Origin of the sequence: Sporosarcina luteola, assembly GCF_007991495.1 — a bacterium.
Taxonomy (GTDB): Bacteria; Bacillota; Bacilli; order Bacillales_A; family Planococcaceae; genus Sporosarcina; species Sporosarcina luteola.
The window spans coordinates 1-48,669 of sequence record NZ_BJYL01000042.1 but is presented as its reverse complement, the minus strand read 5'-3'; the positions used below and the strand labels follow the sequence as shown (position 1 = coordinate 48,669).

The following is a 48,669-nucleotide window of genomic DNA, read 5'->3' as shown; positions in this document are numbered from 1 at the left end:
TCACTCCCTCCTACTCGATTAATTCCACGTTAATTTGCATCAAAATATTCGAGCAAACCTTGATAAATTCCGTGTGTTGCTTGTTCACGAAACATTTCAGTTGTGAGAATTCGCTCTTCGGAAGGATTTGATAAAAATCCAAGTTCAACCAAGATGGAATTCTTTCTATTTTCTCGCAGGACTAAAAAATTGGCTGGTTGTGCGCCGCGATTACGCAGGCTAATCGTGGAGGCCAGTCCGTCATTAATAGACGTGGCCAATGACTTCTGATTTCCATGAGTATAATACGTTGTAAATCCAGTAATGGAACTGTCAGGATTGGCATCATAATGTAAACTGACAAAAGCATCTGCATCTGACTGTTGGCTGATCGCTACTCGTTTGCGCAATGAGATATATGTGTCGGAATCACGTGTCATCACAACATCGGCCCCCGCAGCTTTCAGCTTAGCCGCCAATAATTCAGCAGTCATCAAAGTAAGGATTTTTTCATCGGTTCCTTTAGTCCCCGTCGTTCCCCGGTCATTTCCGCCATGACCCGCGTCTACTATAATTGTAAGGCCTTTTAATGTCCCGGCAGCTCTAGGTGTTTTCTTACGTTCGCTTGATGAGGCTTGTGCAACTTCGCCGGTTGAAACAACCCATTTTGCGATGAATGCTGATTCTCCTGAAGGCAAAGATACATTGAACCATTCGCCTTCTTCCCCGATAACTGATAGTTTTTCACCTGCATTTACCCGTGAAACGATATCAGAAGAAGTTGTCGCGGAAGAGCGGATATTCGTGCCGTTTGTCAGTACCGTGACTTTCTTATTGCTTGTAGACGTTTTTGATTCTTTTGCAGCTGCCGTTCCGAGTGTGCCATGGAAGCTGTATACCCACCCGTTTTTCTTCTTTCCTAATGAAATGCGGATCCAGTTTCCATCAACTTCCTCGACATGAAAGGATTCTCCTTTACGTACCATGTCGACTTTCTTTGAAGTAAGATCAGGTCCTTTTCGGACATTGAGTGCATCCACTGAAACGGTGAACTGGTCGACTTTCACATCTTCCGTTTGTACTTCCATCTCCGGTTGTCCTTCATCAGTCTGTGATACTTCTGAAATATAATCGGTATGTACCCAACCATCTTTCCCATTTTTATTGATGGAAGCCCATTCACCATTTCTGCCGATTATTTCAAACGCTTCCCCGGCATTTAACTGCCCGATCACAGCTGAACTTAATGAAGGTTCCGTCCGGATATTCAAGGCATTCACTTTCGAAACTGCTGTCGTATTGACAATCTCCTTTGCCCCTTCGTTCACTACTAGCCATGAAGCGATCCATCCGGTGCTTGTCCCAACTTTAACTTCGTGCCAGTCTCCCGACGAAGACAAGACCTCCGCCTGCTCACCCATTTTCATTGAACCTGTCACAGGATAAGTAAGCCCTGGACCTGAACGGACATTGAGTGACTTCGTATTGATGATAACTGTTTCGCCCTTTGCGGAAATTATCGTCATATCGCAGAAGATGGATGCAGTTAGGATGAATGCTAGAATCCACTTGCTTACTTTCGACAAACTATCACTCTCCCTTATTTTCCATTGTAGAAGTTTTCCATGGAAAAAACCATATGGAAATGAAAAAGGTTGACACTTTGTTGGGGAATGATTAAGATTATGTTTAACTTAACTTCAAATCAAGTGTTACTTAACTTCATTTCAAGTTTAACTTAATTCAAAAGTAGTAATTGCTGATGACATGGAAAGTAGCTGTATGTCGGGCTGACAAGAGAGGGGTGGACGTGGCTGAAATCCTCCCTACAGGCGAATATAGTGAAAAACACCATCGAGGCTCCGTGCTGAACAATTCTTTTCAGTAGGCGCGGACGGAACCGGCCGTTATCCGGATACGAGTGGGCATTTTTCTTATGCCAATTTGGGTGGAACCGCGGAAGCTGACAATAGCTCTCGTCCCTTGTGCAAACAAGGGATGGGGGCTTTTTTTAGCTTCTTCGGTCTGATAATAGGACGGAAGGGGTTTGTCAAATGAGTTTTAAAGTACCAAGAGGGACGCAAGATATTCTACCGTCCGAATCATGGAAGTGGCAGCAAGTTGAATCGATTCTTCGGGAAGTGTGCGAAATTTACCGCTATAAAGAGATCCGTACACCAATTTTCGAACAGACCGAATTGTTTCAGCGAACAGTTGGGGATACTACCGATATCGTAACGAAAGAAATGTACACATTTATGGATCGTGGAAATCGATCCATGACGCTAAGACCGGAAGGGACGGCTCCCGTTGTTCGTTCATTCGTCGAAAATAAAATGTTCGGGTATCCCGATCAGCCCGTCAAGCTATACTACCAAGGCCCGATGTTCCGATATGAGCGCCAACAGGCCGGACGCTATCGTCAATTCGTTCAATTCGGAGTGGAAGCGATTGGCAGTGCGGATCCTGCAATTGACGCAGAAGTGATATCTCTCGCAATGGAAGTGTATAAGCGTGCGGGATTGAAGGATATTAAGCTAGTTCTGAATTCACTTGGCGATGCCGAATCCCGAAATGCGCACAGAGAAGCCCTCGTTGCACATTTCACTCCGAGCATCGGAGAACTTTGTAAGGATTGCCAGTCGAGATTAGAGAAAAATCCGCTTCGTATCCTTGATTGCAAAGTTGACCGCGAACATCCTTTAATGGCAACTGCTCCGTCATTGACGGACTATTTGAATGAGGAGTCCAAAGTGTATTTCGACCAAGTGAAAAATTATTTGGCAGCAATCGACATCGTATACGAACTCGATCCGAATTTAGTGCGCGGCCTTGATTATTATAATCACACTGCTTTTGAAATCATGAGCACTTCCGATGGATTTGGTGCCATTACGACGCTTTGCGGTGGTGGCAGGTATAATGGTTTGGCAGAAGAAATCGGTGGTCCTTCGGCTCCTGGCATTGGTTATGCGATGAGCATTGAGCGTCTTTTACTGGCATTGGAAGCGGAAGGGAAATCGTTTAAACAAGGTCCGGAACTGGATGTCTATATCGTTACGCTGGATGAGGCGGCACACCGGAAAGGGTTCAACGTATTGAATGAACTTAGAAGCGCAGGCGTCCGTGCAGACATGGACTATATGGATCGTAAAATGAAGGCGCAAATGAAATCAGCCGACCGCTTCAACGCAAAGATAGTAATCATTATTGGCGAGGATGAAGTAAACGAACAAGTCGTTCAGTTGAAAAACATGACTGAAGGAACACAGGAAAAAGTAGAAGATGCAAACCTAATTGCAAAAATAAAAGAGCAGATGGAATAAGGAAGGTAGATGAACAATATGCAACGGACACATTATTGCGGGCAATTGACAGAGGATATTATAGGACAGACTGTTACTTTACAAGGCTGGGTACAAAAAAGAAGGGACCTTGGAGGACTTATTTTCATTGACCTTCGGGACCGTGCTGGAATCGTTCAAATCGTATTCAATCCAGACTTCTCAAAAGAAGCTCTTGAAATTGCTGAGTCGATTAGAAGTGAATTTGTCATTGAAGTTCAAGGGAAAGTTGTTGAACGAGAAGAGAAGCAAAAAAACGACAAACTCCAAACAGGCTCAATTGAAATACATGTAGAAAACATTAAAATTATCAACGAAGCAAAAACGCCGCCTTTCATCATTGAAGACGAGACAGACGTCAATGAGGAAATCAGATTGAAATACCGTTATTTGGATTTACGCCGCCCGCAACTTGCCCGCGTTTTCAAAATGCGTTCGGATATTACGAAGACAGTACGTAATTTCCTTGACGATGAGGGGTTCCTAGAAGTGGAAACACCGATTTTGACAAAATCGACACCAGAAGGAGCAAGGGATTATCTCGTTCCAAGCCGCGTGAATGATGGAGAATTTTACGCATTGCCGCAATCGCCGCAGTTGTTCAAGCAAATGCTGATGGTGTCCGGTTTCGATAGATATTATCAAATTGCACGTTGCTTCCGCGACGAGGACTTACGTGCAGACCGTCAACCGGAATTTACTCAAATCGATATGGAAATGAGTTTCATGTCAATTGAAGATATTATCGAATTAAACGAGCGACTCATGAAAAAGGTAATGAAGGATGTTAAAGGAATCGATATTGAAATTCCATTCGACCGTTTGCCATATGACGAGGCAATGGCAAGATTCGGTTCTGATAAACCGGATACTCGTTTCGGCATGGAATTACAGGATCTCTCAGAAATCGTCAAAGACTCTTCATTCAAAGTGTTTGCGGGCGCAGTTGAGTCAGGAGGACAAGTAAAGGCGATTAACGTAATAGGTGCAGCAGATAACTACTCCCGAAAAGATATTGATGCACTCGGGGAGTTTGCCGGCCGTTATGGCGCTAAGGGGCTTGCGTGGTTGAAGGTGGATGCTGAAGGGCTGAAAGGACCAATCGCCAAGTTTTTCGAAGGGGAGACTGCAGATGCGTTAATAAATGCACTTCAAGCTGAAGCGGGAGACTTGCTGTTATTCGTAGCCGATAAAAAATCGGTAGTGGCAGATGCACTTGGAGCACTTCGTTTGAAACTAGCTAAAGATTTGAACCTCATTGACGAAACGCAGTTCAACTTCTTATGGGTAACAGATTGGCCGCTATTCGAATTCTCTGAAGAGGATGGGCGCTACTATGCTGCACATCACCCGTTCACAATGCCTGCTAACGTCGACGAATTGGAATCCAATCCTAGTTCCGTCAAAGCTCAAGCATATGACCTCGTTTTAAACGGTTATGAACTTGGCGGTGGATCATTACGGATTTACAAGCGAGATATTCAGGAGAAGATGTTCAAAGCGCTTGGTTTCACCGAAGAGCAGGCGAGAGAGCAGTTCGGATTCCTATTGGATGCTTTCGATTACGGAACACCTCCTCATGGCGGAATCGCATTTGGTCTCGACCGAATCGTCATGTTATTATCCGGTTCGACAAATTTACGCGATACAATCGCTTTTCCGAAGACTGCAAGTGCAAGCGACCTGTTGACGGAAGCTCCAAGCACTGTAGATGCTGCCCAACTAACCGAATTAGGCATATCCATCCAGTCGAAATAAGAAGGAAGGACAAGCATTTCTTTGAAGCTTGTAATAAATTGGCGATGTAAAATCGTTGTACTCATTTCCGATGTGTGGTAGGATACTAGTAATACGAATCCTGAAGTGTTCGTTGTTTGTTAATCAGTTTTGACCGAACATAATTATCGTAGGGAGTTTTTATTCTATGTTGGATGGAATGCCCTTATCAGGGACTTCAGAAAAGATGGATAAGGCACCCACCTGCTGAGTGCGGGTTCAAAACGATACTTCAAAAACGGCACAGTCGGGATTCGTTCCTGTTTTTTTAACACAATTATCTCGTTAACTATAATCCCCTCTTGCGAACTTGCGGAGGGGTTTTTGATTGACTTATATAAGAAGGGCGGAATCATATTGTTGCACCAATTTTCACGAAACGAATTAGCTATCGGCAAAGAAGGCGTTGAACGGATGCGCCAGACTACCGTAGTTATACTAGGTGTTGGCGGTGTCGGTTCATTTGCTGCAGAAGCATGTGCTCGAAGCGGCGTTGGCAGAATAATTCTTATCGATAAAGACACAGTCGATATAACAAACATCAATCGGCAGCTCGTAGCAAGTCTTTCAACAATCGGACGTTCAAAAGTGGAAGTAATGGAAGAGCGGATTGCTGATGTCAACAAAGACTGTGAAGTGATCAGTCTTCATATGTTCTATACGGAAGAGACGTACGAAGAAATTTTCAGTTATAATCCTGACTATATTATTGATGCATCCGATACAATCAGTTACAAAATTCACCTGATTAAAGAATGTGTTTCCAGAGGCATTAAAATCATTTCCAGCATGGGTGCTGCAAATAAACTCGATCCGACCCGTTTCCAAATAGCGGATATTTCAAAAACACATACAGATCCGATTGCAAAAGTAATTAGGTTGCGATTGAAAAAAGAAGGAATTAAAAAAGGCGTTCCAGTCGTGTTTTCAGATGAAAGCCCGATTGTCATCCGTGAAGACGTCGTCGATACAGTAGGGAATCCAGACGCACAAATCCGAAAAGCAAAAATGCCACCCGCCTCAAATTCATACGTCCCATCCGTCGCGGGCCTTGTATGCGCAAGCTGGGTACTTAACGATATCGTAAGAGACATTCCAATTGAACGAGTAAAAGACAAAAAATAATAGAAAGCTGTTTCCCTAACAAAACAGGGAAACAGCTTTTTTATAGATTTATAAATAAATATTGTTCAAGTAAATAGAAACTGATACAATCAGCTTATGGGTCATTGCTCATAGAACAAACGAATTATAAATATAAATAAACTCCGTAAAAACGATATATATAGCGAGAGAGGATTGGAATTAAATGCAAACAAAGAGTGGTATATTGCTGGAAAGTGGAACAAACGAATTGGAAATTGTCGAATTTGAAATGGGGAACAACCGTTACGGCATCAATGTCATCAAAGTGAAAGAAATCATCATGCCGACACCGCTCACAATCATCCCACATGCACATCCTTCCATCGAAGGGATTATCCAACTGCGTGGTGAAGTCCTGCCAGTCATCAACATGGAAAAAGTGATGGGCTTGCCACAAACGATCGGCAAGAATGAAGGAAAGTACATCGTTGCAGCTTTTAATAAGCAAGAAGTCGTATTCCATGTCCATGAAGTTCTACAAATACATCGAGTATCATGGGATAAGATTGAAAAGCCTTCCGACCTTTACTCTGGCGACACTTCACAAATTATCGGAGTCATTAAACGAGAAAAAGATATGCTTCTTCTACTTGATTTTGAAAAGATTGTCCTTGAAATCAATCCTGATAGCGGGATTCGGGTGGAAGCAGTGAAAAAGCTTGGAATTCGTGAAAGATCCGACAAAAAGATACTCATTGCGGAAGATTCACCATTACTTCGAAAATTATTGAATGATACATTATCCGAAGCTGGTTACGGGAACATCGAGTTTTTTGAAAACGGCAAGGATGCTTTAGGGTATTTGGAAAGCATCGCTGCAACTGGTGGAAAAGTAACAGATGAAGTCCAACTTATCATTACAGACATTGAAATGCCGCAAATGGACGGTCATCATTTAACAAAACGTATCCGTGCGAATAATGACCTGGCTATGCTGCCAATCATCATCTTCTCTTCCCTTATTACTGATGAACTAATGCATAAAGGAATAAGCGTAGGTGCGAATGATCAAGTAAGCAAACCAGAAATCGCGGAACTTGTCTTGAAAATGGATCAGCATATACTATAAAAAACAAAAGCGAAGGACGCCCGGAGCTGGATGAACCAAAAGCGAAGGGCGCCTGCCTAGAGGCGACAGGCATAAGACAAAGATACGAAGTGGTGTTCTTTACCACGCAGTAGCTTTGACTTATGACCCCGAGCCTCTGGCGCCCGGAGCTGGATGAAACAAAAGCACTTCCTTCAAAAAATGAGGGAAGTGCTTTTAGTAGCTATCATTTATTTTTCTTGAATTCCTTCAACCGCTCATAAATGCCTGCCAATTTCTTCTCATCACCTGCTAGTACCGGTTCGTAAAACTCAATGTCCTTTATTTTATCGGGTAAATATTGTTGATTGACCCAGCCCCCGAAAGAACCGATAGGGGTATCATGGGGGTATTGGTATCCTCCATGTCCAAGCTCCGCAGCCCCAGCATAATGCGTGTCCCGAAGATGAAGAGGGATGTCCCCAGTTTTTCCATCATTAATTGCCCTTATAGCAGCATCAAGTGCTTTATATGCAGAATTCGACTTCGAAGCAAGGCACATTTCAATGACGGCATTCGCCAATGGTATACGGGCTTCCGGCATCCCTAACCGGACGGCGGCTTCTGTAGCTGCAAGCACATGAGGACCGACTTCAGGGGAAGCTAACCCGATGTCTTCGTATGCCATGACGAGCAAACGCCGTGATACCGCAACGAGGTCACCTGTTTCCAACAGATTTGCTAAATAGAAAATGGCGGCGTTGACATCACTGCCGCGCACTGACTTTTGTAGGGCGGACAACAGATTATAATGATGGGACCCTTTTTTATCACCAACAAGCCCGATTCGACCAATCAGATTATCGATGAGCCAATCTTCAACAGTTATCGTTCCATCCTCTTCATCACTCGCAGAAATGATCGACTCCAAAAGCGTAAGAGCCTTTCTCGCGTCTCCGTTCACGCCTTCAGCGATTTTACGTATTTGCGCATCATTCATTTTAATAGATGTTTTTCCAAGACCACGCTCTTCATCATTCAAAGCCCTGTTCAGCAATGTAATAAGGTCCTCGGTTTCAAGACGTTTCAATTGCAGGATTTCTCCGCAACGGGATCTAATTGCAGGATTAACGTCATGGAATGGGTTTTCAGTCGTTGCCCCAATCAGTACGATAGATCCTTTTTCGACATGTGGAAGGAGCGTATCTTGCTGAAGTTTATTGAATCGGTGAATCTCATCAAGAAATAGGATAACCTTCCCGGTGATTCTTGCTTCAGCTACTACTTCCTCTACGTCTTTTTTACCTGAAACCGTTGCATTCAATGCAATGAAGGGCATTTGGCTCGTTCCCGCTATGGCGTAGGCCAAGGAGGTTTTGCCGATTCCTGGCTCGCCGTACAGTAACATGGAAGGGACATGCCCTTTTGTAATCATTCGATAGAGTGCTGTGTCTTTCCCGATAATATGTTGTTGTCCCGCGATTTCATCGATATTTTTCGGCCGCATGCGAAAGGCCAATGGTTCGTTATGCATAAAATCACTCCCCCGTACATCCGTTCCACTATTATACACAATGCAAGTCAGGAAGTCATTTGGAGGAACGACAATAGCAGTTATGCTATAATATTTTGAAGCGTAATTATAGAAAAGGACGTTGGTACCTATGAGAATTTCAACTAAAGGCCGCTATGGACTGACGGTTGTCGTGGAGCTTGGTAAAAAGTATGGCGAAAGGCCATTGCCTTTGCGGAAAATAGCTGAGGAGCAAAATTTATCGGAAGCCTATTTGGAGCAACTCATCCCTGCCTTGCGCAATAGCGGGATCGTCAACAGTGTCCGGGGCGCATATGGCGGGTATAAGCTTGCAAAACCACCCGGCGAAATTACTGCTGGTGACGTGATCAGATTACTTGAAGGTCCTATTCAGGTCGTTGAAGGGATCGAGGATGACAATGTCCCTCAACAGGAATTATGGAATCGAATCGGGGACGCAATACGAGGAGTACTTGATTCAACGACGATAAAAGACTTAGTAGAATCAGACGAATCCACCAATTTGGATGGATATATGTTTTATATTTAGATTCATTAAAGGAGCTTTAGGATGCAAACGATATATTTAGATCATGCTGCTACAACTCCGATTCATCCGGAAGTGAGTGCGGCTTATATAAAGGCGATGGATTCGGTGTTTGGAAACCCGTCCAGTATTCATAGCTACGGAAGAACTTCCCGAAAACTTTTGGATGAAGCGCGAAAAACAATAGCAGAAGCATTACAAGCAGAACCGACTGAAATCATTTTCACGTCGGGAGGCACCGAGGCGGATAATATCGCGATTTTTGGTACTGTCTCTGCCATGAAGGAAAAAGGAAACCATATTATTACGACGGCGATTGAACATCATGCCGTTTTGAATTCTTGCAAGGAATTAGAGAAATCCGGCTGTAAAGTAACCTATTTACCTGTCGACGAAAACGGCAGGATCAATGCCAAGCAAGTTGCTGAGGCGCTGACAGAGGAAACGGTCCTCGTGACAATTATGTACGGTAATAATGAAGTCGGTGTGATTCAACCGATCAAAGAAATCGGGGAATTATTAAATGGGCATCAGGCGGTTTTCCATACCGATGCTGTCCAGGCGTTCGGCATCATGGATCTCGATGTGAATGAATTGCAAGTCGATCTGCTGAGCGCTTCCGCCCATAAGTTGAATGGCCCTAAAGGGGTTGGATTTTTATATCAACGGAAAGGATTGCAAACAAATCCGTTGCAGCATGGCGGTGAACAAGAGCGCAAAAGACGAGCAGGAACAGAAAATGTACCCGCTATTGTAGGCTTCGCGGAAGCGGTGAAAATCGCTCGCCAAGTGATGGCTGATAATCGAATGAAGTATAATAACTATACAAAAAAAATGACAACCGTTTTTGATCAAGAAGGTATTGAATATGAAGTGAATGCTGAAGAGGCAGAGCGTCTCGCGCATGTAGTGAACATCAGCTTCCCCGGTACAGATATTGAATCGTTGCTCGTCAATATGGATATGGCTGGCATCGCGGTTTCGAGTGGTTCTGCTTGTACCGCGGGTTCCCTTGAACCGTCTCATGTACTATCCGCAATGTATGGAAGCGAATCCCCAAAACTGCGGAATTCTGTCCGTTTCAGCTTTGGATTAGGTCTTGATGATCAAGCGATCCAAGCCGCAGCAACGTCAACGGCAAAAATTGTAAAACGACTTGTGAAAGAAAATTAAAAAGGATGAAACTTATGAGAACAACAACTAAACCGATAGCAGAAACGAGAGTCGTCGTCGGAATGTCCGGAGGAGTCGACTCTTCAGTCGCCGCTCTGTTATTAAAAGAACAAGGCTACGATGTTATCGGCATCTTCATGAAAAACTGGGACGATACCGATGAATTCGGCGTCTGTACTGCAACGGAAGATTACGAAGACGTCATCAGCGTATGCAATGAAATCGGTATACCGTATTATGCAGTTAATTTTGAACAACAGTATTGGGACAAGGTATTCACCTATTTCCTTGAGGAATATAAAGCGGGAAGAACACCGAATCCCGATGTAATGTGCAATAAAGAAATTAAGTTCAAAGCTTTCCTTGATCATGCGATGAGTCTAGGAGCAGATTTTTTAGCGACAGGGCATTATGCACAAGTCGTGGAAAATGATCATGGTGTTGCAATGCTTAGAGGAAAAGATGAGAACAAAGATCAGACATATTTCCTCAATCAATTGTCACAAGAACAATTGCAAAAAGTAATGTTTCCGATCGGAGCACTTGAAAAATCCGAAGTGCGCCAAATTGCGGAACGAGCTGGGTTGACTACTGCTAAGAAAAAAGATTCAACCGGTATTTGTTTTATCGGAGAACGGAATTTCAAAGAATTCCTTGGACAGTACTTGCCTGCGCAACAAGGTGATATGAAAACGATGGACGGGAAAACGGTCGGAAAACATGATGGCTTAATGTATTATACGATCGGCCAACGTCATGGTCTTGGTATTGGAGGCGCCGGTGATCCGTGGTTTGTCATCGGGAAAGATTTAAAAAATAACGCTTTACTCGTAGGCCAAGGATTCCATCATGACGCGCTTTATTCAGACAGTTTGACCGCTATTAAACTAAGCTTTGCCACTGCGAAGGAAATGCCGCAGACATTTGAATGCACTGCTAAATTCCGCTACCGTCAACCGGATACAAAAGTTACTGTTGAACTAACCGGCGAAGGAAATGCGGTTGTGACATTTGCACAGCCTGTCAGAGCAATCACTCCAGGTCAAGCGGTAGTCTTCTATGACGGCGACGAGTGTTTAGGTGGCGGAACAATCGATACAGTTATTAAAAATGGATTACAACTAGATTACGTAGGATGAGAGGTTATACAAATGGAGTACAATGAACTCGGCATTAAGGCTCTCCAAGAGGGAGAGTATGAAAAAGCGATTGAAGCTTTCATGAAAGCAGCGGAACAGGAACCTGAAAATCCGGTTGGCTATATCAATCTTGGGAATGTCTTCGCTTCAGCAGGGGACGTAGAAAGGGCTGAACGGTTTTTTCAGAAAGCTATCACTTTGGATGAAAATGCAGGATCCGCCCTATACGGCTTAGGGAACCTTTATTTTTCCAATGAGCGTTTTGAGGAAGCAGCTAAGCTGTACGAAAAAGCCATCCAAACAGGCTTAAACGAAGCAGATGCATTCTTCATGCTCGGAAAAAGCTTAAAACAATCGGAAAACGGCAAATTGGCGTTGCCTTATTTGCAAAGGGCTGCTGAACTGGCTCCTAATGATCTCGAAATTAGATTGTCATACGGGATCCTTTTAGCGGAAATGGAGCTGTTTGAAGAGGCTCGAAAGGAATTCGGCTTTATTCTTGAACATGATCCGGACAATGCGGATGCGCATTATAATATGGGGGTCTTATATGCCGTTTCGACAGATCGGAAAGATGATGCGCTTCTTCATCTTGAGAAAGCATTCACGATCGAACCGGAGCATACACAGGCACGCTATATTTTCGATATGATCAAAATGGGACAATAATCTTAACGCGTGTATAGGTAAGGCGGTGATCGGATTGGCTGAAGGGAATGGACAAGCGAATAGTGAAGCGATTTTTATCGTAGGAAGACCTGTCGTCACAATTTTCCACAACCCTGATAATCTTTTTTCAATCGTGAAAATGAAAATCAGTAAAACGAATAGCGGTTATGAGGATAAGGAAATTGTCATAAAAGGAAATTTCCCGCCATTGGCGAATGAAGATGATTATCGCCTTACTGGAAGGCTTGTTAATCATGCGACGTATGGACAACAATTTGATGTCCATACTTTTTCAAAGGAAATGCCTGAAACGGAAAGCGGCATCGTTCACTATCTATCAGGCGACCTATTCCCGGGTATAGGAAGGAAAACCGCGGATTCGATTGTCAAAACATTAGGCAAAGATGCGATCAAGCAAATCCTTGAAAACCCTGCGGTATTGGATAAGATTCCGAAACTTTCCGAAGACAAAAAAGAAATACTGACGACAGTGCTTCAAGAAAATCTTGGCCTTGAACGCAGCATGGTCAAATTGAATGAGTGGGGCTTCGGACCGCAGCTTTCCATGAGGATCTATCAGACGTACCGGGAAGAAGCTATTGAACTATTAGAAGAGAATCCATTTAGGTTGATTGAAGACGTAGAAGGAATCGGTTTTCAACGAGCTGATGAATTGGGGAAGCAATTGGGAATTACCGGCAAACATCCTTCCCGGGTGAAGGCTGCGATACTTCATGTGATGAATCAAGGCGTCCAGTCAGCGGGTCATGTCTACATGGAGGCGGAAATGATTTTGCCGGAAGTGAAGCGACTGCTGGAGACGAGCCAAAGGGAAGAAGTGCCTTTCGAGAATATTTCCAACTCGGTGATCGAATTGGTTGAGGAAGGCAAACTTTGCGGGGAAGGAAAAAGGCTTTATATTCCTTCTCTTTATTTCTCTGAAATTGGCATTGCTGCCAAGTTGGAAAGGATTATGGAGAATGACCATTCCGATAAGTTTCCGGTGTCTGAAATCCGCAAAGCTATTGGAGAAGCGGAGGAAAGGCTGGGCGTCAGTTATGCTGAGACACAAGTTGCGGCAATTGAAAAGGCTCTTCATTCCCCAGCGATGATTTTGACGGGAGGTCCTGGGACGGGAAAAACGACCGTTATCCGCGGATTTGTGGAAGTGTATGCTGAATTGCATGGTCTATCCCTAGATCCGAAAGAATACGTGAAAAAAGAAGAGACGTTTCCAATTGTTTTGGCCGCACCGACAGGCCGTGCAGCGAAGAGGATGTCTGAATCGACAGGGCTGCCCGCGATGACAATTCATAGGCTCCTCGGATTCAACGGACAGGAAAAGGACGATGCAGTTGGAAAAGAAGTAGAAGGACGGCTCATTATTATCGATGAAATGTCTATGGTCGACACGTGGCTTGCGCATCAATTATTCAAAGCGTTGGATAACGAAATACAAATCCTTTTCGTAGGTGACCAAGATCAGCTGCCCCCAGTGGGCCCCGGCCAAGTACTGAAGGATATGCTGGATTCCGGAAAAATTCCTGTCGTGGAATTAACAGAAATTTATCGCCAAAGTGCCGGCTCGACAATTATTGAAATGGCTCATATGATTAAAAACGCCAACTGGACAGATGATGTCACCCGAAAAACATCGGATCGTTCATTCATCAAAGCGCATGGAGACCAAATTCTTGAAGTAGTCGAACAAGTCGTGAAAAACGCCATATCCAAAGGGCATCATATTAAAAACATTCAAGTGCTTGCGCCAATGTACAGGGGGCCTGCAGGCATCGATGGATTGAACAAGATGATTCAGCAAATGGTCAATCCACCGGGTCCTGATCGAAAGGAAGTCGTCTTTGGAGAAGCTGTCTATCGTATTGGAGATAAAGTACTTCAACTCGTCAACCAGCCTGAAAGCAACGTATTCAATGGGGACATGGGCGAAGTCATTTCGATTATTAAAGCAAAAGAAACTGTTGATAAAAAAGAAATGCTCATCGTTTCCTATGATGGAATCGAAGTGGAATATGAACGCAATGATTTAAACCAGATCACACTCGCATATTGCTGTTCCATCCATAAATCCCAAGGAAGCGAATTTCCCATCGTCGTCATGCCGATTGTCCGTGGATATCGGAAAATGCTCCGAAGAAACCTACTCTACACAGGCATTACGAGAGCAAAGAATTTTCTTATTCTTTGCGGCGAACCAGAAGAATTCAAAATCGGCATTAACCGGACGGATGAACTCGAACGCCAAACAACGCTGAAAGAAAGATTGCGGAAGGAATACATCCATGATCTTTCCGATACGGGTAAAGACGAGACAACTTCCGAAATACAACAGCGGGAAAGTCCCAAAATGAAAGAATCGGAAGCGATTGAAATCCCGATGGAATACCGATTAACAAAGGAGACGATCCTCGGAATTGATCCGATGATCGGCATGCAAGGAATCACACCGTACGATTTTTCTGAAGCGATGGATTGACAGGCCACTCGCTTTTCCCTATAATCCAAAGTAACATATGAAATTCGTTGACGGAGACAGTACGCCTATCGCCAAGCTCAGAAAGGAATCCCTCAGGCTGTAAGGATTCCCTTGGCCATTTGCCGGAAAGCTACTCCCGAGTGCAACTAATCATTGCCGTCAGCCGCGTTAAGGCTTCTTGAGATACCGGTTTTACCGGTAAATTAGGGTGGTACCACGAAAAATCTTCGTCCCTTGTACAGGGGCGGGGATTTTTTGTTTATATTGAAGATGATGTGCTTACCCCCATGTTGTAGCGGAAGGCGGCGACTCCTGGGGGATTAGCGGGACAGGTGAGACCCCGCAGTGGAGCGAAGCGACCGAGGAGGCTCACCGCCCGCCCCCCCGGAAAGCGTCCGCCTGGAGCGGAAACATGTCTATTCATGTCGACATTACAAGGAGGAATACAGATGAAACAACTAACAGCAGCAGAAATAAGAAAAATGTTTATCGACTACTTTAAAGAACACGGACATAGCGAAGAACCATCCGCACCACTCGTCCCAATCGATGACCCATCACTTCTCTGGATCAACAGTGGAGTAGCTACACTTAAAAAATACTTCGACGGACGTGTCGTTCCGGAAAACCCACGCATCGTCAACGCACAAAAATCAATCCGTACAAACGATATTGAAAACGTCGGAAAAACAGCAAGACACCATACATTCTTCGAAATGCTAGGAAACTTCTCAATCGGTGACTACTTCAAAGAAGAAGCAATCATCCGCGCATGGGACTTCCTGACAAACGAAAGATGGATCGGTTTCAATCCGGAATTGCTCTCCGTCACTGTCCATCCTGAAGATGACGAAGCATACGGAATCTGGAAAGACAAAATTGGCATCTCTGAAGAACGGATCATACGTCTGGAAGGAAACTTCTGGGACATCGGCGAAGGCCCAAGCGGACCAAACTCCGAAATCTTCTATGACCGGGGACCTTCTTACGGCGATGATTTCTCAGATCCTGAACTATATCCAGGAGGAGAAAATGACCGATATCTTGAAATCTGGAACTTAGTCTTTTCCGAATTCAACCATAATCCGGACCATACGTACACACCGCTTCCAAAGAAAAACATTGATACGGGAATGGGACTTGAAAGGATGGCATCCGTCATCCAAAACGTACCTACCAACTTTGATACTGATCTATTCATGCCGATCATTCATGCTGTAGAAAAAGTGTCTGGTGAGAAATATGGCGAAACCTCGGAAAAAGATACTGCATTCAAAGTGATCGTAGACCATATCCGCACAGTCGCTTTTGCTATCGGCGACGGAGCATTGCCTTCCAATGAAGGCAGAGGGTATGTATTGCGTCGACTATTACGCCGGGCAGTACGTTTTGCAAAACAATTGGGCATCAATAAACCATTCATGTATGAACTAGTGCCAGTCGTTGGTGAAATCATGAAAGATTTCTACCCGCAAGTGACGGAAAAAGAAGCATTCATCATGAAGGTCATTAAAAATGAAGAAGAACGTTTCCATGAAACTTTGAATGAAGGCTTAACAATATTAAATGGTGTAATGGAGAAAGCGAAAGCTGCGGGACATTCAGTCGTGTCTGGCGAAGATGCATTCAAGTTGTACGACACATATGGTTTCCCATTTGAATTGACAGAAGAATTCGCTGAAGAAGCTGGCGTCACAGTCGACCGTCCAGGATTTGAAAAAGAAATGGATAATCAACGGAAACGTGCCCGTGCAGCCCGACAAGATGTGGATTCAATGCATGTCCAATCTGAAGTTTTAGGGAATATCCATACGAAAAGTGAATTCATTGGGTACAATCAGTTAACTTGCGAATCCCAAATCATTGCTCTTTTGCATAATGGTGAATTGGTCACGCATGCTTCTGAAGGAGATGAAATTCAATTCATGCTTGATCGTACGCCGTTCTATGCTGAAAGCGGTGGGCAAATCGCCGATAAAGGGACAATTTCAAGCGATGGATTTATTGTTGACGTTAAAGATGTACAAAAAGCACCGAATGGTCAACATCTGCATACCGCAGTCGTACGTTCAGGCGAGGTGTTGGATGAAGCAGCTGTCCGAGCTGAAGTGGACGCAGAAACTCGCAAATTGACAATTAAAAACCATACAGCAACACATCTTCTTCATAAAGCTTTAAAGACCGTATTGGGCGAGCATGTTAACCAGGCAGGTTCTTATGTAGGACCGGATCGTCTCCGTTTCGATTTCTCTCATTTCGGTCAAGTAACAAAAGAGGAACTGGAACAAATCGAACAAATCGTAAACGAAAAGATTTGGGAAGATATCACCGTCCAAATTGATCAAAAAGCGATCGATGAAGCTAAAGAGATGGGTGCTATGGCGCTATTCGGCGAAAAGTATGGGGATGTCGTACGCGTCGTCTCTGTTGGCGACTACTCATTAGAATTATGCGGTGGATGCCATGTGCAGACAACATCAGCAATCGGTCTTTTCAAAATCGAATCGGAAGGCGGAATTGGTGCAGGAACTCGCCGGATCGAGGCATTGACTGGAAAACACGCATATCATTCATTCAAAGAAGAGGAACTTCTCCTCACTGAAGCATCAGCACTATTGAAAGCCAATCCTAAGGATATCGTTACGAAAGTTGGCGCAACACTTTCGGAAATGAAAGAGCTGCACCGTGAGAATGAGTCGCTATCTGCGAAATTAGGCAACAGTCAACTTACAGATATAATGGCTACAGCACAACAAATCGATGATGTGACCGTCATATCTGCAAGAGTCGATGTAAAAGACAACAATGCATTGAGACAAATGATTGATGAATTGAAACAAAAGGTTGTAAAAGGAGTCATCGTCCTTGGTGCGTCTTCTGACGACAAAGTTTTATTGGCATCCGGAGTAACTGAAGATTTGAAAAAGGGGAACTTCCATGCTGGTAAAATCGTCAATCATGTAGCATCTCTTTGTGGCGGTAAGGGCGGAGGTCGTCCGGATATGGCAATGGCTGGAGCAAAAGATATCTCTAAACTTGATGAAGCACTGCAATCCGTGTATGATTATGTCAAATCCGTTTAAGTGGAAAGGGATATCGGGTATAGAGTAAGTGGGAAAGGTATCCGATTTTGCTTACGGACGATTGGAAAGCGGGGTGTCGACTATGGAATCCTACGACAAGACGATGAAATTCAACTTTCCTGAGGAATCGATGGAGCAAGAAGTGAAACAAGTCATGCTTCATGTGCATAAAGCACTGGAGGACAAAGGGTATAATCCCATCAACCAAATTGTCGGTTACCTCCTATCGGGCGACCCGGCTTATATTCCTCGCCACTATGAAGCCCGTAACCTCATACGCAAGTTGGAGAGGGACGAGATTCTAGAGGAACTCGTGAAGTTTTACATCCGTGAAAACGGAGGTAAATCTAATTGAGGATAATGGGATTGGATGTTGGATCCAAAACGGTCGGTATTGCAATCAGCGATGCTCTTGGGTGGACAGCCCAAGGCATCGAAACGATTAAAATCGATGAAGGCACCGGCCAGTTTGGCATGGCTAGAATTCAGGAACTTGTTGCTGAATACGCAGTCACTTCTTTCGTAGTTGGTTATCCGAAAAACATGAATAACTCCGTTGGTCCTAGAGGGGAAGCGTCTGAGAGATTTGCAGATCTTTTACGAGAGGAATTTGGCCATCCAGTCATGCTTTGGGATGAGCGTTTAACGACGATGGCTGCGGAGCGCATGTTGATTGATGCGGATGTCAGCAGAAAAAAAAGGAAGACCGTCATCGATAAGATGGCAGCAGTCATGATACTTCAAGGGTATCTTGACTCAAAAAATAGATGAGGTGATTTATATGGAACATGGACAAGAAACAATGACAGTAGTGGACGAACACGGTGTAGAGCACGTATGCGAGGTTATCTTCACGTTTGATTCGGAAGACTTCGGAAAATCATACGTCCTCTATCATATTTTAGGTGAAGATGAAGTGAGCGATGACGAAGAAGTCGAAATCCATGCTTCAGCATTCATTCCATCAGAAGATAATGAGGACGGCGAACTATTGCCGATTGAAACGGATGAGGAATGGGATATGATCGAAGAAATGTTGAACACTTTCCTTGCCGAGGAAGACGAAGACGAGGAATAATCCATATGTGCACGGACGGAATGGTGCAGGCCATTCCGTTTTTTCACTGTCTTGGAGTTTTTATATGCATGATATTTATATAGATCGTTTGAAGTGAGGTGACGCTGAATGGATAATGAATCAAAAAAAGATGTGATGTTCCAGAAGATGATTGAACAGAAAAAAGAAGTCAAAGTTGTGAGACGTATCGTGTTTGTTGTCGCGCTCTTGTTTTTGATCGGTGGACTCCTTGGAGGTCGTGCAGTTTATAAATACATAAGCGGGGCTCTTCAACCGGTCGACCCCGACTCGGACGAAGTGATTGAGGTAGAAGTTCCAATAGGCTCAGGGTTGTCGTCGATTGCGGAAATATTGGAAGACAAAGGGATTATTAAAGACGCGAAAGTATTTAAATACTACGCCAAATTTAACAATGAATCCCAATTTCAAGCCGGTTCATATGGTTTATCAAAATCCATGACATTGGATGAGTTGATCGAAAGCCTTAAGACGGGGAAAGTCTATCGAACTCCAATATTCACGATGACCATCCCCGAAGGTTTGACACTTGATCAGATTGCAAAAGTAGTGGAAAAACGGGCCGGTATTCCGGAAAAACAGTTTTTGGACTATGTGAATAGCGACGAAACCATCGCTGATCTCATGGGCAGGTATCCGAACATTCTTACTGAAGAACTATTAGCCGAGGATGTTAGATATCCGCTGGAAGGCTATTTATTCCCAGCAACCTATCCATTCTTTGAAGAAAAGCCGTCTGTTGAAACTGTTGTTACGACAATGCTAGATGCAACATCGGCAAATATAACTCCATATTTTGCATACCTGGAAGCGAATGAAAAATCGGTTCATTGGTTGCTTACATTTGCCAGTTTGCTCGAGAGGGAAGCTACGGCGAAAACAGATCGGGAAACGATAGCAAGTGTGTTTTATAATCGGATGCAAGAAGGGATGCCGCTTCAGACAGACCCGACTGTTTTATACGCATTAGGGGAGCATAAGGATCGAGTGTTGTATTCCGATCTAGAAGTACAAGATCCATATAATACGTATGTTCATACCGGACTTCCTCCAGGACCGATTGCGAATGCTGGAAGATCCTCGATCGAAGCGGTTGTAGACCCTTCGTCAACGGATTACCTCTATTTCCTTGCTGACAAGGAAGGAACGAATCACTTTGCAAAAACCTATGAGGAGCATTTGCAAAATCGTGATAAATATTTGTCAGGGGATTGAATTTATCCGAGGAGATTGGAAGTGATTTTTTATGGGTGATTTTGAAAGATATATTGCCGGTTTTGCAGAAAAGGATATTCCATTAATTGAAGAAATGGAGCAATTTGCTGCAAACAATCGGATTCCTATCATGGATCGTGGCGGGATTGATACGTTCATAGGCTTGCTTCAAATACAGCGTCCGAAGTTAATACTTGAAATCGGAAGCGCAATAGGATATTCTGCTATCCGGATAGTATCGGCTTTGGAGGGTGCCTCAATCGTCACAATTGAGCGGGACAAGGATCGTTATGATTCGGCTGTGGAATATATCCAAAGGAGCGGTTTTGCAGATAGGATTACGATTGTGGAAGGGGATGCACTTCTGTTGGACGATGAGACAATAGAGTCCAAACGATATGACGCCCTATTCATTGATGCTGCGAAAGGTCAATATAAACGGTTCTTCGAGAAATATTCCGAGCTTGTCACTCCAGGTGGCATTATATATTGTGATAATATGTTCATGCACGGTGCTGTTCTGACTCCGGATGAGGAATTGCCGAAACGGAACAGAACAATGATCCGTAACTTGAAAGAATTCACTACATGGATCATGGGGCATCCAAAGTATGAAACATCCTTGCTTCCAGTAGGCGATGGAATTCTGGTTGCTATTAAAAAGAGGGACTAAGGGGTATCCCTGCATTTAAGGGAGGAAAAGAAATGGATAAGAGAAAACCTCTTGTCGTCGGCATCGCCGGTGGTTCGGGATCTGGAAAAACGAGCGTCACGAACCGGATTTACAATGTATTTAAGGATCATTCTGTTGTAGTCATTGAACAGGATTTTTATTACAAAGATCAAACGCATCTTGAGTTTGAGGAAAGATTGAGAACAAATTACGATCATCCACTGGCGTTTGATACGGATTTATTGATTGATCATATAGGCAAGCTGCTTGATCGGGAGCCGATTGAAAAGCCTGTTTATGATTATGCACTTCATACAAGATCGGATCAGAAGATACCGATAGAGCCGAAGGATGTTATCATCCTGGAAGGGATTCTGGTCCTTGAGGATGAAAGACTGCGAGAGCTTATGGACATTAAGCTTTTTGTCGATACGGATGCGGATTTACGCATTATAAGGCGTCTAATGAGAGATATAAACGAAAGAGGCAGAACAATCGATTCGGTTATAGATCAATACTTATCTGTTGTCCGACCGATGCATAATCAATTCATCGAACCGACCAAACGGTATGCAGATATAATCATTCCTGAAGGCGGACATAATGAAGTCGCAATCGACTTGATGGTCACGAAAATAAAAACAATTCTTGAATATGGAACGAATTTGTAATATGATGTAGTCAGAATTCAATATAAATAAGCCTATGTCGCATACCTCTCGTAGGAGCGGCATAGTGTTTTTATGAACAGGAATATGAGGAGTGTTGTATAATGGTATCAGAAAAAAAATACCCAATGACAGTTTCAGGTAAAAAGAAACTGGAAGAAGAGCTTGAGTTCTTAAAAACAGTAAAACGTAAAGAAGTAGTGGAACGCATTAAAGTTGCGCGCAGCTTCGGAGACCTCTCGGAAAACTCTGAGTACGATTCGGCGAAAGAGGATCAGGCATTCGTTGAAGGAAAGATCTCTTCTTTAGAGTCAATGATCCGCAACTCTGTCATCATTACAGAGAACGAATTGAACACGGATGAAGTGCAACTCGGGAAAACGGTTACATTCAAGGAATTGCCGGATGGGGATGAAGAGACATACACAATCGTCGGTTCCGCGGAAGCAAATCCAATCGAAGGGTTGATTTCCAATGACTCGCCAATTGCGAAAGGGTTAATAGGTCGCAGTAAAGGCGACGAAGTGAAAATTATCACTCCTGGAGGAGAAATGTCGGTCGTTATTGTTGAAATAAAGTGACCTCGGATGGCCGCCTTCAAATGAGGGCGGTTTTTTCGTTTACTGGTCAAAAGCGTTGAAAGGGGGATGGTACGATGAAAGATACGGATCCGAATTACTCACGCATGGACCGAAAAAAAAGGCATAATAAGAACAACAAGTTTTTAAACATAATGATTGGAATCGTCGTCGTGTTAATTCTCATTGTGGGGGCAACTCTTATCATCGGTCCTAAAGATGAGGATAAGAAAGATATTGCAACGGATAATACTGATGTAGTCGATGAGAATAATGAGGACAGTGAAGATGAAACCGGATTAACGTTAGATGACGTAGACGAACCTGATGAAAGCGATAATCAGGAAGCGGAATCAGATAAAGGCTCCGAAGACGATGGTGGTACAAGTTCATCGGATACTGGGAGCTCGGACGAACCAGCAGATGAAGAAGAGGAAGATCAGGCGGGAAATGTCACAATCGTCCCAAATGATGAAGAGATCATCGAGCAGTCAATTGTCGATTCGTCATGGCAACCTATCGGTACAGACCAATCAGGTGAACATGTTTCACAATATGACGCAGAGTCTACAGATTATAATGAAAAGAAAAGAGCCATTGCGTACGCGACTGGCTTCTCTGAAGATGAATTATTTTATAAGAGAGTTAAAAATGGCGGTGGACCACAGAAATCAATCGGAATCGTTACAACAAAGGACGGATCTAAAATATTCCGTGTCTACATCGAGTGGATTGACGAAAAAGGTTGGAAGCCGGTTAAAATGGATGTTTTAAAAACATTGGATTTTGAGTATTGAACAGCTAGACATGTTCAACAGGAGGATTAGTAATGAAAATTGCGATTATCGGTGCGATGGAACAAGAGGTAGAAATTTTAAGGGAGAAAATCGAATCCCCAACTAGCAAAGAGATCGCTGGATGCGAATTCATCGAAGGAATAATTGGAGAGCATGACGTAGTTCTCGTCAAAAGTGGCATCGGAAAAGTGAATGCCGCCATTGCGACAACTTTGCTAATTGAGCAATACGAGCCAACCGTTGTTCTGAACACGGGATCCGCGGGAGGTTTCAATGATTCACTGGAAGTTGGCACGGTTGTCATTTCTGACGAAGTAAGGCATCATGACGTGGATGCGACTGCTTTCGGTTACGAACTGGGACAAGTCCCAGGTATGCCACCTTCATACTTGGCAGATCAGAAACTTGTCGACATTGCGAAGGAAGCAGTGGAGGACATTGGAGAGCATGCGCATGCAACTGGTTTAATAGCATCAGGTGATGTGTTCATGAGCAATCCAGAGCGAGTGAAACTTGTTCAAGGACAATTCCCTTCAATGATTGCTGCGGAGATGGAAGCTGCAGCAGTTGCACAAGTATGCCACCAATTCGGAACTCCGTTCGTAGTGATTCGGGCTTTATCCGACATTGCAGGCAAGGAATCTTCTATCAGTTTTGATGAATTCCTGCCACTTGCTGCGAAACATTCCTCCGAGATTGTTTTACAAGCCATCTCGAAATTATAAAATGATTATGGTACTATAAGTTTAGGGTATATATTGTTTTGAAGGAGGTAATCAGATGTTTTATTTAATGGCTGGTGTATTCTTTGCATCAACGGTTATTGCGGTTATCATCATGCGCGAGGTAAGTGTGGACTGATTTCCGAAAAAACGTGGCAAGTCAACTGAGAAGCAATAAAGTGGCGTTTCCTTTCACAGGGCCAGGGGGCCTCGTGTCAGGAAACGCCTTTTCATTTTCGCCTTTTAGGTATCTCATCTGATTTTATTCATTGTATTCATGCTTAAATAGCTGGTACAATTTGACGATCGCCCTTTTCTCGATGCGGGACACATAACTCCTGGAAATGTTAAGTTGTTGTGCAATCTCCTTTTGTGTCATCGGCTGATCGTCAAGTAGGCCGTATCTTCTTTGGATGATTTCAAGCTCCCTTCCGTCCAGCTTGCCTAAATGGCGGTAAAGCCGTTCTTTTTGCTCTTTTTGTTGCACGGTATCAATCGGTGCTTCGTCGTCGGTTTGCAGCAGATCTGCTATTTGAAGGGACTGACCGTCCTTATCCGTCCCTATCGGATCAAAGAGCGAGACATCCTTCTGCACTTTCTTTTGAGTCCTTAAGTACATGAGTATTTCATTTTCAATACATCGGGCTGCATATGTCGCAAGCTTCGTCTTACGGTCTAGTGTGAAACTATTTACTGCTTTCATAAGTCCGATTGTTCCGATGGAAATATAATCATCGAGTTGTTCGTGTTTTGGATGGAATTTTTTTACGACGTGAGCAACGAGGCGCATATTCCTTTCAATGAGTTCGTCTCTTGCACTTTCATCGCCTTCTGCCAATCGTTTCAAACAATCCGCCTCTTCCGCCTTCGATAGCGGACGACGGAACGCCTGGCCCCGAATATAGCCTACCATTGCCGGGACTTCGACCCACAGTTGGACGAGTGCCATGACAAATCCGCTCATCGGTCCACCTCCTGTGTCGTTATATGACAGCATATGCGTTGACGGCTTGTTTAAATTCGGAATCAGCTTGGTCCAATGCGTGTAATGGAAGCCAATATGTTATAATCGTTTTTAGAATTAGTGAAATAACGGAGTGGTTAAAATGTATAAATACTTTTTGCCGGATGAATATGTAAAAGACATTTTTCAAATTTCCCCGGACAAACTAAAAGAAAAAGGGATAAAAGGAATTATTACTGATCTTGATAATACATTAGTCGAATGGGATCGACCAGAAGCGACGCCGGAAATCGCAGAGTGGATGCGGATGATGAATGAGGCAGGTCTTCAGGTGACAATTCTTTCAAATAACAATCAAATCCGTGTGCAATCTTTTTGTGATCCGCTCGGCACACCATTCATTTGTGAGGCACGGAAGCCTCTAGCGAAAAACTTTAAGAAGGCCCTTGACACAATGGGACTGAAGAAGGAAGAGGTCGTCATGGTTGGCGATCAGCTAATGACGGATATTTTAGGTGGGAACCGATTTGGACTTCGTACAATCCTTGTTGTGCCCGTTGCCAATTCAGACGGATTCGTAACGAAGTTCAATAGGATGATCGAAAGAAGGATTATGGCGAAACTGAAGCGTCAAGGAAAGATTGAATGGGAGGAATAAGAGTGGAACAACTTAAATGTATAGGTTGTGGAATAGAGATTCAAACAGAAGACCCTAAAAAAGAAGGCTATGCGCCAGCGACATCTGTGGAAAAAGAAGAAGTCGTTTGCCGTCGCTGTTTCAGGCTGCGCAACTATAATGAATTGCAGCCTGTCTCATTATCTGGAGATGATTTTCTTGCGATATTGAATGGTATTGGCGAAAAAGATGGTCTTGTTATTAAAGTCGTCGATATTTTTGATTTCAATGGAAGTTGGATCAATGGGTTGCAACGGTTTGTCGGGAATAAAGACATCCTTCTGATCGGAAACAAATCGGATGTTCTTCCTAAATCCGTCAACCGCAATCGATTGATCAATTGGATGAAGGCTGAGTCTGCAAAATTAGGGTTAAAGCCCGTAGATGTTTTACTTATCTCTGCGCATCTTGGACATGGCATGGAAGAGGCTATGGCAGCAATTGATAAATATCGAAAAGGGAAGGATGTCTACGTCGTCGGCTGTACGAATGTCGGAAAGTCAACATTCATCAATCGGATCATTAAAAATGCGACAGGAATGGGTGAAGTGATTACGACCTCCCATTTCCCAGGAACTACACTCGATCTAGTGGAAATTCCGCTGGATGACGGCAAGGCTATCTATGATACACCAGGCATTATTAATGATCATCAGATTGCCCATCATTTGGATATGACAGATTTAAAGGCGATAACCCCGAAAAAAGAGTTGAAACCGAAAGTGTTCCAACTGAATGCAGAACAGACATTGTTCATAGGAGGACTTGCCAGATTCGACTTTATCTCAGGCGAACGCTCTTCCTTTACAATTCACGTCTCCAATGCACTCCCGATCCACCGTACTAAATTGGAAAATGCGGACTCGCTTTATGCATCTCACTTGGGGGAAATGCTTTCACCTCCAAGCGGTGAATCTGTAGAAAAAATGCCTCCACTCGTTAGGCATGAATTTTCGATAAAAAAACCGAAAATGGATCTTGTTATTTCAGGACTAGGATGGATTACCGTTCAACATCCTGGCGTTGTCGTAGCAGTACATGCGCCACGGGGTGTAGATGTCGTTCTTCGCCCATCGCTTATATAAGGAGGATGGGATATGAAAAAATGGTATGCAGTCATCGGTGACCCGATCGAGCAATCGATGTCCCCAGCTATGCATGACGAATGGTTCCAAGAAAACGGGATCGATGCATCCTATTTGCCGATCCATGTAAAAGCCGATCACTTGGAAAATGCAATTGAAAGTTTGAAACGATTAGGCTGCAGCGGATGGAATGTCACTGTGCCGCATAAGAGTGCCATCATTCCTTTCATTGACAAGCTGGATGAATCCGCTAGAAGAATGAATGCTGTCAATACAGTGAAAGTGCTTGAGGACGGCACTCTCTACGGAACAAATACGGATGGGCGAGGCTTTGTCCGCTCCTTGCAAGAGATTGGCTGCGTTAGCGGAAAAATCGATGAAGTACTGATCATCGGGGCAGGAGGCGCAGCGAACGGTATCTCCTTTGCATTGGAAGCTGCAGGTTTTGGACCGCTCTCTTTTACGAATCGCACTGTGGATAAAGCGCAACAGCTTGCTGCAAACTTTAAAGATGGCGCAGCATTGTCATTGAGCGATGCTGAATCTTCAATCAGCAAATTTGGTCTGATTGTGCAAACGACTTCTGTCGGGATGAATTTTGCTCAAAGCGGCATGCCGATGAATCCGAACGGCATTGCTGACGGTACAGTTGTTTCCGATATCATTTATAATCCGTTGGAAACTGAATTTTTACGTACGGCTCGTGATTCGGGTGGAAATATAATTAACGGGATTGGCATGTTCGTTCATCAAGGTGCATTGGCCTTTGAATTATGGACGGGTGTGTATCCGGATACTAAAAAGATGATTACATCAATATCAACAAAACTTGGAGGAAATTAAATGTTATCAGGTAAACAAAAAAGCTATTTACGCAGTGAGGCGCATCATTTACAACCGATTTTTCAAATTGGAAAAGGCGGTTTAACAGATGCAATCATCAAACAAATTGAAGAAGCGCTGGAAGCACGTGAATTAATTAAAGTGAGCATTCTTCAAAATTGTGAAGAAGATAAGAAAGATATCGCTGAAAGACTGGAAGAGGCAGGAATTGAAGTCGTTCAACTAATCGGAAAGATCCTTGTACTATATAAAGAATCGAAAGAGAAAAAAAGGATCGTTCTACCTTAAGGAGGAGAACATGAAAAAGGTCGGACTGCTAGGAGGCACTTTCAACCCTCCCCATATTGGGCATCTGATTATTGCGAATGAAGTCAGGCATGCTCTAGGTCTTGACGAAGTAAGGCTGATGCCGGCATCCATCCCGCCGCATAAATCAAACCCGTCAGACGCAACTCCTGAGCAGCGTCTCCGCATGGTCGAGCTTGCTGTTGAAGGGACAGAAGGACTGACAGTATCCTCCTTTGAAGTAGACCGCGGAGGAGTTTCGTTCACTTTTGAAACGATGAAACAATTGAAGGAACATGAGCCAGACAAAGAATTCTTTTTTCTAATCGGCGGAGATATGATCGATATGCTGCCCAAGTGGTATAAAATTGAAGAGCTATTGCAGCTTGTTAAATTTGTCGGTGTTGGCAGACCGGGTACAATAGGGAAAACAACTTTTCCGGTCACAATGGTTCACATACCTGAAATTAAGCTATCGTCCACGCTTATACGACAACGGGTGCAGGCAGAAGGAACAATCCGGTTCCTCGTCCCTGGTAAAGTCGAAACTTTTATCCGTATGGAGGGCCTATATGGAAACTGAGCGCTTACTAAAAGAAGTTGAAAAGAGATTGCCGAAAAAACGTTTTGAACATGTACTTCGAGTTACGGAAACAGCAAAGCGATTGGCTGAACGTTTCAGTGTTCCTGTAGAAAAGGCGGAGCTTGCGGCATTGTTGCATGATATCGCAAAATACATGGAACCAAAGGATATGCAGAAATTAATTGAAGAGAACGATGAAGACGAAAGAATGCTATCCTTCCATCATGGGATTTGGCATGCTGCCGCCGGCCGGATAATTGCAATGGACGAATTCGGAGTGAATGATCCAGACGTGTTGAATGCCATTCGTTATCATACGACAGGCAGAACAGGTATGTCAGAACTCGAGAAAGTCATTTATGTAGCTGATTTGATTGAGTCGGGCCGAAACTTTCCGGGAATTGAAGAACTGAGAAATGCAGCAGAGAGGTCAATCGATATAGCAATGAAAGCTTGCATTGCGCATTCTGTCGGCTATCTCGTTGAGAGGCAGGCGGATGTGTTCCCGGACTCATTCGAATGTTATAATGAACACGTACAAAAAATATGAACTGTCAACTACGAAAGGAAACGTGAAAATATGCCAACATTACTGGAAACAGCTTATAAGGCGGTAGACGATAAAAAAGCTCAAGAGATTGTTGTATTGAATATGGAGGGTGTTTCACTCATCGCAGATCAATTCATCATCTGCCACGCGAACTCCGAACGTCAAGTCCAAGCGATTGCGAGAGAAGTTTCTGATAAAGCTTCTGAAAACGGCTTTGGAATTAAACGAGTAGAAGGTCTCGATACTGGTAGATGGGTCCTTGTAGATCTAGGGGATGTCGTTGTACATGTCTTCCATAAAGATGAGCGCGGTTATTATAATTTGGAAAAATTGTGGGGAGATGCTCCGCTACTGAAGATGGCCGATGAGCAATGAGAGAAGCGTATACGGAATTCGCAGGCGTTTATGATGAATTGATGACCGATATCCCGTATGACACATATGTGGAATTGCTATCCTTAGGGGCAGATGGGTTAAAAGGAAAAAAAGTCATCGATGTCGGTTGCGGAACCGGACTCCTTTCGGTAAAGCTTGCAAAAGCGGGAGCAGATGTAACGGGAATTGACTTATCGAAAGATATGCTTGAAATAGCCGGGAAACGGGCGACCGCCCTTTCCCTTTCGGAGCAAGTCCGATTCAAGAAGCAGGCAATGCAGGAAATAGAGGGGCAAGCGGAATATGATGTAGCAGTCATCGCGATTGATTCCTTGAACTACTTGCCGAACGAGGAAGCTGTACTTCGAACATTCAAAGGAATCCATTCGGTTTTGAATAGTGGTGGAATGCTTATGTTCGATGTACATTCCACTTTTAAGACAGATGTCATTTTCATGGAAGGCCCATTTACTTTCGACAATGATCGGATTGCATACATATGGGAAACCGAGGAAGGCGAAAAGGAGCATTCTGTATACTCAGAGCTCAGTTTCTTTGTCAAAGAGGAAAATGGTCTTTATCGTCGGTTTGATGAGAGTCATCAACAACGTACATATCATGTTTATGAATACGTTGATATGTTGCGTGAAGCGGGCTTTACGTTAGAGCGTATATTTGCGGATTGGGAAGATGAGCCGCCTCACGAAGAAAGTGAAAGAATATTTTATCAAGTGAGGAAATGAAACTTTCTTTTTGGTAGTTTTTCATATATAGTGAGATATGACTCCATATGGATGCCTCGAAGAAAGGGTGATCAGGCTGTTTCTTTCGAAAGTATCCGGAAAATGGCGTAAGATCATCACCCCTATTGCAGCTATCGCTGTACTATCCGCAATACTGTTCTTTCCCCGAGGACAGCACGGCAATCAACTGACTGCCGCGAGCGGACAATCCCCAATTCTTGATATTTTAGAAATGGACCAATCGGTAGAAGAGCAACCGATAGAAGAAATTAAAGTTGAACCCGTAGCCATCATGGTAGATATTCAAGGCGCTGTAAAGCATCCTGGCGTCTATTCACTTACCGAGGGTGATCGGCTCATTGACGCCATTCATGCCGCGGGTGGCTATTTGCAAGATGCGGATTCCCGTATGTTGAACAATGCAATGATCTTGCCTGACGAATTTTTCATTTATGTGCCTAAAGTAGGCGAAGAAATTGAAGTGTCCGCGGGTGAAAATCATTTTATTCAACAGAAGGAAAAACAGGATGATGGTAAAGTGAATATCAATTTGGCTGATGTGCAGGAGCTGATGACGATTCCAGGAATCGGTCCGTCAAAAGCTGCTGCCATCGTTCAATATCGGGAGGAGAACGGCTCTTTCGCTTCGACCGAATCAATCATGGAAGTGTCGGGTATTGGACAAAAGACGTTCGAGAGACTGGAATCTTTCATAACGACTAAATGAGTTAAAATGTTTGGAGGCATACATATGGAGCGGATTACATGGGATCAGTTTTTTATGGCGCAATGCCATTTACTAGCGGTCAGAAGCACATGTACAAGACTCGCTGTCGGGGCAACGATTGTTAGAGATAATCGGATTATTGCAGGAGGCTATAACGGCTCCATTTCTGGTGGAGATCATTGCATTGACCATGGTTGTTACGTCGTTGGAAATCATTGCGTGCGTACGATTCACGCTGAAATGAATGCCTTGCTGCAATGTGCTAAGTACGGCAGTCCGGTAGATGGGTCGTCTTTATATGTGACTCATTTTCCATGCTTGCAATGTTCGAAAGCGATTATCCAATCGGGAATCCGGACAGTCAATTATGCGAAAGACTATAAAAATGACGAGTATGCTTTAAAGCTTTTTGAGCAATCCGGTGTTGAAATCCGCCACATCCCATTTGACGAAAGTAAAGTGGATTTCGCTAAGGATGGTAAAATGGAGCTTATTAACGACTTGCTAGTTGAAATGGAAGCTTTAGGCGCATCAACTGAAAAACTGGTCCCATTCAAAAGAAGGGTGGATGACCTATTCGGCAATTGATCGGTGAAATTCGTCTAATCTATATATGTATACCGGTAGCCGTATCGGCTTTTGCTGCATACGGACCGGTGCTGATTTTATGTTGCAATCTCCTTCTTATCCCCATTTTTCTTCGTAGAAAGAAAGACTTTCTTACCCCTGCGCTTGCTCTTATAGCAGCAATACTTTCTTATTTTTTTATTTCCTTACAAGTGCCTGAGCTGCAACAATCCGGTGATCCAGCAACTATTAATTTCACGTGGACGGATCAAGTTAAAATCGATGGCGGTACAATGAAAGGCTTCGCCAGGACCGATTCGAATAAAATAGTATATACCGTATTGAAATTCAAAAATGAAGAACAGAAGTTGCAGTTTCAAAAACTCCATATTCCGTCTGTACGTTTTACACTTCAAGGTTCATTTAAAGATTTGCCCTCTGCTGCCCACGATTATTCATTTAATATGGAACGCTATTTGAAAATGTATGGGGCAATGGGCATGTTTGAGGCAAACGAGATAGTCGGTTACGCAAAGAACTTGAGTCTGTCGACGATCCTGTCGGAACATAGATGGCGTGTGAAACAACATATTCAAGAAACTTTCCCGGACAGCTTGGTAACGGAAGCAGAGGCTTTACTCATTGGAGATAGAAGTGGGATGGATGAAGATGTAGCAGCCAGTTACAGAACACTGGGAATCACTCATCTGTTTGCGATTTCAGGTCTTCATGTAGGGTTATTGACATTTCTTTTGCGAAATCTGCTCGTCAGATTATCAATCAGGATTGAAACGGTCGATACATTATTAATTATCCTATTGCCTTTGTATGCAGTCATGGCAGGCGGGGCCCCTTCTGTCTGGCGTGCTGTTTCTGTATCGATCATCGTCTTGCTGACCGCTACCGGGCGCTTTAAAATGAGAATGGACGATGCGCTTGCCGCTAGTGCAATTGGATTTATCCTTTGGCAGCCATTTGTTGTTTTTCAACCGGGTTTCCAATTATCCTATTTGGCAGCCTTATCTTTAATTTACTCAACAAAGATCTTATCGCGTTCAACGTCAGCAATCGCCGTTTCGTTTCTTGTGACTACGATTACCCAGTTAGCATTATACCCAGTTCTCTTATATCATTTCTATGAACTGTCATTATCATCGTTTGTTGTTAATCTCGTTTATGTCCCTTTGTATTCGGTAATCATTTTACCCGGAAATATCATTTTGCTCCTTCTCACATATTTATTTCCGGCCGTTTCTGAAATCGTATTTATCTTCTACGAGCCTTTTAGGCGTATGATCGGTATATGTACGGAGTTTTTAGCCTCCTTGCCGTATCAAATGTGGACACCTGGACAACCCCCAGCTCTATTATCTGCCATTGCAGTAGTTGGTACGTTATTGTTCTTCATTGCGATTGAAAAGGGGGAGAAACCGATTTGGGCGATTCCGATCATCTTACTTCCTGCACTTTTTTTACAGTTGTTTCCATACTTTGATTCAACATTGAGGGTCACTTATCTTGACGTCGGTCAAGGAGATGCCATCGTCATTGAACTGCCCTATCGCAGAGGTGTTTACCTAATTGATACGGGCGGCACCGTGAGCTGGGGATCTCCGGCGGATTGGCAGGCCCCAATGAAACCATTTGAAGTAGGTCGGAAAATAGTCGTTCCGTATTTGAAAGGGAGAGGAATTACGAAAATCGATAAAATGATCCTTACCCACGCGGATAGCGATCATATGGAAGGTGCAGATGAAGTGCTGGAGGAAATTCGTGTAAACGAAATCCATATCTCGCCGGGGAGCGAGCTGGAACCGACGATGGAGGAAGTGCTTCATATTGCAAAAGATAAGAAGATACCTGTTCTTGCTATGACGGAAGGTGCGAATTGGTCTGTCAAGGAGACCGGTTTTTATTATGTTGCTCCGGAGAACGAGACCTATAAAGGCAATGACAGTTCACTTGTTTTACTAATGACTACAGTTGGACCGTCTTTTCTATTTACAGGTGATTTAGAAATTGATGGGGAGAAGGCAATTGTAAAGAAGTATGGCGATGGGGATTGGGGGAGATTGATCCTGAAAGCCGGACATCATGGGAGTCGGACTTCTAGCTCAGACGCATTTATCCAGTCGTTGCAACCGGAACTTGCAATTTTATCTTATGGAAGGAATAATCGATACGGTCATCCACATGCTGAAGTGGTCGAGACATTTGAAAAATACGAGGTGCCTACGATGGCGACCGCGGATCATGGCTCGATTACAGTCCTAGTGAGGAAAGGCAATTATACCATTACGACTTCATTAAAATGAAAAGACGGATCCGTCCACGTATACATGGACAATCCGTCTTTTCGGAATTCATTAACGTGCGACGACGTCTATGATTGTAGCAATAACGAAAATTGCAGAAAAACCTACGAAAGCTACAATGAAACCGATACCAGAGTCGATTAAGTCATTGCGTTTAGACTGTACGTCATGTTCAAACTCATTCATTGCTACACCTCCTAATTCCTATTTAGTATAGATGATAACGGATAAAAAATCTATATGTAACGTGCTTTTATGCCGAGTTTATGACAATCGACACAATTTGTTCATAGTCATGAAACCTTAATGTATAATGGAAAAAGGTTATTGGCAGGAGGGATAAGAATGGTTAACGCAATATGGAAAAGCATTGGCGAAGGCAACATCGGCCCAGTTTACTTGTTGATGGGTGTGGAACGGCATTTGATTGATACGACAATTAAACGACTTATCAAGGCGATGCCGGACATAGATGAAAGCTCGGTCATTCGATTTGATTTGGAAGAAACACCTGTTGAAGCCGTCATCGAGGAGGCGGATACGTTGCCTTTTCTGGAAGAAAGGAAATTGATCATCGCCAATAATGCTTCTTTCCTGAAAGCATCCGATAAGACAAAAGAAAAAGTCGTACATAATATTGCGTTGCTGGAAGAGTGGCTTGGCAATCCGTCCCCAACTGCTACTGTCGTTTTCTTGGCGCCTTATGAAAAATTGGACGGACGGAAAAAGATTTCAAAACTTATGCAAGAGAAAGCAATCGTAGTGGAAGCCATGCCGCTCGCAGGCAAGGATTTGACGACTTGGATTCAAAACGAAGCAAGTTTGAAGGGTGTCAAAATAAGTACCGAAACCGCCCAAGTCTTAATCGATATGACAGGGGACAGCCTTTTGACCCTATCATCCGAAATCGCGAAAATCGCAATGTATATGGATGGGGACGGCGAAGTGACAAGCACAATCATAGAAAATCTCGTTCCCCGTCTGCCTGAAGTGGATGTATTCCGATTGACAGATGCCTATATGACTGGAAACGTAAAACAAACGATAAAAATATACCATGACCTACTAAGGAATGGAGAAGAACCGATCATGCTCACTTCCTTGATCGCAGGGCAAATCAGATTAATGATCCATGTTTCCTCCCTTGTGAAAAAAGGATACCAACAACAGCAAATCGCAAAAACATTGAATGTCCACCCATACCGGGTAAAGCTCATCATGGAAAATCGAAACATACCCAAAATGGAAAGACTGCTCCTCATTTTACAAAAACTCGCGCATATCGACCATCAATTGAAGTCGACGAGTGGTAAGAGGGAAAGGGTATTGGAGATTTTCTTTATGGAGCCTTTGAGGGTGTGAATAAAATAGAAAAGGCTGTCCCATTTTCAAATATGAAAGGGACAGCCTTGTTTCTAATCCAGCTCCGGGCGCCAGAAGCTTTTTTCATTATAGTGCTTTTTTTGTAAGACGTGCTTTTTGGCGAGCTGCTGTATTTTTGTGGATTAGACCTTTACGAGCAGCAGTATCCAATTTCTTAACTGCGTCTTTCAAAAGTTCAGTAGCGTTCTCTTCTTTATTGATGAGCGCAGTGTCAGCTTTACGTACAGCAGTACGCATTGCAGCTTTAACTTGTGAATTTTGTTCATTCGCAGCGGCACTTTGTTTAACGCGCTTAATTGCACCTTTGATGTTTGGCATTCCATTCACCTCCAATTTCAGGTAAGGCAAGAGTGTTTCCATATTTAGCATTCGGATATCTCTTTACAACATTAACATTTTAGCAAAAACACCGCAATAACGCAATAAAAATATGCAAAGAATATTTCCTTGACACAACGTGCAAACTGCATATTGAGGTGATTACAATGGATAAGTATGATTTTTACCGTACCGACCTACTTGTGGAACATGAAGAGATGGTTCGCCATCAGACGGAAAAAGAAAAAGAGAAATTAAAGGACTCAGAAGGCATCCAATTCGATGAACAACGAAAGGGCAGAGTCATTTTAACATCCGTAAAAATTAATGCTGAAGGTGAAAAGAGAATCGGCAAAAAAGCGGGAAGTTATTTGACGCTTACGAATCCTACCTTGACGCATACAGATCGTGAAGGTCTTGAAGAAATGGGGAGCATGCTCAAATCCAAACTGACTGAAATGACCGCAGGTATTCCTAATTTAAAGACAGGAAAAATCCTCATGGTCGGATTGGGAAATAGGGAAGTGACCCCCGACGCTGTTGGCCCCCTTACGATGGATCGACTTAAAGAGATCGTCCCGATGTACTATTCAGATGAGGGGAGCGAACTATTCATTTATGCTCCTGGCGTTACAATCCAGACGGGGCTAGAGACAGCTGATTTTGTTAAAGCATTAGTTCATGAAATCAAACCGGATGTCTTAATCGTAATTGATGCTTTAGCCGCGAGGGATAGTTCAAGGTTATGCAAAACGATTCAAATGACGGATACAGGCATACATCCAGGTTCAGGAGTAGGGAACAGCAGGAAAGAGCTTTCGAAAAAAACATTGGGCATACCGGTTATAGCCATTGGCATTCCTACGGTTGTAGATGGCCCTGTATTGATAGCGGATGCCATCAATACTTTGTTCAGTTATATTGCAACCAAAATTGAAGAAGAAAGCCATCCTTCCTCCCGATTGTCCGTCTCACCATGGCTTCATGAGCCCAATAAAGACGCGGATAGGACGAAGTTAATCCCTATTTTTGGAGATTGGACATCATGGCCGCATGAGGAGAGAGTGCAATTATTTGAAGAAGTATTATCGAATCATGACTTAAACACATTCATTTCCCCAAAAGAAATCGACTCTTGGGCATCCCTCTATGCAGAAATTTTAACCGACTCTTTTAGTGAGTGGATTGAGGAGCTTAAAAACTAGTCATTGACCCGGATCCCCCCGCATATAGTTGAAGACGGGGGGATGTCGCATGAAAAAAAACTTGCAAATATGGACTGTAATTGTACTCACTCTTTTCCTTTTCCCGGTCGTAATTCAATTCATACCGGAAGAATCAAAGATCTCCAACTCCAAAATAATTAAGGAAAACGCTCTTATCGTCTATGCATCCAACATAGTGGCGGAAGATGAGTCGGTTCCTGAAGTTGAAGTCGAAGCGATGGAAGAAGAAATTAAACTTGGTAAAGTGTTGCTTTATAACACACACTCCCATGAGGCGTACGAACCGATGACAAAGGCGGCCGATGGAAAAATCGCTGTGGATCATCAGACCGAAAATGTCGTGAAAATGAGCGATAAACTGAAAAGCCAACTTGAAACGAATGGCGCGGAAACTGAAATTCTGAAAAAAGTAGTGCAGCATAAACACGCCTACTCCGATATTAGACCGTATGTAAAAAAGCGGGTTACCGAAAATGAGTATGATTTAATTATTGATATCCATCGGGATTCGGTCGGTCCAGAAAAGACGACAATTATACATGAGAACCAAAGATATGCAAAAGTTGCATTTGTGCTCGGTGTCGATAATCCTTACTATAAAAAGAATGAAGCGATGACGAATAGAATAAAAGCAGGAATGGAAAAGCGTGTACCTGGAATCACAAGAAATGTAATATCTAAAGGCGGAGCAGGTGTAGACGGGAAGTATAACCAAGACCTTCATCCGAATCTCATACTTTTGGAACTCGGAGGCATTGGGAACTCGGAAGACGAGTTAAATAGGACGATTGCGGTAATTTCAGAAGCGATTTTGGAAATGCTGAGTGAAAATGAAATGGAAGAAAAATAAGTAAGTTATGATTTGTATTTCAGACTAGCTCTAGGATTGGAACGGAAGGCGGCGACTCCAGCGGGAATAGCATGAGCTGAAGACCCCGCAACGAAGCGAAGCGAAGTGAGGAGGCTGAAGCCATGCCCGCGGAAAGCGTCCGCCTGAAGTGTAAATCCGGGTTTGATATCTTAATTCAAATATAACGTTTGCTTCATGGCCAATATCCATGAAGCTTTTTTTATGCAATCAACGGCCAAATCTTTATCAAAACGCTGTCATCTGTTATTCTTGATTAGTCTATAATGAAGGCTTTCATTATTTACTTTAAGGGAATAAGAATAAGTAACATGTTTATCAGTTATTTGCTATAATGCAAATAGCTTATATAGGAGTGAACTGACAGATGAATCATAACGAAAGATTGGCACGTCAAAAAAACATTAGAAACTTCTCTATCATTGCCCATATCGATCACGGGAAATCGACGTTAGCCGATCGCATATTGGAAAAAACTGAAACAGTTAGTTCGCGTGATATGAAATCGCAAACATTGGATTCAATGGATTTAGAACGCGAACGTGGAATTACAATTAAGTTGAACGCGGTGCAATTGTCATATACGGCGAAAGACGGGGAAGAGTACACTTTCCACCTAATCGACACTCCAGGGCACGTCGACTTTACATACGAAGTGTCACGTAGCCTTGCAGCATGTGAGGGGGCAATCCTTGTTGTTGACGCGGCACAAGGAATCGAAGCGCAAACATTGGCGAACGTCTATTTAGCGCTCGACAATGATCTTGAAATTCTGCCTGTTATCAATAAAATCGATTTGCCAGCAGCAGATCCCGATAAGGTCAAACAAGAAATTGAAGATGTTATCGGCCTGGATGCTTCTGAGGCGGTGCATGCTTCCGCGAAAGCTGGGATTGGCATCGAAGAAATCCTCGAACAGATTGTCGAGAAAGTGCCTGCACCTACGGGCGATCCCGAAGCGCCGCTGCAAGCATTGATCTTTGACTCTCATTACGATCAGTACAAAGGCGTCATCGTCAATATCCGAATTGTCCAAGGAACTGTCAAGCCTGGTGATAAAATCCGTATGATGGCAACCGGAAAAGAATTCGAAGTCATTGAAACGGGCGTATTCACACCGAATATTTCTTTGCGCGATGAATTATCGGTAGGAGACGTCGGCTTCCTTTCCGCAGCAATCAAAAATGTCGGCGATACGCGCGTCGGGGACACAGTTACGAACGCGAAGAATCCGGCGAGCGAGCCGCTGCCTGGTTATCGTCGATTGAACCCAATGGTGTTCTGCGGTCTTTATCCAATCGACTCATCGAAATATGTGGACTTGCGTGAAGCGCTTGAAAAGCTGGAACTTAACGACTCCGCACTTGAGTATGAAGCAGAAACATCCCAGGCGCTTGGCTTCGGATACCGTTGTGGCTTCCTTGGGCTGCTTCACATGGAAATCATCCAAGAGCGGATCGAACGTGAATTCAAAATTGATTTGATCACTACAGCGCCGAGTGTTATTTACAACGTCATAACGACAGACGGAAAAGAATTGAAAGTGGATAACCCTTCCATGATGCCGGATGCACAAAAGGTCGATCATGTCGAAGAGCCTTATGTGAAAGCATCGATCATGGTGCCGAATGAATATGTAGGTTCTGTTATGGAACTATGCCAGCAAAAACGCGGCAATTTCATTACAATGGATTATATTGACGCATCACGTGTCAATATTATCTACGAGTTGCCCCTTGCTGAAATTGTCTATGACTTCTTTGACCAATTGAAATCAGGGACAAAAGGTTATGCATCCCTTGATTATGAATTGATTGGCTACAAACAATCGAAACTTGTTAAAATGGATATTCTATTGAACGGTGAACAAGTCGACGCACTCAGCTTCATCGTCCATCGCGACTTCAGCTATGAGCGTGGCAAGGCGATCGTTGAAAAATTGAGGAAGCTTATCCCGCGCCAACAGTTTGAAGTACCAGTCCAAGCAGCCATCGGTCAAAAGATCGTTGCGCGTTCGACCATCAAGTCGATTGGTAAAAACGTCCTTGCAAAATGTTATGGCGGAGACATTTCCCGTAAACGTAAATTATTAGAGAAACAAAAAGAAGGGAAAAAACGGATGAAGCAAGTCGGATCCGTCGAAGTCCCGCAAGAAGCATTCATGGCTGTTTTGAAAATGGACGAAGATTGATATTTAAAAAATAAAAAGGAGTCCAATATGGGCTCCTTTATTTGGTGCCTGCCACCCACAAAAAGAAAGGGGACAATACTAAAATGCGAGGTATGTATATTCATATTCCTTTCTGCCACCAAATTTGTCATTACTGTGATTTCAATAAAGTATTCTTTAAAAACCAACCTGTTGACGAATATATTGAATCGATCGGGAACGAATTGTCCATTTTGTCGAATGAGGGGCATTCATTCAAAAAACTTGAAACAGTTTTCTTAGGTGGTGGAACTCCGACTTCACTGTCCGAATCCCAACTTGATCGTTTACTTGAAATCATCCATCAATACGTTGATATAAATTCTTTACGCGAGTTCTCGACTGAAGCTAATCCGGATGAATTGACGCGCGGAAAGTTATCCGTTTTAAAAAATGGAGGCGTTGACCGACTTAGCATCGGTGTCCAATCATTCGATGAAGAATTATTAAAAAGGATTGGTAGGACGCACGGAGCAAATGATCCGCAAAGAGTAATAAAAGAGGCAAGGGAAGTTGGTTTTGAAAATATTAGTATCGATTTGATTTATGGGCTTCCGGAACAAACAATTGGTCAATGGAAACATACACTTGACGCTGCGCTCGCTCTTGACCTGCCGCATTACTCGGGATACTCGCTCATCGTCGAGCCGAAAACCGTTTTTTATAATTTAATGAATAAAGGAAAGCTGCCGTTGCCAGGTGAAGATTTAGAAACGGAAATGTTCTCCATGCTAATTGATAGAATGGATGCTGCAGGTAGAAAACAATATGAAATTAGCAACTTTGCAGTACCTGGTAAAGATTCCGTCCATAATCTGATTTATTGGGATAACGATGAATATGCTGGAATCGGAGCGGGTGCACATGGTTACTTGAAAGGTCAAAGATATGCCAATCTAGGACCGCTAAAAAAGTATATGGAAAGCGCAGATAACAACCTACGTCCACTACTGGAGTCGCATGAAGTGACAGAAGTCGAATCGATGGAGGAAGAAATGTTTTTAGGGCTCCGCAAATCATCCGGCGTTTCTAAAGAAGCATTCAAGAATAAATTTGGAAAGACGTTGACGGAAGTGTATGGAAAAGCGTTAGAAGAACTCATCGGAGAAGGAATGGTCTTGGAGTCGGAGGGAAGTATAAGACTTACAAGAAAAGGTGTATTTAGAGGCAACGAAGTATTCCAGCAATTTCTCAAGTAATACAGAGTTAATTCGTTGACACTAACACCCCAATTTGATAAATTATGAGTAGTCTTAGCACTCACTCATAAAGAGTGCTAACAGGAGTGATGATCATGTTGACAAACAGACAATTGCTTATATTGCAACTGACGGTTAACGATTTCATCGAATCCGCACAACCTGTCGGATCAAGGCAGTTATCTAAAAAACCGGAAGCTCCCTTTAGTCCCGCTACCATTCGTAATGATATGGCTGATTTGGAGGAATTAGGGTATCTCGAAAAAACCCATACTTCTTCGGGCAGGGTTCCTTCGGAAAAAGGCTACCGTTTCTACGTCGATCATTTATTGACACCCGAAAAATTGACAATCGAAGATAGCGTTCAATTGCGCTCGATATTTCAAGATAGGGTAGTGGAAACTGAGGAACTGATCCGCAATTCCGCAAAAATCATATCTGAACTGACCAACTACACGTCAATCCTATTAGGGCCAGATATGTCCATGCATTCGGTGAAAAGGTTTTCGATTGTCCCATTGGATGAAACGAAAGCAGTTGCCATCATTGTGACGGATAATGGGCATGTGGAAAACCGGGTTTTTGATGTTCCTAAAGGTATGATGGCTTCGGATATTGAAAAGATGGTGAATATTTTAAATGAAAGGCTTGTCGGAACGCCACTGAGCTTTCTGCAGAACAAGCTTGCCCGGGAAGCAAAAACAGTTTTTGAACAGCATGTGCATCATGCTGGCGACTTATTTGCATCATTCCAACGGGCGATGACAATCAAACCCGAAGAGCGTTTGTATTTCGGCGGCAAGATGAACATGTTGAAGCAACCGGAATTCAACGATCTTCAAAAAATGAAAATGTTTTTCGAGTTAATCGAAAATGGTACACCTGCGATTGATTTTTTCCAGGATGCGACAAAAGGAATTCATGTACGGATCGGTTCGGAAAATAAAAATAATGCGATGGAAGATTGCAGTGTAATCACAGCAAACTACTCTGCTGGCAACAATATGGCGGGTTCTATCGCGATCATCGGACCGAAAAGGATGGATTACGGCAAGGTCATTACGATGCTGGATATTCTTAGCGTTAATTTATCGCATGCGTTGAATGAGATGTCGATCGGATTGGATAGGAGGAAAGAACAGTGACTGATAAAATGAATGATGTTGAAAATGAGGCTGCCGAAAACGAAGCAACCCCTAAGGGAGCAAATACGGAAATGGATACTGAAGTAGAAAACATTTCCAACGATAGCAATCCTGAAGATACGATCGAGATAGTCGATGAAAAGGATGAAAAAATCAACGAGCTGGAAGCGAAGCTGCACGAAGAAGAAAATAAGCTTTTGCGCGTGCTTGCTGATTATGAGAACGCCAAGAGAAGAGCTGCACTTGACAAAGAGGCATTGATCAAATATAAGGCACAAAGCATACTGACGAATCTGTTGCCGATACTTGACAACTTTGAACGCGCTCTTGCAGTCGAAGCGAAGTCCGAAGAATCACAGTCACTTTTGACTGGCATGGAAATGATTTATCGAAACTTGATCGATTCCTTAAAAGGTGAAGGCCTTGTTGAGATTGAGGCGCAGGACAAGGAGTTCGATCCGAATTTCCACCAAGCCGTTATGACTGGAAGCGAACCAGATAAGTCTTCAGGAATCGTGCTTGAGGAATTGCAAAAAGGGTATCAGTTAAAAGATCGCGTACTTCGACCTTCCATGGTCAAAGTGAACGAATAAATTATATCAATCTGTTGAAGACGCATTTATCTAGGAGGAATTCAAATGAGCAAAATTATCGGTATTGACTTAGGGACAACAAACTCAGTAGTAGCAGTATATGAAGGTGGAGAAGCGAAGGTAATCCCGAATCCGGAAGGTAACCGGACAACTCCTTCTGTTGTAGCTTTTAAAAACGGAGAACGTCAAGTCGGAGAAGTGGCTAAGCGTCAGTCCATTACAAATCCGAACACAATTATGTCCGTAAAAAGACATATGGGATCCGATTATAAAGTGAAAGTTGAAGATAAGGAATATACGCCGCAAGAAGTTTCAGCAATGATTCTTCAGTACATGAAGGGCTATGCGGAAGAATACTTAGGTGAAAAAGTAACAAAAGCTGTTATTACAGTACCTGCCTATTTCAATGACGCACAACGTCAAGCAACAAAAGATGCTGGTACGATTGCGGGTCTAGAAGTAGAACGGATTATTAACGAGCCGACAGCTGCAGCATTGGCATACGGTTTAGACAAGACTGACGAAGATGAAACGATTCTTGTATACGACCTGGGTGGCGGTACTTTCGACGTTTCAATCCTTGAACTCGGCGACGGCGTATTCCAAGTTCGCGCTACAGCGGGAGACAATAAATTGGGCGGAGATGATTTTGATGACGTCATCATCGAATACCTCGTTCAAGAATTCCGTAAAGAAAATGCCATCGATCTCTCAAAAGATAAAATGGCGATGCAACGATTGAAAGATGCAGCGGAAAAAGCGAAAAAAGATCTTTCGGGCGTTACGTCAACACAAATTTCCTTGCCATTCATCACAGCAGGAGAAGCTGGTCCATTGCACCTTGAAATCTCATTGACTCGTGCTAAATTCGATGAATTAACTGCACACTTAGTTGAACGGTCCATGGTGCCGACTCGCCAAGCTATGAAAGATGCGGATCTATCTCCATCTGAAATCGATCGTGTTATCCTTGTTGGTGGTTCTACACGTATTCCTGCCGTTCAGGAAGCCATCAAGAAAGAAACTGGAAAAGAGCCTTTCAAAGGCGTTAACCCGGACGAAGTTGTCGCAATGGGAGCTGCCGTACAAGGTTCAATCATCCGTGGAGATGTGAAAGATGTCGTCTTGCTAGACGTTACCCCACTATCTCTAGGTATCGAAACGATGGGCAGCGTATTCACGAAGTTGATCGATAGAAACACGACGATCCCTACGAGCAAGTCACAAGTATTCTCGACTGCTGCAGATAACCAACCGGCCGTTGACATCCACGTCTTGCAAGGTGAGCGTCCGATGGCTTCTGACAATAAAACGCTTGGCCGTTTCCAATTGACGGATATTCCACCAGCACCACGCGGAATCCCTCAAATCGAAGTTACTTTCGATATCGATAAAAACGGGATTGTTACGGTTAAAGCGAAAGATCTTGGTACACAAAAAGAACAAAACATCACTATCCAATCAAGCACAGGCTTGTCTGATGACGAAATCGATCGCATGGTGAAAGATGCGGAAGCAAACGCTGAAGAAGACAAAAAGCGTAAAGAGGAAGCGGATTTGAAAAATGACGCGGACCAACTTGTATTCATGGCCGAAAAGACATTAAAAGATCTTGAAGGCAAAGTTTCCGAAGACGAAGTGAAAAAAGTCGAGGAAGCAAAAGAAGAATTGAAATCAGCGATTGAAGCTGGCAATTTGGATGAAATACGTACGAAGAAAGAAGCGTTGGAAGAAATCGTTCAACAAATGACGATGAAATTATACGAGCAAGCATCTGCGGAAGCACAAGCGCAAGGCGGAACAGCCGAAGCTGGTGACCAGCCGCAGGATGACGGCGTTGTCGATGCCGACTTTGAAGAAGTCGACGACGACAAGAAAAACTAATTCAACGATCGATTGACGGAAAAGTCAAAGTCCGATATTCCGGCTTTGACTTTTTCTTTTGGGAAAAGAACCACGCATGTTACAATAAATCGAGTCTTTAACATATAAAAGAGTATAGGGTCTATATATTACGGATAATAGTAGTCAGATATGGAACGGAAAGCGTCCGCCTGGAGTGGAAATCCGGTTCTGATATTTTATTCAACATACAATACTCTAATCATATGAATAATACAATGCCATTGATTTATGGGAGAGTGAAGTAATGAGTAAGCGAGATTATTACGAAGTGCTTGGTGTGTCAAAATCGGCAAGCAAAGAAGAAATCAGGAAAGCCTATCGAAAACTTTCAAAACAATATCATCCCGATTTGAATAAAGAAGCGGGCGCAGAAGAGAAATTTAAAGAAGTGACTGAAGCGTTCGAAACATTAAGCGATGAAAAGAAACGTGCAAATTATGACCAATTCGGCCATGCGGACCCAAATCAAGGCTTCGGAGGATTTGGCGGAGGATCAGCCGACGGTTTCGGATTCGAAGACATCTTCAGTACGTTTTTCGGCGGCAGTACAAGACGCCGTGATCCGAACGCCCCAAGAAAAGGCAACGACCTTCAATATTCAATGACCATCGATTTCATGGAATCGGTTTTCGGAAAAGAAACAGAGATTGAACTGCCGAGAGAAGAAACATGTGACACTTGTGATGGGACGGGAGCTAAAAAAGGAACACCCGTCAATACCTGTTCACACTGTGGCGGATCTGGACAAATTTCAGTCACACAAAACACTCCATTAGGACAAATGGTAAATCGCCGAACTTGTCCGCACTGTCAAGGAACCGGTAAAATCATTCCTGAAAAGTGTAATACTTGTCATGGTGCAGGGCGTGTGACAAAGCGCAAGAAGATAAAAGTTACAATACCTGCAGGCGTCGACGACGGTCAGCAGCTTCGCGTTACCGGTCAAGGGGAGGCTGGCGTCAATGGTGGGCCATCCGGTGACTTGTATATTGTATTTAGAGTGAGAGAGCATGATCGTTTCGTCCGGGAAGGTGACGATATCTACTTAGAAGTGTCGATTTCATTCCCTCAATTGGCACTTGGCGATGAAATTGAAGTCCCGACTATCAACGGAAACGTGAAATTAAAGATTCCGGCAGGAACACAAACGGGGACAAATTTCCGTTTGCGAGGAAAAGGCGTAAAAAATGTACACGGTCATGGAACGGGAGACCAACATGTCATTATCAAAGCACTTACGCCTAAGAAGATGACCGAAAAGCAAAAAGAACTTCTCCGTGAATTCGCTTCTATCGAAGGCAACTCGCCGGATGAGTATTCAAGCTCACTTTTTGATAAAATCAAACGTACTATAAAAGGCGATTGAAAGGATGAACGCAGTTGAAGTGGTCAGAAATCTCCATCCACACAACACATGAAGCGACCGAAGCGGTTGCCAATATTTTGCATGAAGCAGGGGCAAGCGGAGTCATTATCGAAGATTCCAATGAACCCGACCGGATCCATGAAGATCGTTTCGGCGAAATCTACGAGCTGAAAAAAGAAGATTTTCCCGCAGAAGGGGTCATCGTCAAAGCATATTTGCCAGTCAATAGTTTCTTAATTGAAACGGTAAAAGAAATTAGTGAATCCGTTGATAATCTAGCTGCGTACGGCTTGGATGTCGGCGTCAATCTTGTTTCTACGAACGAGGTGGATGAAGAGGACTGGGCAACGGCTTGGAAAAAGTATTATCACCCAGTGAAGATTTCAAGCAGGTTCACAATCGTTCCGACGTGGGAAACGTATGAGCCTGTTGATTCGGATGAGTTGATCATCGAGCTGGATCCCGGAATGGCATTCGGGACCGGCACCCATCCAACGACAGTCATGTGTCTTCAAGCGCTGGAAAAGTATGTGGAAAAAGGAAACACAGTCATTGACGTCGGTACCGGATCGGGTGTATTGTCCATCGGTGCCGCTCTCCTGGGTGCGTCGCATGTCCATGCGTTGGATCTGGATGAAGTGGCAGTAAAGGCCGCTCAAGAGAATATAGAGTTGAATAAAGTCCAAAACGTAGTAGAAGTAACGCACGGTAACTTATTAGATTCCGTGAAGGAACCGGCTTCAATAATTGTAGCTAATATTCTAGCGGAAGTAATTATGACATTTTCGGGTGATGCCTATTCCATCCTTCCGGAAGATGGACTCTTCATTGTCTCAGGAATCATCGCTCAAAAGCGTGATCTTGTAAAAGATGATCTTCTAAGCAAAGGATTTGAAATTGTTGAGTCAGTGTTGATGGAAGATTGGGTGGCTATCATCGCATCTAAAAGGAGTGCGTAATTTTGCAACGTTATTTTCTCGACTCCGATTTCGATGAAGACGGCAACGCGCAAATTTTAGGAGATGACGGAAAACATATCGTCAAAGTTATGCGTATGAACTTGGGAGATTGCGTCATCGCAGTCGCGGGAGGCGAAGGATTTGTCTCTGAAATTACAGATTTCCTCCCGGATGGAGTGATTGTCAGTCGGAAAGGCGCGGCACTATCGGCTAATGAAATGCCCGTTCAAGTGACTATCGCATGTGGTTTGCCGAAGGGCGATAAGTTGGATTTAATCGTTCAAAAAGGAACCGAACTTGGCATGAAGGCAATCATTCCATTTGAAGCGGAGCGTTCAATCGTCAAATGGGATACAAAAAAGGGCGATAAGAAAGTGGATCGTCTCAGTAAAATTGCGAAAGAGGCGGCGGAACAATGTCATCGGACAGTTATTCCCGACGTGAAATCCCCCATATCATTCAAACAGCTTTTGATTGAAGCTGAGAAGTTCGACGTACGGCTATTTGCCGATGAAGAAGATGCCAAGAGCACTGACCCCAACAGGATTGCAGATAGATTGAAAAACGTGTATCATAAACAAACGGTATTAGTTGTTTTCGGGCCTGAAGGCGGGTTATCGAGAAAAGAAGCCGAAGCGCTTGTTGAGGCTCGTTTTCTTTCAGTTTCATTAGGACCGCGAATACTCAGGACGGAGACGGCGCCTTTATATTTATTGTCCGCCATGTCTTACGAATTTGAATGAAAGAGGTGAGCAGCTAGTGTCTTCTGTTGCATTTCATACATTAGGCTGCAAAGTTAACCATTATGAAACGGAAGCAATCTGGCAACTTTTCAAGGAAGCGGGTTATGAGCGTTCCGATTTCGAAAAGAATGCAGACGTTTACGTTGTCAATACATGTACGGTCACGAATACTGGTGATAAGAAAAGTCGCCAAGTCATTCGAAGAGCGATACGTCGTAATCCAGATGCTGTCATTTGTGTAACGGGCTGCTATGCCCAAACTTCACCGGCAGAAATCATGGCGATTCCAGGAGTCGATATTGTTGTTGGTACTCAGGATCGTACGAAATTGCTCGGCCTGATTGATGAATACCGGGTAGAGCGTCAACCGATCAACGCGGTACGTAATATTATGAAGAACCGGGTCTATGAGGAGCTTGACGTGCCGGCATTTACTGACCGTACGCGGGCATCATTGAAAATCCAGGAAGGATGTAACAACTTCTGTACATTCTGCATCATACCTTGGGCTCGTGGATTAATGCGTTCAAGGGATCCTGAAGAAGTTATTAGGCAAGCACAGCAATTGGTCGATGCTGGTTATTTGGAAATCGTTCTCACGGGCATCCACACAGGTGGATACGGAGAGGATTTGAAGGATTATAATTTAGCCCGTCTCCTACGTGATCTTGAAACGAAAGTGGACGGTTTAAAGAGACTTCGAATCAGCTCGATTGAAGCGAGCCAATTAACAGACGAAGTGATTGAAGTGCTTCGGAACTCTACAAAAATTGTCCGTCATTTGCATATTCCGATTCAATCCGGTTCCAATACGGTGCTGAAACGGATGAGAAGAAAATATACGATGGAGTTTTTTGCGGAGCGGCTTGATCGTTTACGTGAAGCTTTGCCACATCTTGCGATTACATCTGATGTAATTGTCGGTTTCCCAGGTGAAACTGAAGAAGAATTCATGGATACGTATAATTTCATTAGAGATCATAGATTCTCTGAATTACACGTTTTCCCGTATTCGAAACGGACAGGAACACCTGCCGCTCGAATGGAAGATCAAATCGATGAAGATGTGAAAAATGAACGTGTTCACCGTTTGATCGAGTTGAATGACCAATTGGCAAAGCAGTATGCAGCTGATTTTGAGAATGAAGTACTTGAAGTCATTCCGGAGGAAAAGTACAAGCTTGATCCGGAAAGCGGCTTATATGAAGGCTATACTGATAATTATTTGAAGGTAGTCTTCCCGGCAGAGGAAGCGATGGTCGGAAAAATTATTAAGGTGAAAATTACAAAAGCAGGTTACCCTTATAACGAAGGGCAATTTGTCCGTGTCGTCGAATCTGACGAGGCACTTGTTTAAGAAATCGAGTAGGAGGGAGTGA

47 protein-coding genes, 1 other RNA gene and 1 other annotated feature are annotated in these 48,669 nt (G+C 43.5%); of the genes, 43 read left to right on the top strand and 5 right to left on the bottom strand.

Annotated elements, in window-relative coordinates; genetic code table 11:
* Positions 1-29: 29 nt before the first annotated feature.
* Entirely contained in the window at positions 30-1,565 is a 1,536-nt protein-coding gene (locus SLU01_RS14940; RefSeq protein WP_147059753.1) for an N-acetylmuramoyl-L-alanine amidase family protein, read from the bottom strand.
* A gap of 167 nt (positions 1,566-1,732) precedes the next feature.
* Positions 1,733-1,966, top strand: a binding site (T-box leader).
* A 67-nt stretch (positions 1,967-2,033) separates the two neighbouring features.
* Between SLU01_RS14940 and hisS the strand changes: the two genes are divergently transcribed.
* The 5 genes from hisS (at position 2,034) to SLU01_RS14915 (ending at position 7,314) form a co-directional block, all read left to right on the top strand.
* Entirely contained in the window at positions 2,034-3,305 is a 1,272-nt protein-coding gene (gene hisS / locus SLU01_RS14935; RefSeq protein WP_147059751.1) for a histidine--tRNA ligase, read from the top strand.
* Between the two features lie 18 nt (positions 3,306-3,323).
* Positions 3,324-5,081 (top strand): aspartate--tRNA ligase, encoded by a 1,758-nt coding sequence (gene aspS / locus SLU01_RS14930; RefSeq protein WP_147059765.1) that lies wholly within the window; start codon positions 3,324-3,326, stop codon positions 5,079-5,081.
* Positions 5,082-5,175: 94 nt separating this feature from the next.
* Positions 5,176-5,357: non-coding RNA, 6S RNA (gene ssrS / locus SLU01_RS14925), on the top strand.
* A gap of 99 nt (positions 5,358-5,456) precedes the next feature.
* Complete coding sequence (locus SLU01_RS14920) at positions 5,457-6,224, top strand: tRNA threonylcarbamoyladenosine dehydratase (protein WP_147059763.1); 768 nt, start codon at positions 5,457-5,459, stop codon at positions 6,222-6,224.
* 184 nt (positions 6,225-6,408) lie between these two features.
* Positions 6,409-7,314 carry a chemotaxis protein gene (locus tag SLU01_RS14915; RefSeq protein WP_147059749.1) on the top strand — a complete coding sequence of 302 codons (906 nt, stop codon included), beginning with the start codon at positions 6,409-6,411 and terminating at the stop codon, positions 7,312-7,314.
* 205 nt (positions 7,315-7,519) lie between these two features.
* Here SLU01_RS14915 and SLU01_RS14910 read toward each other — a convergent pair whose 3' ends face one another.
* Entirely contained in the window at positions 7,520-8,806 is a 1,287-nt protein-coding gene (locus SLU01_RS14910) for a replication-associated recombination protein A (protein WP_147059747.1), read from the bottom strand.
* A gap of 130 nt (positions 8,807-8,936) precedes the next feature.
* On the opposite strand from SLU01_RS14910, the gene cymR reads away from it, so the two are divergent.
* The 15 genes from cymR to mtnN all read left to right on the top strand — a co-directional run bounded on the left by cymR (position 8,937) and on the right by mtnN (position 23,666).
* Entirely contained in the window at positions 8,937-9,356 is a 420-nt protein-coding gene (cymR, locus tag SLU01_RS14905; protein ID WP_147059745.1) for a cysteine metabolism transcriptional regulator CymR, read from the top strand.
* 21 nt (positions 9,357-9,377) lie between these two features.
* Positions 9,378-10,526 (top strand): cysteine desulfurase family protein, encoded by a 1,149-nt coding sequence (locus SLU01_RS14900; RefSeq protein ID WP_147059743.1) that lies wholly within the window; start codon positions 9,378-9,380, stop codon positions 10,524-10,526.
* Positions 10,527-10,540: 14 nt separating this feature from the next.
* Positions 10,541-11,665 carry a tRNA 2-thiouridine(34) synthase MnmA gene (mnmA, locus tag SLU01_RS14895; RefSeq protein WP_147059741.1) on the top strand — a complete coding sequence of 375 codons (1,125 nt, stop codon included), beginning with the start codon at positions 10,541-10,543 and terminating at the stop codon, positions 11,663-11,665.
* A gap of 12 nt (positions 11,666-11,677) precedes the next feature.
* Complete coding sequence (locus SLU01_RS14890) at positions 11,678-12,334, top strand: tetratricopeptide repeat protein (RefSeq protein WP_147059739.1); 657 nt, start codon at positions 11,678-11,680, stop codon at positions 12,332-12,334.
* A gap of 34 nt (positions 12,335-12,368) precedes the next feature.
* Positions 12,369-14,831 carry an SF1B family DNA helicase RecD2 gene (gene recD2, locus SLU01_RS14885; RefSeq protein WP_246111007.1) on the top strand — a complete coding sequence of 821 codons (2,463 nt, stop codon included), beginning with the start codon at positions 12,369-12,371 and terminating at the stop codon, positions 14,829-14,831.
* Between the two features lie 449 nt (positions 14,832-15,280).
* Entirely contained in the window at positions 15,281-17,914 is a 2,634-nt protein-coding gene (gene alaS / locus SLU01_RS14880; protein ID WP_147059737.1) for an alanine--tRNA ligase, read from the top strand.
* A gap of 82 nt (positions 17,915-17,996) precedes the next feature.
* Positions 17,997-18,269: an IreB family regulatory phosphoprotein gene (locus SLU01_RS14875; protein WP_147059758.1), complete on the top strand. Its 273-nt coding sequence runs from the start codon at positions 17,997-17,999 to the stop codon at positions 18,267-18,269.
* Complete coding sequence (ruvX, locus tag SLU01_RS14870; RefSeq protein WP_147059735.1) at positions 18,266-18,685, top strand: Holliday junction resolvase RuvX; 420 nt, start codon at positions 18,266-18,268, stop codon at positions 18,683-18,685. The genes SLU01_RS14875 and ruvX overlap by 4 nt, the downstream gene beginning before the upstream one ends.
* Before the next feature lie 10 nt (positions 18,686-18,695).
* The gene (locus tag SLU01_RS14865; RefSeq protein WP_147059733.1) at positions 18,696-18,992 is read left to right on the top strand and encodes a DUF1292 domain-containing protein; all 297 of its coding nucleotides are present in this window, start codon (positions 18,696-18,698) and stop codon (positions 18,990-18,992) included.
* A gap of 108 nt (positions 18,993-19,100) precedes the next feature.
* Positions 19,101-20,225, top strand: a complete 1,125-nt coding sequence (mltG, locus tag SLU01_RS14860) for an endolytic transglycosylase MltG (RefSeq protein WP_147059731.1) — start codon at positions 19,101-19,103, stop codon at positions 20,223-20,225.
* Between the two features lie 31 nt (positions 20,226-20,256).
* Entirely contained in the window at positions 20,257-20,898 is a 642-nt protein-coding gene (locus tag SLU01_RS14855; RefSeq protein ID WP_147059729.1) for an O-methyltransferase, read from the top strand.
* Positions 20,899-20,930: 32 nt separating this feature from the next.
* Positions 20,931-21,569 (top strand): uridine kinase, encoded by a 639-nt coding sequence (gene udk / locus SLU01_RS14850; protein WP_147059727.1) that lies wholly within the window; start codon positions 20,931-20,933, stop codon positions 21,567-21,569.
* A 101-nt stretch (positions 21,570-21,670) separates the two neighbouring features.
* Positions 21,671-22,147, top strand: coding sequence for a transcription elongation factor GreA (gene greA / locus SLU01_RS14845; RefSeq protein WP_147059725.1), 477 nt, complete (start codon positions 21,671-21,673; stop codon positions 22,145-22,147).
* A 74-nt stretch (positions 22,148-22,221) separates the two neighbouring features.
* Positions 22,222-22,941, top strand: a complete 720-nt coding sequence (locus SLU01_RS14840; protein WP_147059723.1) for a YrrS family protein — start codon at positions 22,222-22,224, stop codon at positions 22,939-22,941.
* A 32-nt stretch (positions 22,942-22,973) separates the two neighbouring features.
* Entirely contained in the window at positions 22,974-23,666 is a 693-nt protein-coding gene (gene mtnN / locus SLU01_RS14835; RefSeq protein ID WP_147059721.1) for a 5'-methylthioadenosine/S-adenosylhomocysteine nucleosidase, read from the top strand.
* Positions 23,667-23,925: 259 nt separating this feature from the next.
* Here the strand turns inward: mtnN and sigK are convergent, their stop codons facing one another.
* The gene (sigK, locus tag SLU01_RS14830) at positions 23,926-24,627 is read right to left on the bottom strand and encodes an RNA polymerase sporulation sigma factor SigK (RefSeq protein ID WP_147059719.1); all 702 of its coding nucleotides are present in this window, start codon (positions 24,625-24,627) and stop codon (positions 23,926-23,928) included.
* A 142-nt stretch (positions 24,628-24,769) separates the two neighbouring features.
* Here sigK and SLU01_RS14825 point away from each other — a divergent pair, with 142 nt between their 5' ends.
* The 11 genes from SLU01_RS14825 to SLU01_RS14775 are packed head-to-tail and all read left to right on the top strand — an operon-like array spanning position 24,770 to position 33,376.
* Entirely contained in the window at positions 24,770-25,285 is a 516-nt protein-coding gene (locus SLU01_RS14825) for a YqeG family HAD IIIA-type phosphatase (protein WP_147059717.1), read from the top strand.
* Complete coding sequence (gene yqeH / locus SLU01_RS14820; protein ID WP_147059715.1) at positions 25,273-26,388, top strand: ribosome biogenesis GTPase YqeH; 1,116 nt, start codon at positions 25,273-25,275, stop codon at positions 26,386-26,388. Before SLU01_RS14825 ends, yqeH begins: the two co-directional genes overlap by 13 nt.
* Positions 26,389-26,400: 12 nt before the next feature.
* A complete protein-coding gene (aroE, locus tag SLU01_RS14815; protein ID WP_147059713.1) occupies positions 26,401-27,231 on the top strand; it encodes a shikimate dehydrogenase in 831 nt (276 codons plus the stop codon).
* Positions 27,232-27,519 (top strand): ribosome assembly RNA-binding protein YhbY, encoded by a 288-nt coding sequence (gene yhbY, locus SLU01_RS14810; protein WP_147059711.1) that lies wholly within the window; start codon positions 27,232-27,234, stop codon positions 27,517-27,519.
* A gap of 10 nt (positions 27,520-27,529) precedes the next feature.
* On the top strand, positions 27,530-28,099 hold the full coding sequence (locus SLU01_RS14805) for a nicotinate-nucleotide adenylyltransferase (RefSeq protein WP_147059709.1): 570 nt from the start codon (positions 27,530-27,532) through the stop codon (positions 28,097-28,099).
* Complete coding sequence (gene yqeK / locus SLU01_RS14800) at positions 28,089-28,649, top strand: bis(5'-nucleosyl)-tetraphosphatase (symmetrical) YqeK (protein ID WP_147059707.1); 561 nt, start codon at positions 28,089-28,091, stop codon at positions 28,647-28,649. Before SLU01_RS14805 ends, yqeK begins: the two co-directional genes overlap by 11 nt.
* Before the next feature lie 30 nt (positions 28,650-28,679).
* The gene (gene rsfS / locus SLU01_RS14795) at positions 28,680-29,024 is read left to right on the top strand and encodes a ribosome silencing factor (protein ID WP_147059705.1); all 345 of its coding nucleotides are present in this window, start codon (positions 28,680-28,682) and stop codon (positions 29,022-29,024) included.
* Complete coding sequence (locus SLU01_RS14790; protein WP_147059703.1) at positions 29,021-29,767, top strand: class I SAM-dependent DNA methyltransferase; 747 nt, start codon at positions 29,021-29,023, stop codon at positions 29,765-29,767. The genes rsfS and SLU01_RS14790 overlap by 4 nt, the downstream gene beginning before the upstream one ends.
* Before the next feature lie 37 nt (positions 29,768-29,804).
* Positions 29,805-30,494 (top strand): helix-hairpin-helix domain-containing protein, encoded by a 690-nt coding sequence (locus SLU01_RS14785; RefSeq protein WP_246111006.1) that lies wholly within the window; start codon positions 29,805-29,807, stop codon positions 30,492-30,494.
* Between the two features lie 24 nt (positions 30,495-30,518).
* Positions 30,519-31,082, top strand: coding sequence for a ComE operon protein 2 (locus SLU01_RS14780; protein ID WP_147059701.1), 564 nt, complete (start codon positions 30,519-30,521; stop codon positions 31,080-31,082).
* Complete coding sequence (locus SLU01_RS14775) at positions 31,079-33,376, top strand: DNA internalization-related competence protein ComEC/Rec2 (RefSeq protein WP_147059699.1); 2,298 nt, start codon at positions 31,079-31,081, stop codon at positions 33,374-33,376. The genes SLU01_RS14780 and SLU01_RS14775 overlap by 4 nt, the downstream gene beginning before the upstream one ends.
* 51 nt (positions 33,377-33,427) lie before the next feature.
* Here SLU01_RS14775 and SLU01_RS14770 read toward each other — a convergent pair whose 3' ends face one another.
* Positions 33,428-33,562: a YqzM family protein gene (locus SLU01_RS14770; protein WP_147059697.1), complete on the bottom strand. Its 135-nt coding sequence runs from the start codon at positions 33,560-33,562 to the stop codon at positions 33,428-33,430.
* A gap of 159 nt (positions 33,563-33,721) precedes the next feature.
* Here SLU01_RS14770 and holA point away from each other — a divergent pair, with 159 nt between their 5' ends.
* Complete coding sequence (gene holA, locus SLU01_RS14765) at positions 33,722-34,738, top strand: DNA polymerase III subunit delta (RefSeq protein ID WP_147059695.1); 1,017 nt, start codon at positions 33,722-33,724, stop codon at positions 34,736-34,738.
* Positions 34,739-34,825: 87 nt separating this feature from the next.
* Here the strand turns inward: holA and rpsT are convergent, their stop codons facing one another.
* Complete coding sequence (gene rpsT, locus SLU01_RS14760) at positions 34,826-35,077, bottom strand: 30S ribosomal protein S20 (RefSeq protein ID WP_147059693.1); 252 nt, start codon at positions 35,075-35,077, stop codon at positions 34,826-34,828.
* Positions 35,078-35,244: 167 nt separating this feature from the next.
* Here rpsT and gpr point away from each other — a divergent pair, with 167 nt between their 5' ends.
* The 11 genes from gpr (at position 35,245) to mtaB (ending at position 48,647) form a co-directional block, all read left to right on the top strand.
* Positions 35,245-36,282, top strand: coding sequence for a GPR endopeptidase (gene gpr / locus SLU01_RS14755; RefSeq protein ID WP_147059690.1), 1,038 nt, complete (start codon positions 35,245-35,247; stop codon positions 36,280-36,282).
* Positions 36,283-36,331: 49 nt separating this feature from the next.
* Positions 36,332-37,153 carry a stage II sporulation protein P gene (gene spoIIP, locus SLU01_RS14750; protein WP_246111005.1) on the top strand — a complete coding sequence of 274 codons (822 nt, stop codon included), beginning with the start codon at positions 36,332-36,334 and terminating at the stop codon, positions 37,151-37,153.
* Between the two features lie 385 nt (positions 37,154-37,538).
* Entirely contained in the window at positions 37,539-39,362 is a 1,824-nt protein-coding gene (gene lepA / locus SLU01_RS14745) for a translation elongation factor 4 (protein WP_147059686.1), read from the top strand.
* Between the two features lie 83 nt (positions 39,363-39,445).
* Positions 39,446-40,579, top strand: a complete 1,134-nt coding sequence (hemW, locus tag SLU01_RS14740) for a radical SAM family heme chaperone HemW (RefSeq protein WP_147059684.1) — start codon at positions 39,446-39,448, stop codon at positions 40,577-40,579.
* 95 nt (positions 40,580-40,674) lie between these two features.
* The gene (gene hrcA / locus SLU01_RS14735; RefSeq protein WP_147059682.1) at positions 40,675-41,724 is read left to right on the top strand and encodes a heat-inducible transcriptional repressor HrcA; all 1,050 of its coding nucleotides are present in this window, start codon (positions 40,675-40,677) and stop codon (positions 41,722-41,724) included.
* Positions 41,721-42,317 carry a nucleotide exchange factor GrpE gene (grpE, locus tag SLU01_RS14730; protein ID WP_246111004.1) on the top strand — a complete coding sequence of 199 codons (597 nt, stop codon included), beginning with the start codon at positions 41,721-41,723 and terminating at the stop codon, positions 42,315-42,317. The genes hrcA and grpE overlap by 4 nt, the downstream gene beginning before the upstream one ends.
* Before the next feature lie 45 nt (positions 42,318-42,362).
* On the top strand, positions 42,363-44,201 hold the full coding sequence (gene dnaK, locus SLU01_RS14725) for a molecular chaperone DnaK (RefSeq protein ID WP_147059680.1): 1,839 nt from the start codon (positions 42,363-42,365) through the stop codon (positions 44,199-44,201).
* Positions 44,202-44,466: 265 nt separating this feature from the next.
* A complete protein-coding gene (gene dnaJ, locus SLU01_RS14720; protein WP_147059678.1) occupies positions 44,467-45,588 on the top strand; it encodes a molecular chaperone DnaJ in 1,122 nt (373 codons plus the stop codon).
* Positions 45,589-45,602: 14 nt separating this feature from the next.
* Positions 45,603-46,547 carry a 50S ribosomal protein L11 methyltransferase gene (gene prmA, locus SLU01_RS14715; protein ID WP_147059676.1) on the top strand — a complete coding sequence of 315 codons (945 nt, stop codon included), beginning with the start codon at positions 45,603-45,605 and terminating at the stop codon, positions 46,545-46,547.
* A gap of 2 nt (positions 46,548-46,549) precedes the next feature.
* Positions 46,550-47,290, top strand: a complete 741-nt coding sequence (locus tag SLU01_RS14710) for a 16S rRNA (uracil(1498)-N(3))-methyltransferase (RefSeq protein ID WP_147059674.1) — start codon at positions 46,550-46,552, stop codon at positions 47,288-47,290.
* 16 nt (positions 47,291-47,306) lie between these two features.
* On the top strand, positions 47,307-48,647 hold the full coding sequence (mtaB, locus tag SLU01_RS14705) for a tRNA (N(6)-L-threonylcarbamoyladenosine(37)-C(2))-methylthiotransferase MtaB (RefSeq protein WP_147059672.1): 1,341 nt from the start codon (positions 47,307-47,309) through the stop codon (positions 48,645-48,647).
* Positions 48,648-48,669: the final 22 nt, after the last annotated feature.

What these genes read in the sequence shown, in the direction of transcription:
- hisS (WP_147059751.1), top strand. Translation starts at nt 2,034, where the DNA reads ATGAGTTTTAAAGTACCAAGAGGGACGCAAGATATTCTACCGTCCGAA.
- aspS (WP_147059765.1), top strand. Translation starts at nt 3,324, where the DNA reads ATGCAACGGACACATTATTGCGGGCAATTGACAGAGGATATTATAGGA.
- SLU01_RS14915 (WP_147059749.1), top strand. Translation starts at nt 6,409, where the DNA reads ATGCAAACAAAGAGTGGTATATTGCTGGAAAGTGGAACAAACGAATTG.
- SLU01_RS14910 (WP_147059747.1), bottom strand. Translation starts at nt 8,806, where the DNA reads ATGCATAACGAACCATTGGCCTTTCGCATGCGGCCGAAAAATATCGAT.
- cymR (WP_147059745.1), top strand. Translation starts at nt 8,937, where the DNA reads ATGAGAATTTCAACTAAAGGCCGCTATGGACTGACGGTTGTCGTGGAG.
- SLU01_RS14900 (WP_147059743.1), top strand. Translation starts at nt 9,378, where the DNA reads ATGCAAACGATATATTTAGATCATGCTGCTACAACTCCGATTCATCCG.
- mnmA (WP_147059741.1), top strand. Translation starts at nt 10,541, where the DNA reads ATGAGAACAACAACTAAACCGATAGCAGAAACGAGAGTCGTCGTCGGA.
- SLU01_RS14890 (WP_147059739.1), top strand. Translation starts at nt 11,678, where the DNA reads ATGGAGTACAATGAACTCGGCATTAAGGCTCTCCAAGAGGGAGAGTAT.
- alaS (WP_147059737.1), top strand. Translation starts at nt 15,281, where the DNA reads ATGAAACAACTAACAGCAGCAGAAATAAGAAAAATGTTTATCGACTAC.
- SLU01_RS14875 (WP_147059758.1), top strand. Translation starts at nt 17,997, where the DNA reads ATGGAATCCTACGACAAGACGATGAAATTCAACTTTCCTGAGGAATCG.
- SLU01_RS14865 (WP_147059733.1), top strand. Translation starts at nt 18,696, where the DNA reads ATGGAACATGGACAAGAAACAATGACAGTAGTGGACGAACACGGTGTA.
- mltG (WP_147059731.1), top strand. Translation starts at nt 19,101, where the DNA reads ATGGATAATGAATCAAAAAAAGATGTGATGTTCCAGAAGATGATTGAA.
- SLU01_RS14855 (WP_147059729.1), top strand. Translation starts at nt 20,257, where the DNA reads ATGGGTGATTTTGAAAGATATATTGCCGGTTTTGCAGAAAAGGATATT.
- udk (WP_147059727.1), top strand. Translation starts at nt 20,931, where the DNA reads ATGGATAAGAGAAAACCTCTTGTCGTCGGCATCGCCGGTGGTTCGGGA.
- greA (WP_147059725.1), top strand. Translation starts at nt 21,671, where the DNA reads ATGGTATCAGAAAAAAAATACCCAATGACAGTTTCAGGTAAAAAGAAA.
- SLU01_RS14840 (WP_147059723.1), top strand. Translation starts at nt 22,222, where the DNA reads ATGAAAGATACGGATCCGAATTACTCACGCATGGACCGAAAAAAAAGG.
- mtnN (WP_147059721.1), top strand. Translation starts at nt 22,974, where the DNA reads ATGAAAATTGCGATTATCGGTGCGATGGAACAAGAGGTAGAAATTTTA.
- sigK (WP_147059719.1), bottom strand. Translation starts at nt 24,627, where the DNA reads ATGAGCGGATTTGTCATGGCACTCGTCCAACTGTGGGTCGAAGTCCCG.
- SLU01_RS14825 (WP_147059717.1), top strand. Translation starts at nt 24,770, where the DNA reads ATGTATAAATACTTTTTGCCGGATGAATATGTAAAAGACATTTTTCAA.
- yqeH (WP_147059715.1), top strand. Translation starts at nt 25,273, where the DNA reads ATGGGAGGAATAAGAGTGGAACAACTTAAATGTATAGGTTGTGGAATA.
- aroE (WP_147059713.1), top strand. Translation starts at nt 26,401, where the DNA reads ATGAAAAAATGGTATGCAGTCATCGGTGACCCGATCGAGCAATCGATG.
- yhbY (WP_147059711.1), top strand. Translation starts at nt 27,232, where the DNA reads ATGTTATCAGGTAAACAAAAAAGCTATTTACGCAGTGAGGCGCATCAT.
- SLU01_RS14805 (WP_147059709.1), top strand. Translation starts at nt 27,530, where the DNA reads ATGAAAAAGGTCGGACTGCTAGGAGGCACTTTCAACCCTCCCCATATT.
- yqeK (WP_147059707.1), top strand. Translation starts at nt 28,089, where the DNA reads ATGGAAACTGAGCGCTTACTAAAAGAAGTTGAAAAGAGATTGCCGAAA.
- rsfS (WP_147059705.1), top strand. Translation starts at nt 28,680, where the DNA reads ATGCCAACATTACTGGAAACAGCTTATAAGGCGGTAGACGATAAAAAA.
- SLU01_RS14790 (WP_147059703.1), top strand. Translation starts at nt 29,021, where the DNA reads ATGAGAGAAGCGTATACGGAATTCGCAGGCGTTTATGATGAATTGATG.
- SLU01_RS14785 (WP_246111006.1), top strand. Translation starts at nt 29,805, where the DNA reads ATGACTCCATATGGATGCCTCGAAGAAAGGGTGATCAGGCTGTTTCTT.
- SLU01_RS14780 (WP_147059701.1), top strand. Translation starts at nt 30,519, where the DNA reads ATGGAGCGGATTACATGGGATCAGTTTTTTATGGCGCAATGCCATTTA.
- SLU01_RS14770 (WP_147059697.1), bottom strand. Translation starts at nt 33,562, where the DNA reads ATGAATGAGTTTGAACATGACGTACAGTCTAAACGCAATGACTTAATC.
- holA (WP_147059695.1), top strand. Translation starts at nt 33,722, where the DNA reads ATGGTTAACGCAATATGGAAAAGCATTGGCGAAGGCAACATCGGCCCA.
- rpsT (WP_147059693.1), bottom strand. Translation starts at nt 35,077, where the DNA reads ATGCCAAACATCAAAGGTGCAATTAAGCGCGTTAAACAAAGTGCCGCT.
- gpr (WP_147059690.1), top strand. Translation starts at nt 35,245, where the DNA reads ATGGATAAGTATGATTTTTACCGTACCGACCTACTTGTGGAACATGAA.
- spoIIP (WP_246111005.1), top strand. Translation starts at nt 36,332, where the DNA reads ATGAAAAAAAACTTGCAAATATGGACTGTAATTGTACTCACTCTTTTC.
- lepA (WP_147059686.1), top strand. Translation starts at nt 37,539, where the DNA reads ATGAATCATAACGAAAGATTGGCACGTCAAAAAAACATTAGAAACTTC.
- hemW (WP_147059684.1), top strand. Translation starts at nt 39,446, where the DNA reads ATGCGAGGTATGTATATTCATATTCCTTTCTGCCACCAAATTTGTCAT.
- hrcA (WP_147059682.1), top strand. Translation starts at nt 40,675, where the DNA reads ATGTTGACAAACAGACAATTGCTTATATTGCAACTGACGGTTAACGAT.
- dnaK (WP_147059680.1), top strand. Translation starts at nt 42,363, where the DNA reads ATGAGCAAAATTATCGGTATTGACTTAGGGACAACAAACTCAGTAGTA.
- dnaJ (WP_147059678.1), top strand. Translation starts at nt 44,467, where the DNA reads ATGAGTAAGCGAGATTATTACGAAGTGCTTGGTGTGTCAAAATCGGCA.